The 57,671-nt window shown below is 68.0% G+C and carries 50 protein-coding genes and 1 tRNA gene (1 of these 51 running past the window's edge); 16 read left to right on the plus strand and 35 right to left on the minus strand.

Annotated elements, in window-relative coordinates:
- Positions 1–677: 677 nt before the first annotated feature.
- From tyrS to infC, 19 genes are all read right to left on the minus strand, one after another.
- Positions 678–1,949 (minus strand): tyrosine--tRNA ligase, encoded by a 1,272-nt coding sequence (gene tyrS, locus QC765_RS03990; protein ID WP_278313144.1) that lies wholly within the window; start codon positions 1,947–1,949, stop codon positions 678–680.
- A gap of 85 nt (positions 1,950–2,034) precedes the next feature.
- Positions 2,035–2,652: a DNA-3-methyladenine glycosylase gene (locus QC765_RS03995; protein WP_373876685.1), complete on the minus strand. Its 618-nt coding sequence runs from the start codon at positions 2,650–2,652 to the stop codon at positions 2,035–2,037.
- A 10-nt stretch (positions 2,653–2,662) separates the two neighbouring features.
- A complete protein-coding gene (locus tag QC765_RS04000) occupies positions 2,663–2,875 on the minus strand; it encodes a Trm112 family protein (protein ID WP_278313146.1) in 213 nt (70 codons plus the stop codon).
- A gap of 21 nt (positions 2,876–2,896) precedes the next feature.
- Positions 2,897–5,881, minus strand: coding sequence for an alpha/beta fold hydrolase (locus tag QC765_RS04005; protein ID WP_373876665.1), 2,985 nt, complete (start codon positions 5,879–5,881; stop codon positions 2,897–2,899).
- Positions 5,882–6,001: 120 nt separating this feature from the next.
- Positions 6,002–7,426 (minus strand): argininosuccinate lyase, encoded by a 1,425-nt coding sequence (argH, locus tag QC765_RS04010; protein ID WP_278313148.1) that lies wholly within the window; start codon positions 7,424–7,426, stop codon positions 6,002–6,004.
- Positions 7,427–7,439: 13 nt separating this feature from the next.
- Entirely contained in the window at positions 7,440–8,639 is a 1,200-nt protein-coding gene (locus QC765_RS04015) for an argininosuccinate synthase (RefSeq protein WP_278313149.1), read from the minus strand.
- A gap of 69 nt (positions 8,640–8,708) precedes the next feature.
- Entirely contained in the window at positions 8,709–9,203 is a 495-nt protein-coding gene (locus tag QC765_RS04020; protein WP_278313150.1) for an arginine repressor, read from the minus strand.
- Complete coding sequence (gene argF / locus QC765_RS04025; protein ID WP_278313151.1) at positions 9,200–10,123, minus strand: ornithine carbamoyltransferase; 924 nt, start codon at positions 10,121–10,123, stop codon at positions 9,200–9,202. Before argF ends, QC765_RS04020 begins: the two co-directional genes overlap by 4 nt.
- A complete protein-coding gene (locus tag QC765_RS04030) occupies positions 10,120–11,313 on the minus strand; it encodes an acetylornithine transaminase (RefSeq protein WP_278313152.1) in 1,194 nt (397 codons plus the stop codon). The genes argF and QC765_RS04030 overlap by 4 nt, the downstream gene beginning before the upstream one ends.
- The gene (argB, locus tag QC765_RS04035) at positions 11,310–12,272 is read right to left on the minus strand and encodes an acetylglutamate kinase (RefSeq protein WP_278313153.1); all 963 of its coding nucleotides are present in this window, start codon (positions 12,270–12,272) and stop codon (positions 11,310–11,312) included. The genes QC765_RS04030 and argB overlap by 4 nt, the downstream gene beginning before the upstream one ends.
- A 30-nt stretch (positions 12,273–12,302) precedes the next feature.
- Complete coding sequence (gene argJ / locus QC765_RS04040; RefSeq protein WP_278313154.1) at positions 12,303–13,517, minus strand: bifunctional glutamate N-acetyltransferase/amino-acid acetyltransferase ArgJ; 1,215 nt, start codon at positions 13,515–13,517, stop codon at positions 12,303–12,305.
- Positions 13,514–14,551: an N-acetyl-gamma-glutamyl-phosphate reductase gene (argC, locus tag QC765_RS04045; protein WP_278313155.1), complete on the minus strand. Its 1,038-nt coding sequence runs from the start codon at positions 14,549–14,551 to the stop codon at positions 13,514–13,516. The genes argJ and argC overlap by 4 nt, the downstream gene beginning before the upstream one ends.
- Before the next feature lie 39 nt (positions 14,552–14,590).
- The gene (locus QC765_RS04050; protein ID WP_278313156.1) at positions 14,591–15,094 is read right to left on the minus strand and encodes a hypothetical protein; all 504 of its coding nucleotides are present in this window, start codon (positions 15,092–15,094) and stop codon (positions 14,591–14,593) included.
- A gap of 69 nt (positions 15,095–15,163) precedes the next feature.
- Positions 15,164–17,644, minus strand: coding sequence for a phenylalanine--tRNA ligase subunit beta (gene pheT / locus QC765_RS04055; protein ID WP_278313157.1), 2,481 nt, complete (start codon positions 17,642–17,644; stop codon positions 15,164–15,166).
- 59 nt (positions 17,645–17,703) lie between these two features.
- Positions 17,704–18,729 carry a phenylalanine--tRNA ligase subunit alpha gene (gene pheS / locus QC765_RS04060; protein ID WP_278313377.1) on the minus strand — a complete coding sequence of 342 codons (1,026 nt, stop codon included), beginning with the start codon at positions 18,727–18,729 and terminating at the stop codon, positions 17,704–17,706.
- Between the two features lie 197 nt (positions 18,730–18,926).
- Positions 18,927–19,775, minus strand: coding sequence for a TrmH family RNA methyltransferase (locus tag QC765_RS04065; protein ID WP_373876686.1), 849 nt, complete (start codon positions 19,773–19,775; stop codon positions 18,927–18,929).
- The gene (rplT, locus tag QC765_RS04070; RefSeq protein WP_192038789.1) at positions 19,772–20,161 is read right to left on the minus strand and encodes a 50S ribosomal protein L20; all 390 of its coding nucleotides are present in this window, start codon (positions 20,159–20,161) and stop codon (positions 19,772–19,774) included. Before rplT ends, QC765_RS04065 begins: the two co-directional genes overlap by 4 nt.
- 64 nt (positions 20,162–20,225) lie before the next feature.
- Positions 20,226–20,420: a 50S ribosomal protein L35 gene (gene rpmI, locus QC765_RS04075; protein ID WP_192038788.1), complete on the minus strand. Its 195-nt coding sequence runs from the start codon at positions 20,418–20,420 to the stop codon at positions 20,226–20,228.
- Between the two features lie 143 nt (positions 20,421–20,563).
- Complete coding sequence (infC, locus tag QC765_RS04080; protein ID WP_373876687.1) at positions 20,564–21,229, minus strand: translation initiation factor IF-3; 666 nt, start codon at positions 21,227–21,229, stop codon at positions 20,564–20,566.
- 242 nt (positions 21,230–21,471) lie between these two features.
- Between infC and QC765_RS04085 the strand changes: the two genes are divergently transcribed.
- Complete coding sequence (locus QC765_RS04085) at positions 21,472–21,852, plus strand: DUF1844 domain-containing protein (RefSeq protein WP_278313159.1); 381 nt, start codon at positions 21,472–21,474, stop codon at positions 21,850–21,852.
- 151 nt (positions 21,853–22,003) lie between these two features.
- Here the strand turns inward: QC765_RS04085 and uvrA are convergent, their stop codons facing one another.
- The gene (gene uvrA / locus QC765_RS04090; protein ID WP_278313160.1) at positions 22,004–24,865 is read right to left on the minus strand and encodes an excinuclease ABC subunit UvrA; all 2,862 of its coding nucleotides are present in this window, start codon (positions 24,863–24,865) and stop codon (positions 22,004–22,006) included.
- Positions 24,866–25,007: 142 nt separating this feature from the next.
- Between uvrA and QC765_RS04095 the strand changes: the two genes are divergently transcribed.
- The 3 genes from QC765_RS04095 (at position 25,008) to QC765_RS04105 (ending at position 29,051) form a co-directional block, all read left to right on the plus strand.
- Positions 25,008–25,700 carry an MBL fold metallo-hydrolase gene (locus tag QC765_RS04095; protein WP_278313161.1) on the plus strand — a complete coding sequence of 231 codons (693 nt, stop codon included), beginning with the start codon at positions 25,008–25,010 and terminating at the stop codon, positions 25,698–25,700.
- A 128-nt stretch (positions 25,701–25,828) separates the two neighbouring features.
- The gene (locus QC765_RS04100; protein ID WP_278313162.1) at positions 25,829–26,635 is read left to right on the plus strand and encodes a DoxX family protein; all 807 of its coding nucleotides are present in this window, start codon (positions 25,829–25,831) and stop codon (positions 26,633–26,635) included.
- A 124-nt stretch (positions 26,636–26,759) separates the two neighbouring features.
- Positions 26,760–29,051, plus strand: a complete 2,292-nt coding sequence (locus QC765_RS04105; RefSeq protein WP_507762899.1) for a HelD family protein — start codon at positions 26,760–26,762, stop codon at positions 29,049–29,051.
- Between the two features lie 300 nt (positions 29,052–29,351).
- Here the strand turns inward: QC765_RS04105 and QC765_RS04110 are convergent, their stop codons facing one another.
- Both QC765_RS04110 and uvrB read right to left on the minus strand, forming a co-directional pair.
- Complete coding sequence (locus QC765_RS04110) at positions 29,352–29,804, minus strand: universal stress protein (protein WP_278313163.1); 453 nt, start codon at positions 29,802–29,804, stop codon at positions 29,352–29,354.
- Between the two features lie 190 nt (positions 29,805–29,994).
- On the minus strand, positions 29,995–32,142 hold the full coding sequence (uvrB, locus tag QC765_RS04115) for an excinuclease ABC subunit UvrB (RefSeq protein ID WP_278313164.1): 2,148 nt from the start codon (positions 32,140–32,142) through the stop codon (positions 29,995–29,997).
- A gap of 101 nt (positions 32,143–32,243) precedes the next feature.
- On the opposite strand from uvrB, the gene QC765_RS04120 reads away from it, so the two are divergent.
- Positions 32,244–32,753, plus strand: a complete 510-nt coding sequence (locus QC765_RS04120; protein WP_278313380.1) for a ribonuclease FAU-1 family protein — start codon at positions 32,244–32,246, stop codon at positions 32,751–32,753.
- Here QC765_RS04120 and coaE read toward each other — a convergent pair.
- Both coaE and rpsA read right to left on the minus strand, forming a co-directional pair.
- The gene (coaE, locus tag QC765_RS04125; protein WP_278313166.1) at positions 32,746–33,879 is read right to left on the minus strand and encodes a dephospho-CoA kinase; all 1,134 of its coding nucleotides are present in this window, start codon (positions 33,877–33,879) and stop codon (positions 32,746–32,748) included. The two genes, QC765_RS04120 and coaE, sit on opposite strands and share 8 nt — an antisense overlap.
- Before the next feature lie 130 nt (positions 33,880–34,009).
- Positions 34,010–35,479: a 30S ribosomal protein S1 gene (gene rpsA / locus QC765_RS04130; protein ID WP_278313167.1), complete on the minus strand. Its 1,470-nt coding sequence runs from the start codon at positions 35,477–35,479 to the stop codon at positions 34,010–34,012.
- A gap of 320 nt (positions 35,480–35,799) precedes the next feature.
- Between rpsA and QC765_RS04135 the strand changes: the two genes are divergently transcribed.
- Genes QC765_RS04135 through QC765_RS04145 form a run of 3 tightly spaced genes read left to right on the plus strand, consistent with a single transcriptional unit; the run spans position 35,800 to position 38,042 of the window.
- Positions 35,800–36,141, plus strand: coding sequence for a PadR family transcriptional regulator (locus QC765_RS04135; RefSeq protein ID WP_278313168.1), 342 nt, complete (start codon positions 35,800–35,802; stop codon positions 36,139–36,141).
- Positions 36,138–37,097: a permease prefix domain 1-containing protein gene (locus tag QC765_RS04140; RefSeq protein ID WP_278313169.1), complete on the plus strand. Its 960-nt coding sequence runs from the start codon at positions 36,138–36,140 to the stop codon at positions 37,095–37,097. Before QC765_RS04135 ends, QC765_RS04140 begins: the two co-directional genes overlap by 4 nt.
- Positions 37,098–37,148: 51 nt before the next feature.
- Complete coding sequence (locus QC765_RS04145; RefSeq protein WP_278313170.1) at positions 37,149–38,042, plus strand: class I SAM-dependent methyltransferase; 894 nt, start codon at positions 37,149–37,151, stop codon at positions 38,040–38,042.
- A 9-nt stretch (positions 38,043–38,051) separates the two neighbouring features.
- Here the strand turns inward: QC765_RS04145 and QC765_RS04150 are convergent, their stop codons facing one another.
- Entirely contained in the window at positions 38,052–39,821 is a 1,770-nt protein-coding gene (locus tag QC765_RS04150; RefSeq protein ID WP_278313171.1) for a hypothetical protein, read from the minus strand.
- Positions 39,814–40,488 carry an alpha/beta hydrolase family protein gene (locus tag QC765_RS04155; protein ID WP_278313173.1) on the minus strand — a complete coding sequence of 225 codons (675 nt, stop codon included), beginning with the start codon at positions 40,486–40,488 and terminating at the stop codon, positions 39,814–39,816. The genes QC765_RS04150 and QC765_RS04155 overlap by 8 nt, the downstream gene beginning before the upstream one ends.
- 113 nt (positions 40,489–40,601) lie before the next feature.
- Here QC765_RS04155 and trxA point away from each other — a divergent pair, with 113 nt between their 5' ends.
- On the plus strand, positions 40,602–41,003 hold the full coding sequence (trxA, locus tag QC765_RS04160; protein WP_278313174.1) for a thioredoxin: 402 nt from the start codon (positions 40,602–40,604) through the stop codon (positions 41,001–41,003).
- A 117-nt stretch (positions 41,004–41,120) separates the two neighbouring features.
- On the opposite strand, the gene QC765_RS04165 is transcribed toward trxA, so the two are convergent.
- Positions 41,121–42,194 (minus strand): isocitrate/isopropylmalate family dehydrogenase, encoded by a 1,074-nt coding sequence (locus tag QC765_RS04165; protein ID WP_278313175.1) that lies wholly within the window; start codon positions 42,192–42,194, stop codon positions 41,121–41,123.
- Between QC765_RS04165 and QC765_RS04170 the strand changes: the two genes are divergently transcribed.
- Entirely contained in the window at positions 42,193–42,783 is a 591-nt protein-coding gene (locus QC765_RS04170; protein ID WP_278313176.1) for a 2'-5' RNA ligase family protein, read from the plus strand. The two genes, QC765_RS04165 and QC765_RS04170, sit on opposite strands and share 2 nt — an antisense overlap.
- Here the strand turns inward: QC765_RS04170 and QC765_RS04175 are convergent.
- Positions 42,764–42,889, minus strand: coding sequence for a hypothetical protein (locus tag QC765_RS04175; RefSeq protein WP_278313177.1), 126 nt, complete (start codon positions 42,887–42,889; stop codon positions 42,764–42,766). The genes QC765_RS04170 and QC765_RS04175 overlap by 20 nt on opposite strands.
- A gap of 82 nt (positions 42,890–42,971) precedes the next feature.
- Here QC765_RS04175 and QC765_RS04180 point away from each other — a divergent pair, with 82 nt between their 5' ends.
- Entirely contained in the window at positions 42,972–44,036 is a 1,065-nt protein-coding gene (locus QC765_RS04180; protein ID WP_278313178.1) for a GlxA family transcriptional regulator, read from the plus strand.
- Between the two features lie 12 nt (positions 44,037–44,048).
- Here QC765_RS04180 and QC765_RS04185 read toward each other — a convergent pair whose 3' ends face one another.
- Together QC765_RS04185 and polA are read right to left on the minus strand one after the other, a co-directional pair.
- On the minus strand, positions 44,049–45,164 hold the full coding sequence (locus QC765_RS04185; protein ID WP_278313179.1) for an NAD(P)/FAD-dependent oxidoreductase: 1,116 nt from the start codon (positions 45,162–45,164) through the stop codon (positions 44,049–44,051).
- A 1-nt stretch (position 45,165) separates the two neighbouring features.
- A complete protein-coding gene (gene polA, locus QC765_RS04190; RefSeq protein WP_278313381.1) occupies positions 45,166–47,892 on the minus strand; it encodes a DNA polymerase I in 2,727 nt (908 codons plus the stop codon).
- 237 nt (positions 47,893–48,129) lie between these two features.
- On the opposite strand from polA, the gene QC765_RS04195 reads away from it, so the two are divergent.
- The 4 genes from QC765_RS04195 to QC765_RS04210 are packed head-to-tail and all read left to right on the plus strand — an operon-like array spanning position 48,130 to position 52,288.
- Positions 48,130–49,500 (plus strand): branched-chain amino acid ABC transporter permease, encoded by a 1,371-nt coding sequence (locus QC765_RS04195; RefSeq protein ID WP_278313180.1) that lies wholly within the window; start codon positions 48,130–48,132, stop codon positions 49,498–49,500.
- Between the two features lie 7 nt (positions 49,501–49,507).
- A complete protein-coding gene (locus tag QC765_RS04200) occupies positions 49,508–50,509 on the plus strand; it encodes a branched-chain amino acid ABC transporter permease (RefSeq protein WP_278313181.1) in 1,002 nt (333 codons plus the stop codon).
- Positions 50,502–51,470 carry an ABC transporter ATP-binding protein gene (locus QC765_RS04205; protein WP_278313182.1) on the plus strand — a complete coding sequence of 323 codons (969 nt, stop codon included), beginning with the start codon at positions 50,502–50,504 and terminating at the stop codon, positions 51,468–51,470. Before QC765_RS04200 ends, QC765_RS04205 begins: the two co-directional genes overlap by 8 nt.
- Positions 51,467–52,288 carry an ABC transporter ATP-binding protein gene (locus QC765_RS04210; RefSeq protein ID WP_278313183.1) on the plus strand — a complete coding sequence of 274 codons (822 nt, stop codon included), beginning with the start codon at positions 51,467–51,469 and terminating at the stop codon, positions 52,286–52,288. The genes QC765_RS04205 and QC765_RS04210 overlap by 4 nt, the downstream gene beginning before the upstream one ends.
- A gap of 197 nt (positions 52,289–52,485) precedes the next feature.
- Here the strand turns inward: QC765_RS04210 and QC765_RS04215 are convergent, their stop codons facing one another.
- Both QC765_RS04215 and QC765_RS04220 read right to left on the minus strand, forming a co-directional pair.
- The gene (locus QC765_RS04215; protein ID WP_278313184.1) at positions 52,486–53,796 is read right to left on the minus strand and encodes an ABC transporter substrate-binding protein; all 1,311 of its coding nucleotides are present in this window, start codon (positions 53,794–53,796) and stop codon (positions 52,486–52,488) included.
- Between the two features lie 175 nt (positions 53,797–53,971).
- On the minus strand, positions 53,972–54,700 hold the full coding sequence (locus tag QC765_RS04220) for an ANTAR domain-containing response regulator (RefSeq protein WP_278313185.1): 729 nt from the start codon (positions 54,698–54,700) through the stop codon (positions 53,972–53,974).
- A gap of 226 nt (positions 54,701–54,926) precedes the next feature.
- Between QC765_RS04220 and QC765_RS04225 the strand changes: the two genes are divergently transcribed.
- Positions 54,927–55,000, plus strand: a tRNA-Leu gene (locus QC765_RS04225).
- Between the two features lie 68 nt (positions 55,001–55,068).
- On the opposite strand, the gene QC765_RS04230 is transcribed toward QC765_RS04225, so the two are convergent.
- The 3 genes from QC765_RS04230 to QC765_RS04240 all read right to left on the minus strand — a co-directional run.
- On the minus strand, positions 55,069–55,827 hold the full coding sequence (locus QC765_RS04230; protein ID WP_278313186.1) for a potassium channel family protein: 759 nt from the start codon (positions 55,825–55,827) through the stop codon (positions 55,069–55,071).
- A gap of 183 nt (positions 55,828–56,010) precedes the next feature.
- Positions 56,011–57,432 (minus strand): pyruvate kinase, encoded by a 1,422-nt coding sequence (pyk, locus tag QC765_RS04235; RefSeq protein ID WP_278313187.1) that lies wholly within the window; start codon positions 57,430–57,432, stop codon positions 56,011–56,013.
- Between the two features lie 97 nt (positions 57,433–57,529).
- Positions 57,530–57,671, minus strand: partial view of a DUF2752 domain-containing protein gene (locus tag QC765_RS04240; protein ID WP_278313188.1) — the end only. 353 nt of this gene lie beyond the right edge of the window; the window shows 142 of its 495 coding nt (coding positions 354–495); its start codon lies off the right edge, out of view; it ends in the stop codon at positions 57,530–57,532.

Here is a 57,671-nt window from a genome sequence, read left to right on the forward strand (position 1 = left end):
CATGTGTTAAGCACGCCGCCAGCGTTCGTCCTGAGCCAGGATCAAACTCTCCGTCAAGAACCATCAACCCACCCCCCGCCGGCACCACGAGGGCACCACCACAGGGGGCGAATCAGCACTATCCGAAGACCAAACAACTGGCCTTACATCTATCCAAACAATCGGCGCCCCAGCACCCCAGTAGCCACCCCGACGAGGAGGGGCCCACAAGGGACAAGGACGCCACGCGCGGCAGGCACCACCCCCAAAAGGGGCGGCACGACCCAAACAGGGCCCCGCGCGCTCGCGGCACCCACGCGATCATCACCCGGCCACCCGCCACCCACGGCCCCACCAAAGGGGCCCGGCACGCGACGGCCAGGATCCATTCACAAAAACTGGCACACTGTTGAGTTCTCAAGCAACACGCCCACCAGGCACCCCGCCACACGGCGGGGAAGCTCCCCCAGGCACAGCCAGCCACACTAGCATCCCCGCGCCCCGGGAGGCAACAACGCCCCCCGCGATCCAGGTCCGCCCTGGCGCCCGTCTCCCGCTCTCGGCGGGGCCCGCGCACCGGCTGGCTCCAAGAAAGTTACACACCTGCTCGTCCGAACACAAATCCCCGGCCACGCCCTGATGACGAGCATCTCAACGCGCCACCAACACTCGGAGGCGCGCTCAAGGCGCAGAGCGTGCTAGATGCGACGGATGCCAGCGAAGTTGCGCTTGCCACGGCGGATGACCAGCCATTCGCCATGCAGCCAGTCGACGCCGTCCGGCTCCCACGCCTCGTCGCTGATCCGGTCGTTGTTGATCGAGGCGCCTCCCTCGCGAATGGTGCGGCGGGCCGCGCCCTTGCTCTCGCACAGCCCGCTCGCCACGAGAAGATCCACGATGGTGCGAGGCTCGCCGTCACGCAGCTCCGCGACCGAGGCCTCGGTGAGGGCGGCGGCCAGGGTCGAGCGATCGAGGCCTGTGATCTCCCCACGGCCGAACAGCGCCTGGCTGGCAAGCTCGACGGAACGCGTGTTGTCCTCGCCATGGACCAAGGTGGTCATCTCCTGCGCAAGACGCTTCTGCGCGGTACGCAGGTGAGGTCGTTCCTTGGTCTCGGCCTCGAGCTCATCGAGCTCGCCCTGGGACAGGAACGTGAACCAACGCAGGTACTTGATGACATCAGCGTCGCCGGTGTTGATGAAGTACTGGTACCAGGCGTACGGGCTTGTCATCTCGGGATCGAGCCAGAGACTGCCGCCACCGGTGGACTTGCCGAACTTCTTGCCGTCCGAGGAGGTGACAAGGGGCACGGTGAAGCCATGGACGTGCGTGCCATCGAGCCGGCGCACGAGATCCACGCCAGCGATGATGTTGCCCCACTGGTCCGACCCACCGACCTGCACGGTGCAATCGTGCTTGCGACGGAGCTGCACGAAATCCTGGGCCTGGAGCAGCATGTACGAGAACTCGGCGTAGGAGATCCCGTCGCCCTCGAGGCGTCGCTTCACGGTTTCCCGCGCGAGCATGACGTTGACCGAGAAGTGCTTGCCGATATCGCGCAGGAAGGAGATCGCGGACTGGTTCGCCGTCCAGGTGATGTTGTTCTCGATGATCGCGGCGTTGGGGGCATCCTCGAACTCGACGAACCGCTCGAGCTGGTCCTTGATCCGGTCGGCCCATTCCGCGACGACATCCTCGTCGTTCATGCTTCGCTCGCCCACGTCACGCGGGTCCCCGATCAGCCCGGTGGCCCCGCCCGCGAGAACGATGGGGCGGTGCCCGGCGCGCTGCATGCGGTGCAGCACGAGCAGCGGGATGAGATGGCCAGCGTGCAGGCTCGGCGCAGTGGGATCAAACCCGGCATAGACCGTGGTCATGCCGGAGGCGAGCTGGTCGCGCAGCGCGTCTGTATCGGTGGATTGCGCGATCAGGCCACGCCAGGTCAGTTCTTCGAGGATGTCGATCGTCACGCACCCGATCATTCCTCATGCGCGGCGCCCAGGCTAATGCGCCAGGCTAATGCGGCAGGCTCGTCGCCCTAGCTAGGATGCGTCCTTATCGCTTGGCTACACCGGCGGCCGCGGGGTGGCGGCGGTAGGCGGACACCGCGGGATGCCCGGATAGCCAGAACCGCCATGCTCGATCTGCGGCCAGGCGGACTCCGACGCGCGGCCCCGAGTTGATCGATGCATCGTGATCGCCCGCGCCATGCTCGACGCGGACTGGCGCGCCCGCGGCGATCACATCGGAGCCACGAAGTTCCCAAGGGATCCCCAGCACGGCGGCGAGATTGGCCGGGCCCCGCGCGAGCTGGTGCACGTCGCGGTCCGTGCCGCGGCGGGACCGGGCAAGGCTGATGCCGTCAAGGATCTCGCCGGCCCGAAGCAGCACGCCACCCGCGCAGCCATCGGGGCCGTAGGTGATGTTGAGGCACTCGTGCATGCCGTAGATGCGGTAGATGTAGAGGTGCCCTGGCGGACCAAACATGACGTGGTTGCGCGCGGTGGGACCGCGGTAGGAGTGGGCGGCCGGGTCAGGCCAGGGTCCGTCGGCGGGACCGCCATAGGCTTCGGTCTCGACGATCCGCATCCGCACCGGGCCATGCTCGATCGTGCATCCAAGCAGGAGCCGGGCCGCCCCGGCGGGATGGCTCGCCTCGAGCGTGGAGCGCAGGACCTCTCCCCTATTCGCTGGGGGTTCCTGCCGCGGTGTAGCGCGCATGGGTCTCGTCATCGACATCGCGGGCCTCGTCGACCAGCAGGACCGGGATGCCGTTCTCGATCGGGTATGCCTTGCGCAGGCGCGGGTTGTAGAGCGCCTCATCCTCGATGTGGATGAGCGATCCGCGGTCCTCGGGGCAGGCAAGGATGTCTAGCAGTACTGGGTCTAGTGGCACGGTGATCTACCTTATCTCGGTTCAGGATTGCTTGCGCTTGAGGATGCGCTTGCGCGCGGCCTCGGTCAGCCGCAGGTACTTGTGCTCCGTGGTGTCGTAGTACCACGCGTGGCTGTCCGCCGCAGGGAGCCCCTGCTCGGCGAGCAGGCGTGTCTTCGGGCGGTACCAGGTGGTCATGGGGATCTCCCGCACCTCGTGAATGATGTCGGGACGCTGGGAGCCGGGCAGCACCGCGAGCGCGCGATCGAAATGCTCCGGGGCGAACTCCCGGCCAGGAGCGTCGCTGCGGCGCGATACCGCGGCAACCACAAACGCGCGCCCTTGCTGCTCCACTCCGTATACAACGGCTAGATCGAGCAGTTCGACGTCGGCGAGCGCATCCTCGATGGGGAGCGAGTACACGATCCCCTGGTCGGTCCGCATCACGCTGTTGCGGTTGTCGACCATCCAGTAGTCGCCATCGGCGTCGCGGCGGAAGAGGTGGTCGGTGGGGATCCAGATGTCACCAGCCTTGAATACTCCGCGGATCACGTTGGAGCTGTGCTCCACACCGGTACGCGGGTGAGCGAGCAGCAGGCCGGTGTCGTCGTCCTCGACCTCGCGGACGAAGCCCTTCTCGTCCTCGATGAAGCGATTGCTCTCCACATCGAACGCAGCGAGCTTGATGGTCGCGGAACCGGGTATCGGTCGCCCCTTCGCGCCGGGCTTGGCGCCCGTGATGTTCGCCAGGACGGCCTCGCCCTCGGTGGAGGCGTAGAACTCGACGACGCTGGCGGGCGCGAATCGCTCGGTGACGCGCTGCCACAAAGCCCGGGGCATCCCCGAGCCCATGAATAGCCGGATGGGGTGATGGCGCTGGATCTGGAGGTCCTCGTCCTCGACGAGCTCGCGCAGCAGGGTCCAGGTGTAGGACACGACGGTCACGCCGTAGCGGTGCACCTCCTCGGCGAACTGCGACGAGTCGAAGGTGCGCGTCAGCGCGATGCGGGCGCCGCCTGCGACGGCCCCACCGAGGGTCATCAGCAGGCCCGAGGGGTGGTGCAGCGGCGTGAGGCAGTACACGGTGTCGCTGGCCGTGAGCGATGCGGCCGACGCGGTGCCGAACGCGGACAACGCCCAGCGGTGATTGGTGATGAGCTGCGGCTCGATGTGGCCTCGTGAACGGGTGAAGACGATGAACGCGAGATCGCTGGCAATGCCGGGATTGGGCCGGTACCACGCGGGGAGCTCGACCGCCTCCGGGTCCACCTTCTCCAGGTCCGTGACGCTGGGATGGTCATCAACCCCGAGATCGCGGACATCGCCACCGCCCAGCACATAGACCTGGCCGCCAGTCGCGATGGCATCGTCCATGTTCTGCGGATCGGTCACGATGCCGGTGGCCTCGCTGAGCCGGAGCGCATCATCGAGGTTCGTGCCGGGCTGCAGCAGGACGCTGACGGCGCCGAGCCGCGAGAGCGCGGCAATGGTGGCCAGCGCGCTCGGGCGCGTCTCCATGAGGACCGCGACATGGGAACCCTGCCGGACGCCCACCGAGATCAGTCCGCGCACGACGTTGTCGATGCGCTCGTTGACCGCGGCGTTGGTGTGGACCCGGTCGTCAAAGAGGAAGCACTCGCCGAGCGGCGCCCGCCTGCCCTGTTCCTCGAGGAGGAGGCCGAGCGACATGCGGGTATGCGCCTGCATCACTCCTAGGCGCGCGAGGCGCGGCAATGTCCGGGCGGCCTCCCCGGCGATCTCCTTGGTCGTCTTGGCCGCGCCGACCGTGGCGTCGACGAAGTCCTGCGCCACGCCAAAGCCGATCTCGGCGGCCTGGCTGGCACTGTTGACGAGCCGCGACATCACGGTGTAATCGCCGTCAGCGGCGGGCTGGTCCTCGTCGGTCATGGGCTTGGCGACCTCGGGCCGCGCGGCGGTGCCCTCGTTCCAGCGCACCCATTGCGCCACGGTGGGCCAGGTGAGGGTACCGGCACTGCTGCCCACTACGAGCCCGAAGTGACCGGCCTTGAGAGTTGCCTCGTAGACGTCGGCGCGGGGCGCGGCGCGGCGGATCCCACGGACCGCGCGGGGCAGCCCGATATCGTCGGTGGTACCCACGAAGGCCAGCACCGGGCAGATGATCTCGGCGAGGCTGATGAGGCGATCGTCGATGACAAAGCCCCCGGTCATCATGCGGTTGTGCACGACGAACTGCTTGAGCAGCTCAGCGATCGCGGGCCCGGACCACGCGACCCATCCATCGACCTCGAGGAAGCGGCGCTGCTTCTCGCGCGGCAGCAGGGCCTCGCGGTCGTGGAGCTGCATGAGGAAGTCGAGGCGGGACTTGACCGTCTTGACGGGGTCGAGCATCTGGAAGCCGGTGCGGACCATCCAGCCCGGGATGGCGAGGCGGTTGAAGACGTGATCGGCGAGGAAGTCCGCGCCCTTCGAGGCGAAGCCCACCGTGATGCCCATGGGAAGCGCGACCGCGTCCGTGGGCGAGCCGAAGGTGATCAGGCTCTTGATGCCGCGGGAGCGCCGGTAGGCGGCGGTCTGGTAGCAGAACATGCCGCCCTGCGAGTACCCGGCGAGGTGGACGTCCTTGCCCGTGTGCTCCCGGACGATGTCGACGACATCACTGACTGCCACGACGTGGTCAGCGAGGTTCCGGGCCATGCCGCCGATCTCGCGGTCCGGGGCGCCGAAGTCAACGACCCACGGATCGAGGCCGTTGTCGTGCAGGATCCCGACAGCCCCCTGGTCCCGGGTGACGTCATAGATGTCGGTGGCCACCATCAGGGGCGGGACGAGAATGACCGGGGCCCGCTCGTCGAGGTTGTCGGCCGCGGGGAAGTACCGGCGGAGCCGGAACATCGGGCGCCGCTCCATCACCGCGAACGGCGAAGCCTCCTCGCCGGTGTCGAGCCCTCCGAAGCGGATCACTTCGAGACCGTTCTGCGCAGTGGCGAGGACTCGATGCACCGGCGACGTGAGGGTTCGGGCAGTGAACTTCACGGGGACCTCCATCCTCGCCCGCCACCGTGGCCCGGCGCCGGGGATGTGCGCTCTTCCTGAATCTTCGCACATCCCCCAGCGCGGTTTCTGCTACACGGGCTCCCATATACCGTGCATGGCAGTGGTTGTTGGCTATCTCACAGCCCACGCGCGCAATGCGGCGGATGCCTCGGCGACGCGACCGCGCTGCTCCTCGACCCGCGCCCCCGCCGTGCCGCCGCGAGCATTCCGCGAGGCGATCGACCCCGCCACCGTGAGAACAGCGCGCACCTCTCCCGTCAAAGCAGGGTCGATGGCAGCGAACTCCGCGTCAGTGAGCTCATCGAGACCGACTCCGCGCGCCTCGGCCACCCGCACGCAGGCACCGGCCGCCTCGTGGGCGACACGGAAGGGCACGCCCTGCCGCACCAGCCATTCCGCGATGTCGGTGGCCAGGGTGAAGCCCGCCGGAGCGAGCTCGGCCATGCGGTCCTCGTGGAACTCCAGGGTGGAGACGAGCCCCACGATCGCGGGAAGCAGCAGCTCGAGCTGCAGCACCGAATCGAAGACGGGCTCCTTGTCCTCCTGCAGATCCCGGTTGTACGCGAGCGGCTGCGCCTTGAGGGTGGCGAGCAGCCCGGTGAGGTTGCCGATCAGGCGGCCAGACTTGCCCCGGGTGAGCTCGGACACGTCCGGGTTCTTCTTCTGCGGCATGATCGAGCTGCCAGTGGACCACTCGTCGGAGAGCGTGGCATAGCCGAACTCGGGAGTGGTCCAGATAATGATCTCCTCCGCCATTCGCGAGAGATCCACGCCGATCATCGCGAGGACGAACGCGGCCTCGGCGGCGAAATCGCGCGAGGAGGTGGCGTCGATGGAGTTCTCCGCGGCGGAATCGAATCCGAGGTCCGCGGCGATGGCATCGGGGTCGAGCCCGAGGGAGGATCCCGCGAGCGCTCCCGACCCATACGGCGAGACCGCGGCCCGCGCGTCGAAGTCGCGCAGGCGCTCGACATCACGCAGCAAGGGGTGCGCGTGCGCGAGCAGGTGATGCGCGAGCAGGACTGGCTGAGCGGCCTGCAAGTGCGTCTTGCCCGGCATCACGGCCTCGGGGTGCGCGGCGGCCTGGGCGACGATCGCATCGACCACGTCGAGCAGCCCGACAGCGATGCGCCGCGCCGCATCGCGCAGCCACATGCGGAACAGCGTGGCCACCTGGTCATTGCGCGACCGCCCGGCACGCAGGCGACCGCCCACCTCCGGGCCGACACGCTCGATGAGGCCGCGCTCGAGCGCGCCGTGGACATCCTCGTCGCTCTCGGACGGCTGGAAGGCTCCGGAAGCGACATCGGCGGCGAGCCCATCGAGGCCCTCGGTCATGATGGCGAGATCAGCGTCCGCGAGGAGCCCGGCCTTGCTGAGCACGCGGGCATGCGCCTTCGATGCCTGCACGTCATAGGGCGCGAGCGCCCAGTCGAAGTGCGTGGACTTGCTCAGGGCCGCCATCGCGGCGGCCGGCCCGGACGCGAACCGGCCGCCCCACAGCGCGCCCTGGTTGGTGCCATGCTGTGTGGTCACGCAGCCATCATCCTTACTGGTTGAGATCGCGGCGAGCGGCGATCTTCGACGAGAGGCCATGCAGCTGCACGAAGCCCTTGGCCGCGGACTGGTCGAAGCTGTCGCCCTCGTCGTAGGTGGCGAGGTTGAAGTCGTACAGCGACTTGGTGCTGCGACGCCCATTGACCACGATATTGCCCGCGTGCAGGGTGAGCCGGATGTCGCCGGTCACGTGCTCCTGGGTGTGCTGGACGAACGAGTCGAGCGCGTACTTCAGCGGGGAGAACCACAGGCCGTCGTAGACCAGCTCGCCCCAGCGCTGCTCGACCTGCCGCTTGAACCGGGCCAGCTCGCGCTCGTTGGTGACGGCCTCGAGCTCCTGGTGCGCGGCGATGAGCACCATCGCGCCCGGGGCCTCGTACACCTCGCGGCTCTTGATGCCCACGAGACGGTCCTCGACCATGTCGAGCCGGCCGACGCCATGCTTGCCCGCGCGCTCGTTGAGCTCGACGATGGCCTCGAGCATGCTGACCGGGCGGCCGTCGATCGCGACAGGCTTGCCCTTGTCGAAGGAGATGACCAGCTCATCGGGCGCCTGCCAGTGCGCGGTGGGGTCCTCGGTGTAGTCGTAGACGTCCTTGGTGGGGGCGTTCCACAGGTCCTCGAGGAAGCCGGTCTCCACGGCCCGTCCCCACACGTTCTGGTCGATCGAGAAGGGGGACTTCTTGGTGACCGTGATGGGGATGGCGTTCTCCTCGGCGAAGGCGATGGCCTTCTCCCGGGTCCAGGCGTAGTCACGGACCGGGGCGATCACGCTGAGGTCAGGGGCGAGCGCGCCGATGCCGACCTCGAAGCGAACCTGGTCGTTGCCCTTGCCGGTGCAGCCATGCGCCACCGTGGTGCCACCATGCTCCTTGGCTGCTTCCACCAGGTGCTTGACGATCAGGGGCCGGGAGATCGCCGAGACCAGCGGATAGCGATCCATGTAGAGGGCGTTGGCCTGCACGGTCGGCAGGCAGTACTCGTCAGCGAACTCGTCGCGGGCGTCGACGCAGATGGACTCGACGGCGCCGCAATCGAGGGCGCGCTGGCGGACCACCTCCATGTCCTCGCCGCCCTGGCCAAGGTCGATGGCCAGCGCCACGACCTCCGCGCCAGTCTCCTTGGCGATCCAGCTGATCGCGACCGATGTATCGAGCCCGCCGGAATAGGCGAGGATCACGCGTTCTGCCATGGTGTTGCTTCTCCTTATCGTTCCTGGTGCCTAGTGTTCGCTATTCTTCCCGGAGCCTCGCTCGCCCTCTCAGGCCAGCTCGCTGAGCATCGATACGAGGGATTGCCCGTCATGGGGCGGCCGGGCCACCACCATGATCGTGTCATCCCCGGCGATGGTTCCCGAAACCTGTGCCAGGGCGGCCCGGTCCAGCGCGCTCGCGAGGAACTGCGCCGCGCCTGGTGGCGTGCGCAGCACCGCGAGGTTGCCACTGGCCTCGACCGAGACCAGCAGCTCGGCGAGGAGCCGCGAAACCCGCTCGGTGCCGCCGGTGACGCCCCGGATGGTGGTGCCGTCCTCGGGGACGACGTAGACCCCGCTGCCGCCGTCGGCCGCCCGGAGCTTCAGCGCCCCGAGCTCCTCGAGGTCACGTGACAGCGTAGCCTGCGTGGCGTCGATGCCCTCGTCCGCGAGGAGCTGGGCCAGCTCGGTCTGGCTGTGCACCTGGTGGGCCGCGAGCAGCTCCACGATGCGTGCCTGCCGTCGCGCGCGGCTCGCTCCAAGACCTCGGCCGGGCTCGGTCACTGGTGCTCCAGCAGCCACACCAGCAGCGCCTTCTGGGCGTGCAGCCGGTTCTCGGCCTCGTCCCAGACGACGCTGCGGGGACCATCGATGACGGAGTCGGTGATCTCCTCGCCCCGATGGGCGGGCAGGCAGTGCAGCACGATGGCATCGCCCGCGGCCCGGGCGAGCAGCTCGTCGTTGATCTGGTAGGGCCAGAACGGAGCACGCCTGTCGCGGCCATCGGCCTCATGGCCCATCGACACCCAGGTATCGGTGACCAGGACGTCCGCGCCATCCGCTGCCGCGACGGGGTCCTCGGTCACCGTGATGGAACCGCCGGTCTGCCCGGCCCGCTCCCGCGCGGCCTCCACGACCTGCGCGTCGGGATGGAATCCCTCGGGCGCGGCAACGGTGACGTGCAGGCCGGCGGTCGCTCCACCGAGCATGAGGGAGTGCGCCATGTTGTTGGCGCCATCGCCGAGGTAGGTCATCCGCAGCCCCGCGAGCTGGCCCTTGCGCTCCGCGATGGTCTGCAGGTCCGCGAGCACCTGGCAGGGGTGGAACGAGTCGGACAGGGCGTTGACGATCGGCACCGTGGCGGTCTCGGCCATCGCCTCGAGCCGGTCCTGCCCGAAGGTGCGCCACACGATCGCGTCGACATAGCGGGACAGCACCTGCCCGGTGTCCTGGAGCGACTCGTCCCGGCCCAGCTGCGTCGATCGAGACTCGACCACCACCGCGTGGCCACCGAGCTGCGAAACCCCGAGCTCGAAGGAGAATCGCGTGCGGGTGGAGTTCTTGTCGAAGATGACCGCGACTCCCCGAGGCCCCTCGAGCGGGCGGCGCAGGAACGGGGCTCGCTTCAGTTCCGCCGCGAGCGCGAGGACCTCTGCCTGCTCAGCGGGGGCCAGGGCATCGTCGCGCAGGAAGTGGCGTGTCATGACGGTCCTTCATCGAGGGCGGTGTTCAGTATCGAGGGCAGTGACTCCACGAACCGGGCCGCCTCCTCCTCGGTGAGAATGAGCGGCGGGGCGATGCGGAGAACATCGGGCTGCGCCGCATTGAGCAGGAAGCCAGCGTCGCGGGCCGCTGTCTCCGCCGCCGGGGCGCAGGGCTCGGTGAGCACAATACCGAGCAGCAATCCAGCCCCGCGCACGTGGTCGATCAGCGGATGCCCGAGATCCTCGATGCCGGCCCGGATCGTCTTGCCCAGTGCATCGGCGTGGTTGAGCAGGTCCTGCTCGTCGATGGTCCGGAGGACGGCGAGCGCGGCGGCCGCGCAAACGGGATTGCCACCGAAGGTCGAGCCGTGCATGCCGGGAGCGAGGAGCTCGGCGGCCGCGCCGGTGGCGATGCACGCCCCGATGGGAAGCCCGCCGCCGAGGCCCTTGGCGAGGGTGATCACGTCCGGCACGATTCCGGTGGCCTGGTGCGCGTAGAACCAACCGGTCCGGCCCACCCCGGTCTGGACCTCGTCGAGCACGAGGAGCGCCCCGTTCTCGGTGGTGATGTCGCGGACCGCGGCGAGATATCCCTCGGGCGGCACCACGACGCCTGCCTCGCCCATGATCGGCTCGAGGAACACCGCCGCGGTGGTGTCGTCCACCGCGGCGCGCAAGGCGTCGATATCGCCATAGGGCACATGCCGGACGCCGGGCACCAGCGGCTCGAACGGCGCCCGCTTGGGTGCTTGGCCAGTGAGCGCGAGCGAGCCCATGGTCCGACCGTGGAAGGCCATCTCGGCCGCGATGACGGTGGTGCGGCCAGTGCGCCGGGTGAGCTTGAACGCCGCCTCGTTGGCCTCCGCGCCGGAGTTGGCGAAGAACACGCGCCCGGGGACACCGAGCTTGTGGAGCAGCGCCTCCGCGAGCTCGATCACCGGGGGGCTCGCGTACAGGTTGGAGATGTGACCGAGGGTGCCGAGCTGCTTGTCCACCGCCTCTCGGATCGCCGGATGGGCGTGGCCGAGCGCATTGACCGCGATCCCGGCCAGCAGGTCGAGGTACTCGCGGCCGTCCGCGTCGGTGACGGTGGCGCCGTTGCCGCCCACGAGGGCGACCTTGGGCACGCCGTAGGTGTCCATGAGGGAGGCGGACCAGCGTTGCTGGAGCTGCGCGGTGGCAGTGTTCATGCAGGTTCTCCGGAAGTGGATTGGGAGGCCTGGACCGCACCCGTGCCGGCTGGGGTGACCATGGTCCCGATGCCTTCCTTGGTGAAGATCTCGAGCAGCAACGAATGCGGCACCCGGCCGTCGATGACGTGCGCCGAGGGGACGCCGCCGCGCACGGCCCGCAGGCAGGCCTCCATCTTGGGGATCATGCCGCTCGCGAGGGTGGGCAGGAGCTGCTCGAGGGCGGCTGAATCAATGGTGCTCACCAGAGAGCTCGTATCGGGCCAGGCCGTGTAGAGGCCCTCGACGTCCGTGAGCACGATCAGCTTCTCGGCCCCGATGCCCTCGGCGAGCGCCGCCGCCGCGGTATCGGCGTTGATGTTGTGGACCACGCCGCCGCGATCGGGCGCGATGGTGGAGACCACGGGGATCCGCCCCGTCGCGACAAGATCGAGCACAGCGGTGGGGTTGACCTCGGAGACGTCCCCGACGAGCCCGATATCGACGGGCTTGCCGTCGATCACGGCCTCGCGCTTCTCCGCGGTGAACAGGTGCGCGTCCTCGCCGGAGATGCCGACCGCGTAGGGCCCGTACTCGTTGATCAGGCCCACGAGCTCGCGCCCCACCTGGCCGAACAGCACCATGCGCACGATGTCCATCACCTCGGGCGTGGTGACGCGGAAGCCACCCCGGAACTCGCCCTCCATGCCGAGCCTCGCCAGCATGCGGGTGATCTGGGGCCCGCCGCCATGCACCACGATGGGGTGGATGCCGCACGTGCGCAGGAAGACCATGTCCGCGGCGAATGCACGCTTGAGCTTGTCATCGACCATCGCGTTGCCGCCGTACTTGACGACGATGGTCTTGCCATGGAACTTCTGCAACCAGGGCAGCGCCTGGGCCAGCACATGTGCCTTGTCCAGCGCGGTCAGGGCATCGAGCCGCGTTTCGGGTGGCGCGTCGTTCGGGTTATCGGGCATGGAGCAGTGGCCTTCCTCCGGGAAGCGGGATCAGGATGAGCGAGTGGAGTTCGCAGTGACGTAGCCGTGCGAGAGGTCAGCGGTGCGGATGGTGGCCTCGCCGCTGCCGATGCCGAGCTCGATGCGCACGTGGATGGCTGTACCACCGAGGTCGATCGAGCCGGCGCCGGGCGCGGCAACGCCGTCGCGGCAGGCGGGATGGTCATTGAAGAACACGCTGGCACGGTCGGGGTCCAGCATGATCGGCGCGCTGCCGATGGCCGCGAGGACCTGGCCCCAGCAGGCGTCCGAGCCGGACAGCGCGGTCTTGACGAGAGTGTCGCGAGCCACCGCCCGCGCTCCGGCCAGGGCCTCGCTCTCGTTGGCCGCGCCGCTGACCGTGATCAGCACGCGCTTGGTGGCGCCCTCGGCATCGGCCATGATCTGCTCGGCGAGGTCGTCGCACACCGCCCGTACCGCGGCGGAGAGCTCCTCGTCGCTCGCGGCGATCCCGGACGCTCCCGATGCAAGGAGCAGCACGGTGTCATTGGTGGACGTGGCACCGTCCACATCGAGGCGATCGAACGTGTAGCGCGCGGCATGCCGGAGCGCGCGATCGAGCTGCTCCGCGGTCGCGCGCGCGTCCGTGGTGAGCACGCACAGCATGGTGGCCAGGGCGGGCGCGAGCATTCCCGCGCCCTTGGCCATCCCGCCGACGGTCCAGCCGGATGGCGTGACGAGCGAGGCCTGCTTAGGAACGGTATCCGTGGACATGACGGCACGCGCTGCCGCGGTCGCGGAATCAGTCCCGGTCCCGAGCGCGGCGACGGCTTCCGTGATTCCCGCGAACACCGCCGTCATCGGCAGCAGCTCGCCCATGTTGCCGGTCGAGCACACCGCGACCTCCACAGCGCCGGTCTCGCACCCTGATGCGGTCAGTGCCCGGGCGACCTCCTCGGCCGTGTGGTGCGCGTCGGCGAATCCGTGCGGTCCCGTGCAGGAGTTCGCGCCGCCGGAATTGAGCACTACCGCGCGAAGTTCTCCCATGGTGAGCACCTGCTGGGACCACAGCACCGGCGCGGCCTTGACCTTGTTGGTGGTGAACACGCCTGCCGCGGGGCGGTCCTCGCCGTTGTTCACGATCAGCGCGAGGTCTGGCTCTCCCGACGGCTTGATGCCTGCGGCGACACCTGTAGCCGTGAATCCGGCTGGCGCGGTGACGCCCAGTGCCCGGTCGATGCTCGCCCCCGCAACGGGCGATGTCATGGGGCCACTCCGACCGTGGAGAGCCCTGCGGCCTCAGGGAGACCGAGCGCGATGTTCATGGACTGGATGGCGCCGCCCGCGGTGCCCTTGGTGAGGTTATCGATGGCGGAAACCACGACCAGGGAGCCAGCATTGGCATCAACGTGGACGCTCAGGTGCACGGCATTGGAACCGAGCACAGCGCTGGTCTGGGGCAGCTGCCCCTCGGGCAGCACGTGGACGAAGGGCTCATCGCCGTAGGCCGCGAGGTAGACCTCCCGTGCCTCGGCCGCGGTGGCCGTGGTCGGCGCGACGCAGGTAGCGAGGATGCCGCGGGCCATGGGCGCGAGGATCGGGGTGAACGACACGGTGACCTGCTGCTCGGTGAGAGCCTGGAGGTTCTGGGTGATCTCCGGGTTGTGCCGGTGCACTCCCCCGACGCCGTATGCGCGCGCGGATCCCATGACCTCGGCTCCGAGCAGATCAGTGCGCAGGGATCGCCCCGCTCCCGATGCCCCGGTGACCGCGACGATGGTGATCCGGGGCTCGATGATGCCCGCGGCCACGGCGGGCGCGAGGGCGAGCGACGTGCCGGTGGGGTAGCAGCCGGGCACCGCGATCCGCGTGGCCGAGCGCAGCTTGTCACGCGCGCCGGGCAGCTCGGGCATGCCGTAGGGCCAGGTTCCCGAGTGCGGGGTGCCGTAGAACTTCTCCCATGCCGCTGCATCGCTCAGGCGGAAGTCCGCGCCGCAGTCGATGATCAGGGTGCTCGCGGCGAGTTGCTCGGCCAGCTTGGCCGAATGCCCGTGGGGAAGCCCGAGGAACACCACGTCATGCCCGGCGAGTGTCTCCGGGCTGGTCTCCTCGAGGACGCGATCGGCAAGAGGCAGGAGGTTCGGGTGATGCGCGGCGAGCGTGGTCCCGGCGCTGCCTCCTGCGGTGAGCGCGCCGATCTCGATGCTCCCGTCGAGCACGCCGGGATGGTTGAGGAGCAGCCGGAGGACCTCTCCCCCGGCGTATCCGCTGGCACCTGCGACGGCGATCCGAAGAGTCATGCGACTGATTATGCGCTCCATTGCAACAATATTCAAACGCTATTTGCGCATGATTCCCTTGATCTGCTCCAGGCGCTCCCGGGCCGCCCGCGCACGGTTCTCCCACTGCTGCTCCAGCGATAGGCTCTCGGCCCGCTCCACATCCGTCTCGGGAGCACCGATCGCCACCGCGAACTTCGCGGCGATCCGATCCCGCACCTTGCTGAAGGTGGGGATGCCATCGCTGGTCCAGCCCTCGTCGCTGTCGCCACCGGCCACATTGGGCTTGCCCAGCGGGGGCACCTCGCCCACGGGAAGGTCTTCGACATCACCGGCCCGCACCACGCCGCCCGCGGCCGACAATGTAGCTCCTGACAATGCCGGCTCCGACAGGCCCTCTCCCGAGACTGGGCCCGCGACCAGCGACAACTGCGCTACCTGGTGCAGCGCGCGCAGGTCCTCGCGATCAACGGTCGCTGCGGACACTACCTCGCACAACTCGGCGTCGCCCAGCGCGGACAACGCACGCGACAATGACTCGATCGACGAACGCTTCTTCTCCACGACGACGAGCTCCCTTCGAGCGTGTGCTTCCAGGATACGTCGAGCAGCCAGGCCAGCACGGCGACATGGCTACCGCAATCGGGCCCCGACAGCCTCAGTGGCCCGCTCGACCGCGGCATCGCGAGCAGCCGACGCTTCCTCCTCTGTCAACGTACGGTCCGCAGCACGGAACCGCAGCGAATACGTCAAGGATTTCCGGCCCTCGCCCAGCTGCTCGCCCGCGAACACCGCGAACAGCTCGATGCTCTCGAGCAGCTCGCCCGCGCCGGCCCGCAAAGCGGATTCCACCGAGGCCGCCGGAACATCCTCGGCGACAACGACGGCAACATCCTGGAGCACCGCGGGGAAGACGGACAAGCGTGGAGCCGGGAGGTTCTCGCGCACCGGCAACGCATCGAGCTCCATCTCCACCGCGCACGTCCGAGCTGGCAGGCCCATCTCCTCGACGACCGCCGGATGCAGCTCGCCCGCATGGCCGATGACTCGTCCGTCCACGACGAGCTCGGCGCAGCGCCCGGGATGCCACGGAAGCTCCTGCGCTGCCCGGCGCTCGACGGTCACCCCCGCAGCGGCCGCGATCACATCCGCTGCCTCGAACGCGTCCAGGGCGTCCGCTGCCCGTCCCGGGCCCCACGGCCCGCGCGGCAGCCGCGCTCCGGTGAGCACGATTCCCGCACGTACCGGCTGGTCGGGAAGCGACGCGAAGAGCTCCTCGACCTGCTCGCGCGTCGGGCGCCGGTCGACGGGAAGCATCGGCACCGGGCGGGTCGCGCCGGTGGGCAGCACCACCTGGCCGATCGTGAACAGCGAGACATCATGCTGCCCCCGCGCGACATTGCGCGCGAGCACATCAAGTAGGCCCGGCAGCAAGGTCGTGGCTAGGCTGGCGCGCTCGCTATCGAGCGGGTTGAGCACCCGCATGGCCTGCCTCCGCGAATCGCTCGCGTCGAGCCGGAACTGGTCGAACACCTTGGGCGAGATGAAGGGGGACGGCTGCACCTCGACGAATCCCGAATGGGCGAGGGCGCGGCTCACCGATCGCCTCCGCCGCTGCAGCGCGGTGAGCCCCACGCCCGCGGGCGCGGTCGGCAGCACCGAGGGGATGAGATCCAGCCCCTCGAGCCGCAGTACCTCCTCCACCAGGTCCGCGGGCTGCGTGAGATCCGGGCGCCAGGAGGGCGGGGTGACCAGCAGCTGCGTGGACTCCCCCACTGTCTCCTCGAGGACCGCGGCTCCGATCTGCTCCAGGCGATGCCGGGCCGCGCCCGCCTCGTACTCCACGCCAGCGACCTTGTCCGGCAGGCGGGAATCGATGCGGATGGTGGCGCGCTCGGGCACCGCGCCGATATCGGTGAGCTCGGGCTCCACCACACCGCCGGTGATCTCGGCGAGCAACGCCGCGGCGCGGTCGAGCGCGGCCACGGTCGCGGCCGGGTCGACAGCACGCTCGAAGCGACGGCTCGCCTCGCTCGAGAGCTTGTGGCGCCGCGCGGACCGGAAGATCGCCAACGGATGCCAGCACGCTGCCTCGAGCAGGACCTCGGTGGTCTCGCCCGATACCTCCGTGCTCGCGCCACCCATGACCCCAGCGAGGGACACCACGCCCGAATCGTCCGCGATGACGACATCCTCGGGATCCAGCGCGCGCTCCACGTCGTCGAGGGTGACCAGCTTCTCCCCCTGCCGGGCGCGCCGGACGACGAGGTCGCCCGTGAGCCGCGCGGCATCGAACGCATGCATGGGCTGGCCGAGCTCGAGCATCACGTAATTGGTGACATCCACGGCCGCGGAGATCGGGCGGATGCCCGAGAGCATGAGGCGCAGCTGCATCCACCACGGAGTGATGGCCTGGGTGTCGATGCCCGTCACGCGACGTACCGCGAACCGTGCCGCATCAGCCTCCGGCTCGACGCTCACGCCCCAGGCCGGGCCATCCGCTCCGTGATCAGGCCCCTCGGCCGGATCCGCGAAGGCCAGGTCGAAGCCGCAGCACAGCTCCCGCGACAATCCACGGACCGAGAGGCAATAGCCGCGATCCGGCGTCACCGCGAGCTCGATCACGGTGTCGGTCAGCCCGAGCAGCCCGTGCGCGTCCACGCCGGGCGATGCCGTGCCTGGCGGCAGCACGAGGATCCCCGCATGGTCCCGGCCAAGCCCGAGCTCGCGGACCGAGCAGATCATGCCGTCGGACACACGCCCGTAGGTCTTGCGGGAAGCGATGACGAAATCACCGGGCAGCACCGCGCCGGGCAGCGCCACGACCACGAGATCGCCCTCGGCGAAGTTGCGCGCGCCGCACACGATGCTCTGCGGCTCGGCGCCCCCGACATCAACGAGGCAGAACCGGATGGGCTTCTTGAACTCGGTGAGCTCCTCGATCGATACGACGCGCCCGACCTTCAGCGGACCCTCCACGGGTCCGGGCCGGGTCACGTCCTCCACCTCGAGGCCCACGCCGACGAAGCCGGCGTCGAGCTCCTCGGCGGAGATGCTCCAGCCTGGGTTGGCACGCTGGATGATGTCTGTCAGCCAGGACTGCGCTACTCGCACGGGTGCTCGCTCCCTCGAATCACGTGATCACGAAAATCAACAGCAAAGAAAAACCTTGGCTAGCCCTGCACGCCGAACGGCAGCGTGAAGCGGATATCGCCCTCGACGATGTCGCGCATGTCCGGGATGCCGTTGCGGAACTGGAGGGTGCGCTCGAGCCCCATGCCAAATGCAAAGCCCGAGTACACATCCGGATCGATGCCGTTGGCGCGCAGCACGTTCGGATGCACCATGCCGCAGCCGCCCCACTCGACCCAGCCCGCGCCGCCCTTCTTGCGCTCGAACCACACATCCACCTCGGCGGACGGCTCGGTGAACGGGAAGTAGTTGGCACGCATGCGGGTCCGCGCCCCGGAGCCGAACAGGCCGCGCGCGAGCGCATCGAGCGTCCCCTTCAGGTTCGCCATCGTCAGGCCCTTGTCGACCGCGAGGCCCTCGATCTGGGAGAACACAGGCGTGTGGGTGGCGTCGAGCTCGTCGGTGCGGAACGTGCGCCCCGGGCACACCACATAGATCGGCACGTCGCGGGTCAGCATGCTGCGGACCTGCACGGGCGAGGTGTGGGTGCGCAGCACCTGCCGGGAACCCTCGGGCGCGATATGGAACGTGTCCTGCATGGTGCGGGCAGGATGATCCGGCAGGAAGTTCAAGGCGTCGAAGTTCGCATGCTCCGTCTCGACCTCGGGGCCCTCAGCGACCTCCCAGCCCATGGCGACGAACACGTCGCAGATCTGCTCGGAGATGGTGGTGATGGGATGCCGCGCGCCACGGGCCGCGCGTCCGGCGGGCAGGGTCACATCGATGGACTCCGCCACGAGCACCGCGGCGTCGCGCTCCGCGTGCAGGATCGCGCTGCGCTCCTCGAACGCTTGCTGCGCCTGCGACCGGTAGATGTTGACGCGCTTGCCGGCCTCGGCGCGCTCGTTCTTCGGCAAGCCGCCGAGCGCGCGCCGCGCGAGCGCGATGGGGGCCTTGTCACCGAGGTGAGCGGTCTTGGCGCGCGAGAGCTGCTCGAGATCAGCAGCATCGTCGAAGGCAGCCCGCGCCTCCGCGGCTGCCGTGGCAAGCTGCTCCTCGCCCAGCAAGGAGGCGCCTTCTTGCTCGCCCGCTGGGCTGCTCGTGCTGCCGGGTCCGTGCTGCGCCGAATTGTCAGCCACTATCCGTTCCAATCCTCGAATCCCATGCCCAAAGGCCCGTGCGGTCGCTCGGGCAAGTCCCGCGTGCGCACGTTCCGCGCTAGAGCCGTGCCCCGCCGATCTTATGCGACGCCGCGGTCGCACACCTAGCCCGCCCGCGCCCGCGCGCTCTCATGCAGGCCCCGCGCGCTTTCATAAAGGCACAGCGTCGCTGCGGTCGCGAGGTTGAGGCTCTCGGCCTCGCCGCGGATCGGGATGCTCACCGCATGAGTTGCACGCTCGACTATCGCGTCCGGGAGGCCATGCGCCTCGTTGCCGAACAACCAGGCCACCCGCGCCCCCGAGAGCGCATCGCTGGCATCAAAGAGCGATACCTCGCCGCGCGCGCTCGTGGCGAGCACGCGGAAGCCCGCGCGCAGCAGCTCGTCGACCGCATCCTCGGTGCTTGCCGCGCGCACGATGGGCAGATGGAAGCTGCTTCCCGCGGCGGCCCTGATCACCTTGCCGTTGAGCGGGTCCACGCTCGCCCCGGCGATGACGACCGCGGCGGCGCCCGCTGCATCAGCGACACGGATTATCGTCCCCGCGTTGCCGGGCTCGTTGACATCCGCGAGGACAGCGACGAAGCCGTCCGGCGGGACCTGCGCGAGGGTCTCATCGAGCCGGGCGCTCGGAGCCTCGCACACCGCGACGAGGCCCTGGGGCGTCACCGTCTCGGAGAGCCCCTTGGCGGTCCGCTCCGACACGACCCACACCGGGCACGCGGCGGTGCCGATGATCGCGTCATGCCGCTCGAGCGCCTTGCTGGTGGCGAACAACTCGATCACCGTGCCGTGCGCGAGCGCCGCGGAGACGGCATTAGGGCCCTCGGCGAGGAACCGGCCAGCCTTGCGCCGCTCGGTGGGCTTGACGAGCTTCAATGCAGAAACGACCCGGGGGTTGCGATCTGAGATCGGTTCCCCGGGTCGTTCCTGTGATGCGCCTGTGCTGGTCAGGCCGCGTCCTCGGACGGAGCGTTCACGTCGGCCGGGAGCGCTGCCTTCGCGGCGGCCACGAGGGCGGTGAAGGCCTCGGGGTCGGAGACGGCGATCTCGGCGAGGTTCTTGCGGTCCACCTCGATACCGGCGGCCTTGAGGCCCTGGATGAACCGGTTGTAGGTGATGTCGTTTGACCGGGCGGCCGCGTTGATGCGGGTGATCCACAGCTTGCGGAAGTCACCCTTGCGGGCACGGCGGTCCCGGTAGGAGTAGTTCATCGAGTGGAGCATCTGCTCCTTGGCCTTGCGGTACAGGCGCGAGCGCTGTCCGCGGTAGCCCTTGGTGCTCTCGAGAACTGTCCGACGCTTCTTGTGAGCGTTTACCGCTCTTTTCACGCGTGCCACTATTTTCGTCCTGTCACTGTTCGGGGGTCATCGACCCGGCTGGTCTGGCTGTCTGGCGCTCGGGTCAGAGGCCGAGCATGCGCTTGACGCGCTTCTGGTCGCTCTTGGCGACCTCGGTGACGCCCTCGAGGCGGCGGGTGCGGTCACTGGGCTTGTGGACGAAGAGGTGGCGACGGTTGGCCTGCTCGCGGAGCAGCTTGCCACGGCCAGTCACCTTGAAGCGCTTGGAGGCGCCGCTGTGGGTCTTGTTCTTCGGCATGAGATGTCCTCAGTTCTGTCGAGTGTTCGCAGTGCTCGCCGCTTGCGCGGCGGTGCACTGAACGTCCTTGCGGAACGGCGTGGTTCAGCGTGCACGCCGATCACCCTGCCCGGCCGTGCCGCCGGGCAGTGATGGATCCTGGATCAGCTGGCCGCGGGGGCGCCCTGGCCCTCTCCCGCTGCGTCATCCTGATCGCGGTCGCGGGCAGGCGCCTGCTGGGCCTTGATCTTGGTCTTCTGTCCGCGGTGCGGCGCGAGCACCATCGTCATGTTGCGACCGTCCTGGCGCGCAGTGGTCTCCACGAATCCCAGTTCCGCCACATCAGCGGAAAGCCGCTGCAGGAGACGGAATCCAAGCTCGGGGCGCGACTGCTCGCGACCACGGAACATGATCGTCACCTTGACCTTGCTGCCGGCCTCGAGGAACCGGGCAACGTTGCGCTTCTTGGTCTCGTAGTCGTGATCATCGATCTTCGGACGCAGCTTCTGCTCCTTGATGACAGTCTGCTGCTGGTTCTTGCGGGACTCGCGGGCCTTCTGCGCGGCCTCGTACTTGAACTTGCCGTAGTCCATGATCTTGCACACCGGCGGGCGGGCATCAGGGGCGACCTCAACGAGATCCATGTCCGCGTCGATCGCTAGGCGCAGTGCATCCTCAATCCGCACGATTCCTACCTGTTCCCCGTTGGGGCCGACGAGGCGGACCTCGGGAACGCGGATGCGGTCATTGATGCGGGTCTCGGTGCTGATGGGGCCTCCTAGGTCGAATCTGCTGCGATGCGACAGCGGACCCAGTGCCCCAACAAGAATGCCCCTAGCTCGGATCCATGAGAAACGGATCAATGCCAGGGGCCCAATTGCCGACCGGCCCGCACGCGCAAACCTCACCCACGAGGGCATTGCCTGCGCTGGCCAAGCCCTAAATGGCTTGGCCTCACGGGACCGGACCACTGGACACCATTCAAGCAATACTGGTGCAGCGGTGGGAGCTTGGGCTCCACTTGATGCCCCCGATCTGCTCGAGGGCGGTCGCATGTGACATCGTACCAGGCATGACAGATGATTCCTACCGGATCGCCGAGGACTCGACGACTCTCCCCGACCCCGAGCTGCCTGTGCGCGAGCTTGCTGCGATCCCCGCGATCGAAGTGATCTCCCGCGCGGCGGTGATGCTCATGAGCTCCGCCGCGGAGAAGCTGGGCCTCTCCGCGGAGGACCCCTCCAGCAGCGAGTACTTCGATCTTGATGAGGCACGCCGCATCATCACCTCCCTCGCAGGACTCATCACCTCATCCGCCGAGTACCTCGGCCCGCACGCGGGGCCGCTCCGCGATGGGCTGCAGGCACTGCAGCGGGCATTCCGCGAGGCCTCGGCCTACCCCGACCCGCCCGGGCAGGGGCCCGGCGAGAAGTACACCGGCCCCGTCCACTAGCAAGACTGGGCGGCTGAGAAACGCGTCCCGGCCGCGCTTGCGCATGAGTGCGGCGAGCGCGGCCTTGAGGTCTACCGCACGGCCGCGGCAGTGGAAACTTTTCCCGCATGGGTCGGGAAAAGTTTCCACTGGCGGCGAAGGAGCCAGCCGCTCAGGCTGGGGCGAGGATCCCGCGCAGGAACTGGCCAGTGTGGCTGTGGGGGGCCGCCGCGATGGCTTCCGGCGTGCCCTCGGCGACCACGGTGCCACCGCCGGAACCACCCTCGGGCCCCATGTCGATGATCCAGTCGGCGGTCTTGATCACGTCTAGGTTGTGCTCGATGACGATGACCGTGTTGCCCTTGTCCACGAGGCCGTTGATGACACGCAGCAGCTTGCGGATGTCCTCGAAGTGCAGGCCCGTTGTCGGCTCGTCGAGGATGTAGACGGTGCGCCCGGTCGAGCGCTTCTGCAGCTCAGCGGCAAGCTTGACGCGTTGCGCCTCGCCACCGGAAAGGGTGGGCGCGGACTGCCCGAGGCGCACGTAGCCAAGCCCGACGTCGACGAGCGTATCGAGGTAGCGGTGGATCGACTTGATGGGCTCGAAGAAGACCGCGGCCTCCTCGATGGGCATGTCGAGCACCTCGGCGATGTTCTTGCCCTTGTAGTGCACCTCGAGGGTCTCGCGGTTGTAGCGCGCACCGTGGCAGACCTCGCATGGCACGTACACGTCGGGCAGGAAGTTCATCTCGATCTTGATGGTGCCGTCGCCCGTGCATGCCTCGCAGCGGCCGCCCTTGACGTTGAACGAGAAGCGTCCGGGCTGGTAGCCCCGCACCTTTGCCTCGGTTGTGGCGGCGAAGAGGGTGCGGATCTTGTCGAAGACCCCGGTGTAGGTGGCCGGATTCGAGCGTGGTGTGCGACCGATCGGTGACTGATCGACCTGCACGAGCTTGTCGAGCAGGTCAACGCCGTTGATGCGCGTGTGCCGGCCGGGGACGTGCCGGGCCTTGTTGAGCTTGTTGGCGAGCGCCTTCGCGAGGATCTCATTGACGAGGGTGGACTTGCCGGAGCCGGAGACCCCGGTGATCGCGGTGAGCGTGCCGAGCGGGAACTCGACACTGACGTTCTGGAGATTGTGCTCGCGCGCGCCGACGATCTTGATCCGTCGCTGCGGGTCGATCACGCGCCGCCGCTCGGGCATCTCGATGCTCAGCCGGCCCGCCAGGTAGGCGCCAGTCAGGGATTCCTCGTTGGACAGCAGCCCGTCGAAGGTGCCGCTGTGCACCACCTGGCCTCCATGCTCGCCCGCGCGCGGCCCGATGTCGACGATCCAGTCAGAGGAGCGGATGGTGTCCTCGTCATGCTCGACCACGATCAACGTGTTCCCGAGATCGCGCAGGCGGGTGAGGGTATCGATCAGGCGGCGGTTGTCCCGCTGGTGCAGGCCGATCGATGGCTCGTCCAGCACATAGAGCACACCAACAAGACCTGCTCCGATCTGCGTCGCGAGCCGGATCCGCTGCGCCTCGCCACCGGACAACGTCCCTGCGGCGCGGTCGAGCGAGAGATAGTCGAGGCCGACATCGAGCAGGAACCCGAGCCTGGCCTGCACCTCCTTGAGCACCCGCCCGGCGATCGCTGCCTCGCGCGCGCCGAGCTGCAGATCAGTGAGGAACTTCGCGCAGTCGGCGATGGAGAGCGCGGCGATATCCGCGATGGACCTGGAACTGCCGTCGCCGCCCGAGATGCGCACCGACAGGATCTCCGGGCGTAGCCGCGCGCCCTTGCAGGCGGGGCACGGCGTATCCCGCATGAAGCCCTCGTAGCGGTCCTTCATCTGGTCGGACTCGGTCTGGTCGAGGCGCCGGTGCAGGAAGGGCATCACGCCCTCGAACTCGGCGTAGTAGGCCCGGCTGCGCCCGTAGCGGTTGGTGTAGGTGACGTGGACCTGCTGGGGCGAGCCCTCGAGAATGGCGCGGCGGGCCTTCGCGGGGAGCTTCTGCCAGGGCGTATCGAGCCGGAAGCCCATTGCGTCGCCAAGCCCTTGCAGCAGCCGCTGGAAATACTCTGCCGACTGGCCGGAGGACCACGGCGCGATCGCCCCCTCCGCGAGGGATTTCTCCGGATCGGGCACCACGAGATCAGGATCGACCTCCTTGCGGATCCCGAGGCCGTGGCATTCCGGGCAGGCGCCATAGGGCGAGTTGAACGAGAACGAGCGCGGCTCGAGATCATCCACGGCGAGCGCATGGCCGTTCGGGCAGGCGAGCCGCTCGGAGAAGCGCCGCTCCCGCTCCAGGGAATCATCGGGCACGTCGACGAAATCGAGCACAACGATGCCATCCGCGAGCCGCAGCGCCGTCTCCACCGAATCGGTCAACCGTTGCTTTGCCGAAGGCTTGACCACCAGGCGGTCGACCACCACCTCGACGTCATGCTTCTCCTGCTTCTTCAGCGTCGGCGGGGACGACAGCGGATGCACCACGCCATCAACGCGGACGCGCGCGAATCCCTGGGCACTGAGCTGGGAGAACAAGTCGACGAACTCGCCCTTGCGGGTGCGCACCACCGGCGAGAGGACCTGGAACCGGGTGCCTTCCTCCATATCGAGCACCTGGTCGACGATCTGCTGCGGCGTCTGCTTGGCGATCCGCTCGTCGCACACCGGGCAGTACGGGGTCCCGGCACGAGCGAACAACAGGCGCAGGTAGTCATACACCTCGGTGATCGTGCCGACCGTGGAGCGCGGGTTGCGGTTCGTGGACTTCTGGTCGATCGACACGGCCGGGGACAGCCCCTCGATGAAGTCGACATCGGGCTTGTCCATCTGCCCGAGGAACTGCCGGGCATAGGCCGAGAGGGACTCCACGTAGCGCCGTTGCCCCTCGGCGAAGATCGTGTCGAACGCGAGGCTGGACTTGCCCGAGCCAGAGAGCCCCGTGAACACGATCAGGCTGTCGCGCGGCAGATCGATATCAACACCACGGAGGTTGTGCTCCCTGGCGCCACGCACAATCAAACGATCGGTCACGTTCATCCCTTCATGAGCCCCGGCCCGGCCCCACGCCGGCACTGTGCAGGGAACATGCTACGACCCACCCCTGACACTTCGCCGTTTTCGCTGGTAGAGACCTCTCCGTGCTCCGTCAATCGGAAGTCGCTAGCGTGGGACCATGACAGATCAAGCAGGCATCCCCGTCCCGATCGACGACACCTACACCGGCGCCACCACCGTCGGCGGGCCCGCCCAGCGCCACAGGACCGCCACCGCCTCGATCTACAAGCTCGCCGTCGGACCGATGGACAACAATGCCTACCTCGTGGTGTGCGACCGCACCGGAGAAGGTGTGCTGATCGACGCGGCGAACGACGCCCACCGCATCATCTCCCTCGTCGAGCAAGCCAGCGCGCGTGTTGCCCTCATCATCACCACCCACCGCCACCAGGACCACTGGCAGGCCCTCGCCGATGTCGCTGCCGCCACCGGCGCTCCGACCGCCGCGCACGCCATCGATGCCGAGCACCTGCCGCTGAACCCAGACCGGCTGCTCGCCGACGGCGAGACCATCGCTATCGGGGATCTCTCGCTGCGGGTGACGCACCTGCGCGGGCACACCCCGGGATCGATCGCGCTCACACTCGTCGATGACGGCGAGACCCACTTCTTCGCGGCCGACAACCTCTTTCCGGGCGGCCCGGGAAAGACGACCCAACCGGATCAATTCACCTCGCTCATGAACGACCTGGAGAACAAGGTCTTCGGGCAGCTTCCCGACGATACGAGGGTGTATCCAGGGCACGGCAAGGACACCACGCTCGGTGCTGAGCGTCCCCATCTCGGCGAGTGGCGGGCACGCGGCTGGTGACCGGAGGCTCCTCGCGCAGCGAGAACCCGTTTCCAGACAAGACATTCACCGCGATTCGGCCGATGGACGTTCAGAAGCAGCGAATCTGGGTAACTTGGTGAACGGAACCCCCCAGCGAAAGGCCAGTCATGATCCTCCGGAGAATCGCGCGCCCCATGATCGCCGGCGTGTTCATCGCTAACGGCATCAACACGCTGCGCCAGCCCAACGAGGTAGCGGACAAGGCAGCACCGTTCATCGACTACGCGCACGGCACACTGCCCCCAGACGTCTCGAGCAAGCTCCCCCAGGACCCGGTCACCCTTGCCCGGATCAACGCCGCCGCGCAGATCGGCGCGGCGGGACTGCTCGCCTGGGGCCGCGCGCCACGACTCGCCTCCGGCGTGCTGGCGACCAGCCTCATCCCGACGACTGTCGTCCAGCATCCATTCTGGGCCGAGACCGATGCAGCGGCCCGGGCCAACCAGCGCCAGCACTTCCTCAAGAACGTCGGCCTGCTCGGTGGCCTGCTGATCGCCGCGGCCGATACCGAGGGCCGCCCGTCGGTGGGATGGAGGGCACGGAAGTTCGCGACGCGCGCGTCGGGGACCGTCTCCGCGGCGCTTCCCGTGATCGGCTCTGCCGCATCGTCGTCCGGATCCAATACCAAGGAGCGGCTCGCCGAGGGCTGGTCGACCGTCGCCGAGCGCACCGCTGACGGCTTGTCGACACTGGCCGACCGCACCAAGGATGTCGTGGAGGAGGCAGCCGACACGACCTCGCGGTGGTACGGCACGGCCGCCGAGCGGGCCCCGGGCATCTACGAGGCCGCTGCTGACCGTGGCGGGCAGCTCTATCACCGGGCTGCCGACCGCACATCCGAGGCCGCGCACCATGCCGCGGGCGCGGCCCGCGAGGGCACCGCGGAGGTCCGCTCGCGGCTTCGCCACCGCTAGAACGGCACGGGAACAACGTTCTTCGACTCCACGTTGATGCTGCATTAGGGTGGTGGGCCCGAGCGCTCTCCCGCGGGTGGGAAGCGCCGGCCCACGCCCTGGTGGCGGAGTCGAAGGAGTCTGGGTGGAGCAACGCGAGATCGACCGCGAGCAAGAGTATGTCTCGATGCTGTACGGGCGGCTCGATGCGCTGCGCGAGCAGACCCGAACCCGCATCCGCGACGTGCTGCGCATGCGCGAGGAAAACCCGCAGGAGCTCTCCGAGCGCGAGTCCTACAACGCGCTCTACACCGACAAGCTCGCCAAGTACACGGCCGCGGAGAACGGACTGTGCTTCGGCCGCATCGACGACATCGACGAATCCGTCCGCTACATCGGTCGCATCGGCATGTGGGATGACGAGGTCGATAGCGAACCGCTGCTGCTCGACTGGCGGGCCCCGCTCGCCCGCGCGTTCTATCTCGCCACCCCGGCCTCGCCCGACGGCGTGGCCCGCCGACGGCACATCCGGACACGGGGACGCGTCATCACCGCGCTGCACGACGAGATCCTCGACCCGGACGCCGCGGATGCCCTTACCGCGAGCAGCGATGGCAGCAGCGAGACCGTGAGCGAGGGGGTCGCTGGGGAGAGCGCGCTGCTCGCCGCGATCAGTGCTGCCCGTACTGGTCACATGACCGACATCGTCTCGACCATCCAGCGCGAGCAGGACGTCATCATCCGCTCGCACCATCGTGGTGTCCTCGTCGTGGAGGGCGGGCCTGGAACCGGCAAGACGGCCGTGGCCCTGCACCGCGTCGCCTACCTGCTCTACACCTTCCGCGAGCAGCTCGAGCGCTCCGGCGTGCTGATCATTGGCCCGAACTCCACCTTCCTCGATTACATCAGCCAGGTGCTCCCCTCTCTCGGCGAGACGGGCGTCGTCCTCTCCACTGTCGGGGACCTCTACCCCGGCGTCACGGCGCGCAGCCATGACCCGGACGCTGTGGCCGCGATCAAGGGATCGATGCGCATGGTCGATGTCCTCAAGACCGCCGTGCGCGACTGGCAGACCGTGCCGGGCGCCCCGATCGAGGTGCCCTTCGATACGTACACGCTGCGGGTGGACAAGTCACTTGCTACCCGGGCCCGGGGGCGCGCGCGCTCGTCCCGCCGTCCGCACAACAAGGCCCGCGAGATCTTCGTCAGCACGGCCGTTGATCTGCTTGCCAGCCAATACCGCAAGGCGCTCAGCGCAGGCATCGACGGTGGCCAGGACCTGCTCGACCGGGACGATCTCGCGGATATCCGTGATGAGCTGCGGGCCGACCCGGCAGTGCGTGGCGTGCTGGATTCGCTCTGGCCGATGCTCACGCCCCAGCAAGTGCTCATGGAGCTGCTCAGTGATCCAGCCCGGCTCCAGACCGCGGGCGGCGACCAGCTTGCTCCGGACGAGCAGGAGACCATTCTCCGGGAGCGGAGCACCATGTTCAGCGACACCGATGCGCCCCTCCTCGATGAGCTCGCGGAGCTGATCGGGATCGACAACGATGACGACGACGAGGCGGCGCGCGCGCAGTGGCGGGCCCGCATCGCCGAGGCCCAGGACGCGCTCGATATCCTCACCGGTTCCGCGCCCCAGGACCTCGAGGATGACCTGGACCCCGAGATACTCATGGCATATGACCTCATAGACGCCGAGACCCTCGCCGAGCGGCAGCAGCACCGCCACCACCGCACCACCGCCGAGCGGGCCGCCGCGGATCGCCAATGGACCTACGGCCACACCATCATCGATGAGGCACAGGAGCTCTCCCCCATGGCCTGGCGCATGGTGATGCGACGGACCCCGAACCGGTGGATGACCATCGTGGGCGATCCCGCGCAGACCGGGAGCCCAGCCTCGGCCGGTTCCTGGAGCGATGCGCTCGAACCGTATGTGGCGCAACGCTGGCGGCTCCAGGGGCTCAGCGTCAACTACCGCACGCCCGCCGAGATCATGGATGTCGCTAGCGGCGTTCTCGCCGAGCTCGCTCCCGGCCATGATGCGCCCCGCTCGATCCGGCATTCTGGCCACGCACCGGTGATCGAGCATGCTGGCGCTGATGATCTCGCGCCCGCCGCGTGGGAGCACCTAGGAAAGTGGCGCGAGGAACCCGGGACCGCCGTGATCCTCGCCCCGGACGACCTGGTGGAGCAGGTGCGCAGCGCTGCCCCCGGAGACCCGGCAACCGAGGTATCCGTGCTCTCAGTGCGCGAGGCGAAAGGCCTCGAGTTCGACTCGGTACTGATCGTGGAGCCAGGCGCGATCGCCGCACAGTCAACACGAGGAATGAGCGACCTGTACGTCGCGATCACCCGTGCCACGCAACGGCTCGCGGTCATCCACCACGCTCCCCTTCCCGCTGGCATGGACCAGGCGGCGTCGGTGCGGTAGCCGCCGCGGTCCGAGCGCTGGGGCGGTGCCGTAGCTGCCGCAGTGCCGTAGCCGGGGCGGCAAAAGCACGGGAAACCGGCAAACGCGATAGAAATCGACCTGGGTTTTCTGCGGTTTCTATCGCGTTTGCGGCGACAGCAACGGCGACGGCGACGGCGACGGCCGATGCCCGGCCGCGTCTACGGCCGCTGCCGCACACCGGCCCACGCAGCACAATGCCCGCCCCGGTCTAGCCAGGGCGGGCATTGTTCACGCTCTACCTGCTCCGTCAGCATTGCGGTGCTGCCGGAGGACGCTTTGTCAGCGGGTGGTGTGGACGATCAGCACATCGCTGGCGGACTTGCGCGCCACATCGGACGGAACCGACCCGAGGAGGCGGCCGGTGATGGTGTTGAGCCCACGGTTGCCCACGACGAGCAGATCGGCATCGACTTCCTCGACGAGGGCGAGGAGCGAATCCACGGGGGCGCCGACCACGGCGCGCTCGACGATGTTCTTCGCGCCGACGGATGCTGCGCGCTCGCGCGCCGTGCGGAGGATGTCATAGGTGGGCGCGGCACCAGTGATCTGGTAGGCGTCGTCCTTGAGGACATCCGCGGCGTCACCGAGCTCCTTCGGATCCGTCGGGTAGTAGGCGCACGCCAGCACGAGGCGGGCGCTCTCGTCACCAGCGAGTGAGCCCGCCTTCTCGACAGCCTTCAGTGATGACTCGGAACCATCGGTACCGACGACAATCGTGCGGTAGGCGGTCATTCGTTCCTCCCATGATCTTGCCTGCGCTCGGGGCCTCACAGCTTGCACTAGTGAGTGCGTGCATCAAAACACTACTAGCGGAAACACTAGCGGTATCGCTGGCCTCCCACGGCAAGTTTCGGGCGGAAAACACCAAACTGCCACGATCTTGGACCGCGATGTTCCTCACATTCCGGGTGTGTCGTGCCTTCTAGGACATTCCGGCGGCATCCATGCCCCGTAGTTCCTTCTTCAGGTCAGCGATCTCGTCGCGAAGCCGGGCCGCGAGCTCGAACTGGAGATCACGGGCGGCCCCCACCATTTGCTCGGTGAGCTGATCGATGAGATCAGCGAGCTCGGCCCGGGGCATCGACTTGGCGTCATGGCCTTCGCGGATGCCTGCCGTCGTGTGCGCTCCAGTGCCTCCGCGCGCGCCACTGCGCTCGGTATCGTTGGCCTCCTCGTAAACCTGGTCGAGGATGTCAGCGATCTTCCTGCGCAGCGGGGCCGGTTCGATACCGTGCTCGGTGTTGTAGGCGATCTGCTTGGCCCGCCGCCGGTCGGTCTCCTCGATGGCGTGCTGCATCGAGTCGGTGACGCGGTCGGCATACATGTGGACCTCGCCCGAGACGTTGCGGGCCGCGCGCCCGATGGTCTGGATGAGACTCGTGGAGCTGCGCAGGAAGCCTTCCTTGTCGGCGTCGAGGATCGCGACGAGGGACACCTCTGGCAGGTCGAGGCCCTCGCGCAGCAGGTTGATGCCGACGAGCACGTCGAAATGGCCGAGCCGGAGCTGGCGGAGCAGCTCGACCCGGCGCAGCGTGTCGATATCGGAGTGCAAGTACCGGACCTTGATATCGAGCTCGAGCAGGTAGTCGGTGAGATCCTCGGCCATTTTCTTCGTCAGGGTGGTGACGAGTACCCGCTCGTTCTTCTCCACGCGATCGCGGATCTCGTGGACGAGATCGTCGATCTGTCCCTTGGTGGGCTTGACCACGACCTTGGGATCCACGAGTCCAGTGGGCCGGATGACCTGCTCGACGAATTGCCCGCCGGTGCGCCCGAGCTCGTAGGACCCCGGAGTGGCGGACAGGTAGACGGTCTGGCCGACCCGCGCGCTGAACTCCTCCCAGGTCAATGGCCGGTTGTCCATCGCCGATGGCAGGCGGAAGCCGAACTCCACGAGATTGCGCTTGCGGGACATGTCGCCCTCGTACATGCCGCCGATCTGCGGAACCGTGACGTGGGACTCGTCGATCACGAGCAGGAAGTCATCGGGGAAATAGTCGAGCAGCGTTGCTGGCGGGGTCCCGGCAGCGCGATCATCGACGTGGCGCGAATAGTTCTCGATGCCCGAGCAGAACCCCACCTGACGGATCATCTCCATGTCATAGGAGGTGCGCATGCGCAGGCGCTGGGCCTCAAGCAGCTTGCCCCGGTTCTCGAGGTCCGCGAGGCGCGCCTCGAGCTCCTGCTCGATGCTGCGGATGGCCTTCTCAATCCGGTCCGGTCCGGCGACGTAATGCGTGGCCGGAAAGATGCGCACTGACTCGACCTGCTCGACGACATCACCAGTGAGCGGGTGGATGTAGTACAGCGAATCGATCTCGTCGCCGAAGAACTCGATGCGTACCGCGAGCTCCTCGTAAGCGGGAATGATGTCGAGCGTATCGCCGCGCACCCGGAACGCACCACGCGTGAACGCCATGTCATTGCGGGTGTACTGGATATCGACGAGCAGGCGCAGCAACCGCTCGCGGGAAACTTCCTCCCCTACCGATACCACGATCGACCTGTCGAGGTAGGACTGGGGCGTGCCGAGGCCGTAGATGCACGACACCGAGGACACAACGATCACGTCGCGCCGGGAGAGCAGGCTCGAGGTGGCACGGTGGCGCAGCCGCTCCACATCATCGTTGATCGATGAGTCCTTCTCGATGTAGGTATCGGTCTGCGCGATGTACGCCTCGGGCTGGTAGTAGTCGTAGTAGGAGACGAAGTACTCGACGGCGTTGTGCGGGAACATCTCCGATAGCTCGTTGGCGAGCTGGGCGGCGAGCGTCTTGTTCGGCGCCATCACGAGCGTCGGCCGCTGCACCTTCTCGATGAGCCAGGCCGTGGTCGCGGACTTGCCGGTGCCCGTCGCGCCGAGCAGCACGATGTCCTTCTCCCCCGCGCGCAGCCGACGCTCGAGACCCGCGATCGCCGTAGGCTGGTCACCAGCGGGCGTGTGGTCACTGACCACGGTGAATTGACCGCTGGTTCGCTCTACCTCGTGGATCGGCCGGTACTCCGAATGCGCGAGCACCGCATCGGGGACACCGGAAGGATCGTGGTCTTGCTCGGTCGCGAACGCCATAAGCAACAGGGTAGTGAGCGGGGCCGACAATTCCCACGCCGGTCACCGGCGGACAGTACGGTGGGGTGATGCCCGAGCACCCCGCCTCGACCCACCAAGGAATACATCCCCCGAAGCTGGAGGCGTTCGACGTCGCGGCTCGCACGAACACCGATCCGAAAGGCTTCGTGCGCGCGGTCGATACCTACATCTCCGAGCCGTGGGGCCTGTACATGGGGCGGCCAGCGGATCATCGGCAGTTCCACTACATGGAGTCCTGGTTGCTGCCCAGCCTGCGGATCCGCGTCACGATCTTCCACTTCAACCCGGGGCACGAGCGCGATCAGGACTACTACATCGATATCGGCGAGTTCACTGCATCCGATCCGGCCTGGACGTCAGTGGATCACTATCTCGACATCATTGTGCGCGAGGGCCGCGACGCCTATCTCGAGGACGTGGACGAGTTGCTCGCCGCGCACCAGGCGGGGCTTCTGTCGGTCGACCAGGCATCGACTGCCGTGCTGACCGCGACCACCGTGATGAGCGGCATCGCCGCTCATCAGCATTCCTTGATGAAATGGCTCGCCGCCCAGGGCATTCCCTTGCGGTGGCGCTCCGCTGCTAGCTGAGCCGGGCGCGAGCCTGCTCGAGCCACGCTTCGAGCGCTGCCCGGTCTCCGTTGGCGCTCCGTTGCAGCCGGTCCGCGTACTCGGCGCGGGCCGCATCGTCTGAGCGCAGCCAGTCGCGCAGCGTGATCGCGAGCCGCTGGCCCGGGGTCCCCGCTCGCTGGAGATGCACCGTGGCGGGACGCCCAGGATCAGCATTGGCGTGGCGCGCGAGCACGTCGTCGTCGACACCTGCGGCGCCCGAGCCCGCGGTGCCCGTGCTGGCAGTATCCGTCGCAGGGAATCCGGCGTCGGCGAGGCGGTCCGCGAGCTCGTCGGCCTCGCCCTGGTCCGCGACAGCGATCTGGATATCGATCGAGTCTGGCGCGGGAACTCCCGGCACCGAGGTGGGGCCGACGTGCTCGACAGCGGCACCCGTGCCACCGCAGGCCAGTCGCAGCCGGGCCACGAGCCGGGCAGCCTGCTCCGCCCACCGGGGATCGGGCTCGCTCGGCGTGACCGGAACCGGGACAGGGGCCCGGGTGCGCAGGTTGTGCTCGAACGGGACGAGCCGATCGTGCCAGGCCGCGGCGACCTGCTGGAGCAGGTGCTCGCGATCCTGGGTGTTGTCGAGCCAGATGTCGGCGGCGGCGCGGCGTTGCTCGTCAGTGGCCTGGGCGGCGATGCGGGCGCGCGCATCCGTCTCGGGCATGCCACGGCTGCTGGTTAGGCGGTGGACGCGCTGGTCCTCCTCCGCGTGCACGACGAGCACGAGGTGGCAGGTGGGCGCGAGGCCATTCTCGATGAGCAGCGGGATGTCGTGGACGAGGATGCCATCGGGTGGTGCCGCGGCGATGATCTCGCCGGTGCGCGCCCCCACGCGGGGGTGCACGATGCTGTTGAGGGTGGCGCGGGATTGATCGTCGCTGAAGGCGACGGCAGCGAGGGCGGGGCGATCGAGCGTGCCCTCGCTGGTGAGGATCTCGGTGCCGAACGCGTCGACGAGCTCGGCAAGGCCGGGGGTCCCGGGCTCGACGACCTCACGGGCGATCTTGTCGGCGTCGACGATGGTGGCGCCGAGCTCGGCGAGCCTGGTCGAGACGGTGGATTTTCCGGCTCCGATGCCGCCGGTGAGGCCTACGCGTAGCACGCGGTCGAGTGTGCCATACCAGGGCGCGGGTGGTTCGCGGTGGCTGCGGATGCGGGGCACGATACCGACGACGGAACGGGCCGAGCCCCGGCCTTGTAAGGCCGGGGCTCGGTGTTGATGCTGGGCTGGATCAGCCGTTGTTGCCGGAGAGCTTCTCGCGGAGCGCGGCGAGCTGCTCGTCGCTGGCGAGGGTCCCGGAACCGGTGGTGGTCGGCGCGGCTGCTGCCTCGGCGACACCACTGTCCGAGGAGTAGTTGCTCGGTGCGGCCTCGGCGGCTTCTGCCTCGACCTTGGCGAACTTCTCCATCTGGGCGGTGTGCATCTTGTGGCGACGCTCGGCCTCGGCGTAGCGGGCCTCCCACTCCTCGCGCTGCTTCTCGAAGCCCTCGAGCCATTCGTTGGTCTCGGGATCGAAGCCCTCGGGGAAGATGTAGTTGCCAGCCTCGTCGTAGGAATCGGCCATGCCGTACTTGGCGGGGTCGAACTCCTCGGTGTACTCCTCGTTGGCCTGCTTGAGGCTCAGCGAGATCCGGCGACGCTCGAGGTCGATGTCGATGACCTTGACCATGGCATCGTCGTTGACGCTGACGACCTGGTCCGGCACCTCGACGTGGCGCTCGGCGAGCTCGGAGATGTGCACGAGGCCCTCGATCCCCTCTTCGACGCGGACGAACGCGCCGAACGGAACGAGCTTGGTGACCTTGCCGGGCACGATCTGGCCGATGGCGTGGGTGCGGGCGAACTGGCGCCACGGGTCTTCCTGGGTCGCCTTGAGCGACAGGGAGACACGCTCGCGGTCCATGTCGACATCGAGGACCTCGACGGTGACCTCGTCGCCGACCTGCACGACCTCGGAGGGGTGATCGATGTGCTTCCAGGACAGCTCGGAGACGTGCACGAGGCCGTCGACGCCGCCAAGGTCGACGAAGGCGCCGAAGTTGACGATCGAGGACACGACGCCCTTGCGGACCTGGCCCTTCTGGAGCTGGTGGAGGAACTCGCTGCGAACCTCGGACTGAGTCTGCTCGAGCCATGCGCGGCGGGACAGGACCACGTTGTTGCGGTTCTTGTCGAGCTCGATGATCTTGGCCTCGATCTCCTTGCCGACGTACGGCTGGAGGTCGCGGACGCGGCGCATCTCGACCAGGGAAGCGGGAAGGAAGCCACGGAGGCCGATGTCGAGGATAAGTCCACCCTTGACAACCTCGATGACGGTGCCCTTGACGGCCTCGTCCTTCTCCTTGAGCGCCTCGATGGTGCCCCAGGCGCGCTCGTACTGCGCGCGCTTCTTGGACAGGATCAGGCGCCCGTCCTTGTCTTCCTTGGTGAGGACGAGTGCCTCGACAGCGTCACCGACCGTGACGACCTCGCTGGGATCGACATCGTGCTTGATCGACAGCTCGCGGGACGGGATGACACCCTCGGTCTTGTAGCCGATGTCGAGCAGGACCTCGTCACGATCGACCTTGACGATGGTCCCTTCAACGATGTCGCCGTCGTTGAAGTACTTGATGGTTGCGTCGACGGCGGCGAGGAAATCCTCGGCGGAGCCAATGTCATTAATGGCTACCTGCGGCGAGGTCGAGGTTGTGGTGGGCATTAGGTGAGGTGCTCCGGACATTTGGACTCAAAGTTACATGGACAGGTGCAGGCCCGCGCGGCACCTCGAGCGCCCCTGCTGGAAGACACCGCAGAACGAGTGAGCCGGGAGGCTTTTCCCGGGCAGCCCTCGAGCACCCTCAGGCACACGCAAAACCCTACCGTGCACACGGCACAGCACGAATAGAGTACGTGATCACACAGTTATGCGGCAAACCCAACCCGCAGCAACAGCAATCGATTCCCCGCCCTGCATGCCAGGCGCCCGGCCTAGCTTAAGGCCCTGTACATTACTGTGCGTCACACTGTATTGTAGGAGTCATGACGCGGGACGAGGTACTACCAGGGCACTTGCAGGAGCTACGCCGGGGCACCGTCACATTGGCCTGCCTGGCAACACTCTCCGAGCCTCGCTACGGCTACGCGCTGCTTGAATCGCTGCGAGCGGCAGGCCTCGAGGTCGACGGCAATACCCTCTATCCGCTCCTGCGGCGCCTCGACAAGCAGGGACTCCTCGACAGCGAGTGGAATACCGAGGAGCCGAGGCCACGCAAGTTCTATCGCGTCAGCGAGCTCGGTACCGCCATCCTCCAGGAACTGACCGACGAGTGGCGGCACCTCAACGCATCCATCGAATCACTCTCACGAGGAGAAGCGGAATGACTACTCTCACCGAGCGCTACGTATGGGACGTCGTCCGGCGCCTCCCCGAGAAGCAGCGCGGAGACATCGCCGCCGAGCTGACCGTGGCGATCACCGACATGGTCGACGCGCGCACCGACGCTGGCCAGCCGCACGCCGACGCTGAGCGGGCCGCGCTGGTCGAGCTGGGCGAGCCCCGCGCGCTGGCGGGCAAGTACCGCGACCGGCCGCAGTACCTGATCGGGCCCGAGCTCTTCCCGGACTACGTCAGGCTGCTCCAGCTGCTCGCCACGATCGTCCTTCCTGTCATCGCCATCGTGATCGTCGCGGTCAAGCTGGTCGAGGACGAACCGATCGCCGGCGTGCTGGGCTCAGCGATCGGCGTCACCATCGAGGTCGCCGTGCAACTCGTGTTCTGGGTGACGCTGGTGTTCGCGATCATCGAGCGATCCGGTGGCCAGGAAGACGTCCTCGAGCATGAGGATTGGGACCCGGATTCACTGCCAGCCACCACCGGCACGACAACGATCTCCCGCGGCGAGACGGTCGCTGGAATGGCGTTCATCCTCATCGCCATCGGGTTCCTGTTCTGGCAGCACCTGCGCTCACCTGTCTCCACGCTCGACGACGCCCGCGTTCCGATGCTCGACCCCGAGCTGTGGAACGGCTGGATGCAGGTCATCATCGCCATCCTCGTCCTCTCGCTCGCGATCGAGATCGCCAAGTACGTTCGCGGCCAATGGAACTACCCCATCGCGATCGCGAACACAGCAGCGAACGTGGCATTCCTCGCGGTCATCGGCTGGCTAGCCAGCGCCGAGAAGCTGATCAACCCCGAACTGCTCGTGACGATCGCAGAACGAGCGCAGTGGGATTCGGTCCCCACGATCAACCCATGGCTCATCATCCTGGTCGTCGCGGCGATCGCGATCTGGGACAGCGTGGACGGTTTGCGCAAGTCGCGCGCTGCCGCCTAGCTGTATCAAGCGTAGCCAGCGGCCGGCCTCGCCCGCCGCTGGCTACGCTTGATGCCTCCCGATCAACCAGTGGCAGGAAGCATGAGCCCCGATTCCCCCGAGCACCAATCCACCGATGCCGCGCCCGACCCCGAGCACACGACCGTCTCCCACCGGCGCGTGACCTCGCCCGAGAGCGATGCCGCCAACCGCGCCTGGTGGGACTACGACGCCATCGCGTACCACGACGAGCACGCGGACTTCCTCGGCGTCGACTCCCCCGCGGGCGAGTTCATCTGGTGCCCCGAGTCGCTGCATGAGGGCGATATGCGCCTGCTCGGCGACATCACGGGCAAGCGAATCCTCGAGATCGGGTGCGGTTCCGCGCCGTGCTCGCGGTGGCTGGCCAGCAATGGCGCCACCGCGATCGGGCTGGACATATCCACGGGCATGCTGGCTCGAGCTCGTGATGTGATGGCGTGCGGCGGGCCGCAGGTGCCCCTGGTGCAGGCCTCGGCGGAGCGGTTGCCGTTCGCCAGCGAGACGTTCGACGCGGCCTGCTCCGCTTTCGGGGGCGTGCCCTTCGTCGCTGATTCCGCCCGCGTCATGCGGGAGGTAGCGCGCGTCCTCCGGCCTGGAGCGCCCTGGGTGTTCTCGATCAACCATCCGATGCGCTGGATGTTCCCCGACGATCCCGGTCCCCGCGGCCTGACCGTGGTGTCCTCCTACTTCGACCGCAGCCCGTACGTGGAGGTCGACTCCAACGGGATACCGGCCTACGTCGAGCATCACCGCACGATGGGTGACCGGATCCGCGAGATCGTCGCTGCTGGTCTCGTGCTCGAGGATGTCGTCGAGCCCGAGTGGCCGGAGTGGCTCGATCGCGAATGGGGGCAATGGAGCCCGCTGCGGGGCTGGCACTTCCCCGGGACCGCGATCTTCCGGACGCGCAAGCCCGCGGCCTGAGAGCGGCTGCTACTCGCCCGAGTGCACGGCAACCCCGACCGGCCCGGTGCCCACGCACATCTCGAGGCCCGGCTCCATCGTGCGCAGCACGAGCGTGTCCCCGCTTCCCACGAGGCGGACGTACACCGTGTTGAGCCCGGCCTCGACCGGGAACAGGACCTCGCGGCCCCGGTCGTCGTCGAAGCGAATCATGGCGCTCCCCGACCCCGAGGCGAAATAGTTCAGCTGGGCCGTCCATCCATGCTCGATCATCGCGCCATCGAGCGGCACACGGCGCGGCGCGCTATAGGTGATCCGGTGCCCGCAGTCCGGCACAGGACCAGGCTGGATGCGCCGGTTCCACCACACCTCCGCGGGCACGATGGCTCCGTCGTCGGTAATCATCCGTAGCTCCGTCACCGAATCGGTCACGACGATGCGGTCGCGCAGCGGCACGAGGAACCCGCTCGCGAGGTTCATGGGATAGGCGACGGGCCCGAGAACCGCCCACGGCACTTCCTGCTCGAGGATCTCGGCGCGCCCGGTCGCCGTGCTGGCCCGGATGCCCTCCATGTACGCGCGTGCCGGGGAATCGGACCAGGACCGCGAGAAGGCGATGGTCGTCCACGTGCTGCCGGCGACAAGCACGGCCCCTGCTAGGGCCAGCGACACGGACCGGAGCATCATCGGCATTGCCCGGCGAGGATCACGGGGCGGAGCAACGAGCACCAGGGCGATCGCGATCGCGATGACCACTGCGGAATCAGCGAGATAGCGCAGCGACAGAACGATCTCGATGGCCGTGCCATTGCCGCCCCGCACGGCCGCCACCGGCACCAGGGTTGCTGCGACATACAGCACCACCGCGCCCAGGACGAGCAACGCATGCTGCCGGCGCCACGCCGCCAGTGCGATCACCCCGGCGACCACGGCCAGGGCCACGATAACCAGCGCCAGGGGCGGGTCCGCCCACGGCGTCGAGGGCTGCCACCGCTCCCACTGCCACGGCCCGCCCACCAGGGCTGGTACTACGCCATCGGCGACCGCGCGCCCCAGGAACCGCGGATAGCTGCCCAGGCCGTCCCACACCGCATCACGGGCCCCGGCCAGCCAATAGAAGGGCAACCAGGCCACCAGCACCAGCCCCTGGGCAAGCCACATCGGCCACGTCCGGCGGAGCGCTCCGCGGCTGGCTCCCGTGATCCGCGCCCACAGCAGCAGCGCTGCCAGCGCGACCGCCGGCACAACTACGGCTTTCTCGAAGAAGCCGAGGCCCAGCACGAGCACCACGACGCTGCTCGCCAGCCACCGCCGGCGACCGGTGCGGGCATAGAGGACGGCATCGCCGACGGCCCACGCCATCGCGGCCTGCAGCGGGAGCGCGTTGAGCGCGGCGGACCACCATGCCATCGCAGGCAGCGTGAGCGGGCCGAGCGCGAACCATGCGAGCGGGACCAGCAGCACGGGCCGCCAACCAACCAGGATGACCAGCATGCGCAGCACCGCCACCAGCGCTAGCGCCTGCAACAGCAGCACCGATGCGGCGGCGACCCCCCAACCGAGCGGGCTCACCGCGGTGACGATCCACGTCACCAGGAACGCCAGCGGCATCACATGCCCGTCGTGGCTCGCCAGGAGAAGGTCCGCCGACCAGGGCGCCTCGCGGGCAGCGCGGCTCGCAAGGATGAAGTCGTCCCAGTAGAAGTAGCCCTCGTGCAGCACCCAGCCGCGAAGCAGCAGCGCGACGCCCATGATCGCCATGGCCCAGCCAAGGATCGCCGAGCGCCGGGGCTCACGCATCGGGCACCAGCAGCTCCAGCGCCGCGGCAACGCTCGTCGCGGTCATCGCGGGGCGACGGCCGCCCCCGAGATCATGGCGCGCACCCTCGACCACGACGAGCCGGGTGGGGGAAGCGAGCTCGCGCAGCGCGGCGGTGGCCTCGTCGACGGTGCCGAACGGGTCGCGATCCCCGTGCACGAACATCGTCGGCCGGGAGATCGCTGGGAAGTGCTCGGTGCGCATCCGGTCCGGCTTGCCCGGCGGATGGAAAGGATACGACAGCAGGAGCAAGCCGTCCGCGATGCCCGGCTCCTCCGCGCAGAGCATGCTCGACTGCCTACCGCCGTAGGAATGGCCGCCGGTGAACACCGGCACGTCCGTGCGCTCCCGCAGCTCGCGCGCGGCCAGGGCGATTCCCGCGCGGTCGATTCCGGCGTGCGCGCGGTGCGGGGGCCCGGCTGATCGACGGACGCGGAACGGCAGGTTGAAGCGGAGGACAAGGATGCCCTTGCGCGCGAGCTCGCTGGCGACCTCGACCAGCAACGGGCTCGTGGCATCGCCGCCCGCGCCGTGGGAAAGCGCGAGCGCCGCGCGCGGTGCGGCGCACTCGTGCAGGTAGCCCGTGACCGCGGAATCACCGTCGCCGAGCTCGATGGGTACCACGGGAGGTGTCGGCACGGATTCCATGCGGACGACCGTAGCGGACGGCGGCGGTTGGAACATTTCGCGGCGCGATCTCGTTACGTAGGGTAGACCGAGCCGGGGCACCACCCCGGAAACGATCAACGTTAGGAATACCAGTGGCGACTCAGGCCCTTACCCACACCGATTTTGAAACCACGATCACCGATAACGACGTGGTCCTGGTGGACTTCTGGGCCGAATGGTGCGGCCCCTGCAAGTCCTTCGCCCCGACTTTCGAGGCATCGTCGGAGAAGCATCCCGATGTGGTGCACGCCAAGGTCGATACCGAGGCCGAGCAGCAGCTCGCGGCCGCTGCGGGCATCCAGTCGATCCCGACCGTGATGGCGTTCCGCGAGGGAATCCTCGTGTTCGCGCAGCCTGGCGCCCTGCCGGCCGACGCGCTCGATAGCCTGATCACCCAGGTCAAGGATCTCGACATGAACGAGGTCCGCGAGCAGATCGCCGCGCAGCAGGAGAACCCGGACCAAGAGGCTCCGCAGCAGGAGAACCAGCAGTAGGCAGGCGCTCGCCGCAGGTCGGCAGTCACCGGGGAGGCAGTAATCCTGCCTCCCCGTGGCATGTCCGAAGACGCCGCATGGCGCCGCCCGATCCCGGCATAGCCTGTCCCAGCATGATCAGCCCCGGCGCGCCACCCGGGCCAGCACTAGCTCGGTGAACTCGCTCGTTGAGGCGAGGCCACCGAGGTCCGCGGTAGCGACACCACTGCCCAGGGTCGTGGAGACCCCGTGGCGGATGCGGTGTGCCGCATCGTGCAGGCGGCGGTCGGAGCGCTGCCCGGCAAGCCATTCGAGCAGCAATGCCGCGGAGAGGAACAGCGCGGTCGGGTTCGCGCGGTTGCGCCCCGCGATGTCGGGGGCAGCGCCGTGCGCCGCCTGTGCCATCGCCTGGGTATCCGAGGAGTTGAGCGACGCCGCGAGGCCCAGCGAGCCGGAGAGCTCCCCGGCGAGGTCGGACAGGATATCGCCGAACATGTTCTCCGCGACGATGACGTCGAAGTCGCCGCCACGCACGAGGAGCGCCGCCATCGCATCAACATGCTCGTCGTCGACGTGGAGACCCGGGTACTCGCTCGCCACTTCCCGGCACGCCTCGAGGAACATTCCCATGGCTAGCGGCAGCACGTTTGCCTTGTGCACGATGGTCAGCCGCTTGCGGCGCGCGGCCGCGAGATCGCACGCGGCGCGGGCGATGCGCTCGCACGCGTGCCGGGTGAACACACCGACCGCGAGCGCGACGTCGTTGGTGGGCTTGAACTCCCCCGACCCGACCGCCATGTTGCGGTCCGCGTAGAAGCCCTCGGTGTTCTCCCGGACGATCACCACATCAAGGTCCGGGCGCAGCGCGCGGATGCCCGGCAGTGCCGCAGCGGGACGGATGTTCGCGTAGAGGCCGAACTCCTTGCGGATCCGGCCACCCGGGGCGGTGCGGGCCCGATGCTCGGCGGGATAGGCCGCATTGTCGTGCGGGCCCAGGATCCAGCCCGGCATGGTGGCGAGAGCATCGATGGTCTCGGCGGGCAGCGAATCACCATGGGTGTCGATGGCCGCACGCCCGTACGGGAGCTCGTGCCATCCGATGGGGCGCGCGCCCGCCGCGGCCAGCGCGGCATCGACGACCTTGACGGTGGCTGGCACGATCTCCGCACCGATGCCGTCGCCGTGCAGGACCCCGAGCTCGATATCACCCATGCGTCCATCCTCGCGCATCGAGGCCGGGGCCGCGCGCGATAATGGACCGATGGTGCAATCGGTCGAGCTGCTCCTTGATCCCGTCCTCGATGCCGCGGTGCGATCGGACTGGGAAGCCCTGTCCGCCGCCGGAATCCGCGCGCTGCGCCCGCATCATCGGCCCCACATCACTATTGGAGTGGCCGCCGAGATCTACCCCCGCATCGACAAGGCCCTCGCCAGCGCGCTGGGGACACTGCCGATCCCGGTGACGCTGGGCGGACTGCTGGTGTTCGGCACGGGCCGGGTGGTGATCGCGCGCGCGATCACGGTCTCGCCGGAGCTCATGGAGGCGCACCGGGCGGTGTGGTCCGCGATGCGGGATTGCCCGGGCCAGCCGCGGCATACGGCGCCCGGGGAATGGACCCCGCACGCGACGCTGGCCAAGCGTGTGCCCGTGGCGGATTGCGGTACCGCTATCGGTACCGTCGCGCGGCGGCATGACCTCCACGGCCGCATCATCGCCGCCCGCCGCTGGGATGGGGATGAGCACCGGGAATGGCTCATCGCCGGAACCGACGACGCCACTATCAGTGACCCCACCAGTTGAGCGAACCGTGCGGCAGGATCTCCTGGTGGGTGTCCGCGCCGATCCCAGCGAGCGCGAGCAGGTTGAGCAGCACCAGGACTCCAGCGAACACCAGAAGCACTGTCATGGGATTTACTCTGCTCCGGTTGCCCGCCGCGCGACAGTGGCGGCAATGCCATTTCGCATCGATTTCCTGCCACACTGGTGGCATGGTGCTTCGCGTTGCCGTGCTCCTGCCCTCGCAGACCGAGACCTTCGAGCTCGGTGTCGCCTGCGAGGTGTTCGGCGTGGACCGCCGCGATGATGGCCTGCCGCTCTACCACCTCGATCTCGTGGCCGCCGAGCCCGGGCCGGTAGCCACGCGCTACGGCTACAGCATCCCCGCCGAGCATGATCTCGACCTGCTCGACCGTGCCGGGCTCATCATCGTCAACGCGGGCGGCAATGGACTCAACCCGGACGGCTCGACCTGCGTGAGCGAGGATCCTGGTTCTCTCGGCCCGGCGCTGGACGCGCTGCGCCGCGCCGCGCACCGCGGGACCCCCGTCGCCTCGCTCTGCACGGGCGCGTTCATCCTGGGCGCGGCGGGGCTGCTCGACGGGAGGCGCTGCACCACGCGTTGGCGGCACGCGGCGGAGCTGCAGCGCAGGTTCCCGAGCGCCCGCGTTGATCCCACCGTGCTGTATGTCGAGGATCCGCCGGTGTTCACGAGCGCGGGCACGGCTGCCTCGATAGACCTGTGCCTGCACCTGGTGCGCCAGCTCGAAGGCCCCCGGGTGGCCAATGGCATCGCGCGCCGCATGGTGGTGCCGCCGCATCGCGAGGGCGGGCAGGCCCAGTTCGTCAACCAGCCGCTCCCTGCAGGTACCGGTGATTCGCTGGCGGAGGTCCGGGAGTGGATGTGCGCGCACCTCGCGGAGGAACATTCGGTCGCGGCACTGGCCCGGCGCGCCCGCATGTCACCGCGCACGTTCGCGCGCCGCTTCGTCGACGAGACGGGTGTGCCCCCGCATCGGTGGTTGACCGATCAGCGCGTCCTCGCGGCCCAGCACTTGCTGGAATCGTCGCCGCATTCGATCGAGCGGATCGCGTCGCTGGTGGGCTTCTCGTCCGCGGCTGCGCTGCGCGCGCACTTCCTCCGCTTGCGGCAGGTCACGCCGCTGGAGTACCGCCGCATGTTCGCGGCCCCCAAGAACGCGGCCCCCAGGGATCCGGCCTCCAGGGACGGCGCCCGCGAGCTAGTGGCACCAGGCCCCTCTGGCGCGGGCAGCTAGGGACCGCGTGAGCTAGGCAGCCCACAACCGTTGCGGCCCGAGGTCCTCGGAATTGACGGGAATCGTGTCCGGGATCGCGTTGCCCGTGAGCACAGCTGCGGCGGCGACCGCGAGCGCGGGCGCCATCTGGATGCCGTAGCCGCCCTGCCCGGCGAGGAAGCCAAAACCCGGAAGATCAGGTACCAGCCCGGCCACTGGTACACCGTCCGGGGCGAAGGTGCGTAGCCCGCCCCAGGAGCGGCGGACCGTGCGCAAGCCGAGGGTGGTGGCTTCGTTGATCTCCTCCATGGCGCGAGCGATGTTCAGCTCCGAGGGCTTCGCGTCACCAGCATCGACGGGGTCGGCGTCGGCGGGCGAGGCGAGGATGCCGTCGCCCTCGGGCTTGAAGTACCAGCGCTCGGCCGGGTCACCGATGGTGGGGCCGTGCGGATCGACCGGCACGCTCGCGGGGCTGAGGAACAGGGTGCGGCGCTTGGGCACCAGCCCGAGCGGGCGCGCGCCGGCCATGCTCGCGATCGCATCGGCCCAGGCTCCGGCGGCGTCGATGACAAGGCCGGCCTCGTGGGTCTCGCTCCCGGTGGTGATGCGCCAGGCCGAGCCGGATTGCTCGAGGCCGGTGACGCGCGCTCCGGTGCGGGTGGTGCCGCCGCGCGACTTGAAACCGCGCACGTACATCTGATGGACCGCGAGCACATCGATGTCCTGGCCGCCGCCGTCGAGGACGCACCAGCGCAGCGTCTCCGGCTTGAGCAGCGATGACTTCTCGAGCGCGGCAGGCGCATCGAGCTTCTCGACACTGCCTTCCTGCGCGGCGAGCATCGATGTCAATGCGGCATCGCTCTCGTCGTCGAACGCGGTCCACAACAGCTCGCGCGGGGTCAGCGGGTGCGTGTCCCCCCACTGCTCGGCAAGGGAGTCAAAAATGGGACCACTGGCCACGGTGAGGGCCCGCACCACGTCGCCACCATAGGACGGCAGGTACATGGCCGCGGAGCGCCCGGTCGAGTGGGAGGCGAGCATTGATTCGCCCTCGAGCAGCAGGACACGGGCATCGCTGGCTAGCTCGTAGGCGATGGATGCGCCTGCCATGCCGCCACCGATGACAACAACGTCCCAGGTCTCGCTCATATCAATGCCCCGCGCTCTCCCACGATGTTCCCGCGCCCATCGATACCTCGAGCGGCACGGACAACGTGTATGCCCCTTCCATCTCCGTACGCAACAACTGTTCCACGGTTTCCCGCTCGTCGCTACGCACTTCGAGAACTAGCTCGTCATGGACCTGCAGCAGCATGCGCGAGCGGAGCTGCTCCTTGTCGAGCGCTTTGTGCACGCGCAGCATCGCGACCTTGATGATGTCGGCGGCGCTGCCCTGGATGGGCGCGTTGAGCGCGGCACGCTCGGCCACCTCGCGGCGCTGCCGGTTGTCGTGGTTCAGATCGGGCAGGTAGCGGCGGCGGCCGAACACGGTGGAGGTGTAGCCATCCTTGCGGGCCTGCTCCACCACCTCGTGCAGATAGTCGCGGACCGCGCCAAACCGGGCGAAGTAGGCCTCCATCTGCGACTTCGCCTCCTCGTTGGAGATCTTGAGCTGCTGCGCGAGCCCGTAGGCGGACAATCCATACACCAGGCCGTAGGACATCGCCTTGACGCGCCGCCGCAGCTCGGGGGTCACCTCGTTAAGGGGCACGCCGAATGCCTGCGAGCCGACGAAGCTATGCAGGTCCTCGCCCGCGTTGAACGCGCCAATGAGGCCGTCATCGCCGGAAAGGTGCGCCATGATCCGCATCTCGATCTGCGAGTAGTCCGCGGTGAGCAGCGTGTCGTAGCTGGTCTCGCCGGAGTGGCCCACCACGAAGGCCTCGCGGATGCGCCGGCCAGCATCGGTGCGGATGGGGATGTTCTGCAGGTTCGGCTCGGTCGACGAGAGACGGCCGGTGGCGGCAATGGTCTGGTTGAAGGTGGTGTGGATGCGCCCATCATCGGCGACGGTCTTGAGCAGGCCCTCGACGGTGGTCTTCAGCTTGGTGGCGTCGCGGTGAGCGAGCAGGTGCTGCAGGAAGGGGTGCTGCGTCTTCTCGTAGAGCCCCACGAGCGCTTCGGCGTCGGTGGTGTAGCCCGTCTTGGTGCGCTTGGTCTTGGGCATATCGAGCTCGTCGAAGAGCACGACCTGCAGCTGCTTGGGCGAGCCTAGGTTGATCTGCTTGCCGATCTCCCCGTAGGCGGCCTCGGCAGCATCGTGGACGTGCCCGGCGAACTCCTTGCGCAGGTCCTCGAGCATGCCGGTGTCGACCGCGATGCCCGCTGCCTCGAGGTTGGCGAGGACGAACGCGAGCGGCAGCTCCATGTCGGTGAGCAGCGAGCGGGACTCGATGCGATCGAGCTCGGTGTCCAGCGCATCGGCGAGATCAGCCACCGCGCGGGCCCGCAGCATCGCCGCCCGTGCCTGCTTCTCGTCGGTGTCGTCAGCATCGTCGAGCAAGGACAGTTGCTCGGTCTCGTCCTCGTCGATGCGCAGCTCGCGGCCGAGGTAGCGCAGCGAGAGGTCGTCGAGCTTGAAGGAGCGCTGCCCGGGCCGCACGAGGTAGGCGGCGAGCGCGGTATCGCTGCCCACCCCCGCGAGCGTCCAGCCGCGACCACGCAGCGCATGGATCGCCCATTTGACGTCGTGCACGGCCTTGAGGTGATCCGGGCTCGCGAACCACTCGCCGAGCGCGGCCTCGTCGTCGGATGCGAGCTGCTCGGTCGCGAGGTAGGCGCCCGTGCCGTCGGCGGCAGCGAGAGCGATCGCGGTGGCGTCGGCATCATGCACGCGATGGATGCTGACGACCTCGACCCCATGCCGTTCGCCGGCGATGGCGTGGGTGGCGAGCCAGTCGCGGACCGTGCCGGGCTCGAGGACGGCGCCGTGGATATCGAACCCGCTGTCCGCCTCGGGCTCGGCCGAGGAGAGCGAATCGAACAGGCGATCGCGCAGGACCCGGAACTCCAGCTCGTCGAAGAGCCCATGGATGCGTTCCCGGTCCCAGGGCCGTAGCTCGAGGTCACCAGGCTGGTACGGCAGCGCCATGTCGCGCACCATCTCGGTCAAGTCGCGGTTGAGCAGTACCGCGGACAGGTTCTCGCGGAGCGAATCGCCGACCTTGCCGCGCACCTTGTCGACATTCTCGACGAGGCCATCGAGCGAGCCGTACTCGCCGATCCACTTCGCGGCGGTCTTCTCCCCCACTCCCGGGATGCCGGGCAGGTTGTCGCTCGGATCGCCGCGCAGTGCCGCGAAATCGGGGTACTGCGGCGGCGTGAGCCCATACTTCTCCTCCACCGCCTCCGGGGTGTACCGGGTGAGCTCGGAGACGCCGCGCTTCGGGTACAGCACCGTCACATCGTCGGTGACGAGTTGCAGGGAGTCCCGGTCGCCGGTGCAGACGAGCACCTCGAATCCCTCCGCCGCGGCAGCGGTGGCCAGCGTGGCGATGATGTCATCGGCCTCGAACCCGGCCTCGGCCATCACCGGGATGCCCAGCGCGGCAAGCACATCCTTGGTGATCTCCACCTGCCCCTTGAACTCATCGGGGGTTTTGGCGCGGTTCGCCTTGTACTCGGGGAACTTCTCGCTGCGGAAGGTCTGGCGCGATACGTCGAACGCTGCCGCGACATGCGTGGGCCGCTCATCGCGCAGCAGGGTGATCAACATCGACGTGAAGCCATACACCGCGTTGGTGGTCTGCCCGCTCGAGGTCTGGAACTTGTCCGCCGGCAGCGCGAAGAAGGCCCGGTACGCCAGCGAATGCCCATCGAGCAGCAGCAGGCGCGGCCGACCGCCGCTCTCCTTCGAGGTGGTGGACGACGAGGACATCTTCGCTGCGGGAGAACTCACGCGACTCAGTCTAGGGATGAGCCCTGACACTCGGCAGCACCGACGTGTCGTTCGGCCCCGCGAGCCCAGCGAAACACTGGCGCAACACGCCGGCAAGCGCATCGGAAACCAAACGGACGTAGGGTTCCTCAGTTGACAGAATGAAACGGACAATTCGCGGAAACCGCGATTCCGACCGGCCCCGGCCCCGCGCTCGCGCGACCGGGAGGAGGACACGTGACACACACTGCTGGCCGGCGGGGCGTTCCACTCGGCAGAGCCGTACTAGCAACGCTGCTGCTCGCGCTGCTCTCGGCGCTCCTCGCGAGTGGTTTCGCCCACGCCCAGGACTCACCGGATGACTCTCCCGCCGCCACCGGCACCGTGCAGGGCGCGCTGGTCAATGCGGGCACGCCCGTGGCCGGGGCAACGATCATCGCCACCGACGAGACGGGCGACGAGGCCGCGGAGACCACCTCCAGCGAGCGCGGCCGCTGGTCGATGACGCTCGCCCCCGGCACCTACACCATCACGCTGGTCGAGGCGTCCCTTCCGCCGGATGTGCTCGTGCAGACCAGCGAGCGCACCGCCACGGTCCGCGCGGATCGCGTCGCCTCCGTCATCTACACCTTTGGCGACATCCGCAGCGGGCTCGACATCTCGATGGGCGAGAAGCTGCTGCGCCTGACTATTGAGGGGCTGCGATTCGGCCTGGTCATCGCCATCACCGCGGTGGGCCTGAGCTTGATCTTCGGCACCACCGGCCTGACAAACTTCGCACATGGCGAGCTCGTCACCATCGGCGCGGTGGCGGCGTGGGTCGCCAACCTGCTGCTCGGCGAGGTGTTCCGCTTCGGCGACGGCACCTCATGGGGCGCGAACCTCAGCCTCGCCGCGAACCTCGGCATCGCCACGATCATCGCGATCATCGTCGGCATCATCGTCGGCCTGCTCAACAACTCCGTCATCTGGCGGCCCCTGCGCCGCCGCGGCGCGAGCCTCGTCGCTCAATTGGTGGTATCCATCGGTCTCGCGCTCGCGCTGCGCGCCGCGATCCTGCTGTTCTTCTCCGACCGCTCGCAGGCCTTCACCACCTACCAGGCGCAGCGGCAGCTCGAGCTCGGCCCGGTCGCGATCACCCCGGTCAACCTCGGCACCATGGTCATCAGCCTGGTGGTGCTCGTGGCGGTCGCGCTGATGTTCAAGATGACCCGCATCGGCAAGGCCATGCGCGCCGTCGCGGACAACAAGGACCTCGCGGCCTCGTCCGGCATCAACGTCGAGCGCGTCATCGCGTTCGTCTGGGCCCTCGGCGGCGGCCTCGCCGCGCTCGGCGGCGTGCTGTTCGCCGTCTCGGAGCTCAACGGCACCGTGCAGTTCGAGATGGGCTTCAAGCTGCTGCTGCTGATGTTCGCCGGCATCATCCTCGGCGGCCTCGGCACCGCCTATGGCGCGCTGCTCGGTTGCGTGCTGCTCGGGCTCCTCGTGCAATTGTCCACGCTCGTGATCAATCCCGATCTGAAGTACACAGGAGGCCTGCTGGTGCTCATCCTCGTGCTCGTGCTGCGCCCCCAGGGAATCCTTGGTTCCCGGACGAGGGTGGGGTGAGGCACCGATGGACATCCTCGGAATCGACGCCGGCGTGGTGCTGAGCAACGCGCTCGCCCAGTTCGTCGGCCCGCAAGCAATCTTCTTCGCCCTCCTCGCGATCGGGCTGAACATCCACTTCGGCTATACCGGCCTGCTGAACTTCGGGCAGATCGGCTTCGCGCTGGTCAGCGCTTACGGAGTGGGAATCACGGTGGTGGTCTACGACCAGCCGATGTGGCTCGGCCTGCTCGTCGGCATGGGCGCATCGGTGGTCCTCGCGCTGCTGCTGGGCGTGCCGACGCTGCGACTGAGAGCGGACTACCTCGCCATCGTCACCATCGCCGCGTCCGAGATCCTACGGCTCGCCGCCCGCTCCACTGCCTCCGATGACATCACCCGCGGCACGCGCGGCATCCAGGGGCAGAACTTCGCGTTCCAGTCGATCAACCCCTACGACTCGGGGCGCGAGTACACCCTCCTTGGCGTGAAGTTCCTGGGCTCGACCCTGTGGTCGATGACCGTCGGCTGGGCCCTCATCGCTGTCCTGCTCGTGGTGGTGTGGCTGCTCGTGCGCAGCCCCTGGGGGCGCGCGCTCAAGGCCGTCCGCGAGGACGAGGACGCGGCGCGGGCGCTGGGCAAGAACGTCTTCATGTACCGCATGCAGGCGCTCGTCCTCGGTGGCTTTTTCGGCGGCCTCGCCGGCATCTTCATCGCCATGACACAGGCCCTGAACCCAGACTTCTTCTCCACCCAGCAGACGTTCTTCGCGTGGACCGCCATGATCCTCGGCGGCGCCGCGACCGTGCTCGGCCCCGTCGTGGGCGCGATGGTGTTCTGGTTCGTCTTCTCCCTCATCGACAACGTGCTCCGCCAGCTCGCCACCGGCCCCGACTCGGTGCTGCCCATCTCCGCTCAGCAGGTCGGCGCCGTGCAGATCATGCTGGTCGGCATCCTGCTCGCGGTCCTGATCATCTATCGGCCCCAGGGCATCCTCGGGCGCAAGGAGGAGGTGCAGCTCAATGCCTGATACCACCAGCGACCCGTTCGCCGGGGTGGAGCGCGTGCCCGGGAGCGGCAAGCCCGACGCGATCATCACCGCGGACCACGTCACCCGCTCCTTCGGCGGCGTGCAAGCGGTCAACGTCGACCACCTCGAGATCCAGCGCGGCACCATCACTGGACTGATCGGACCGAACGGAGCGGGCAAGACCACCCTGTTCAACCTGCTCACTGGCTTCGATCGCGCCAACAGCGGCACCTGGACCCTCGACGGCAAGCCCATCTCGTCGAAGCCTGCCTACCGGGTGGCGCGCAGCGGCATGGTGCGCACCTTCCAGCTCACCAAGGCCCTATCCCGCCTCACCGTGCTCGACAATGTTCGGCTCGGCGCGACCGGCCAGAGCGGCGAGAGCATGATCGGCGCCCTGATGCCCTGGTCCTGGCGCGCGCAGGAGGCCGAGATCACCGAGCGCGCCCACGCGATGCTCGCTCGGTTCAAGCTCGACGCGAAGGCCAGCGACATGGCCGGCTCGCTCTCCGGTGGTCAGCGCAAGCTCCTCGAGATGGCACGAGCGCTGATGACCGATCCGAAGGTCGTGATGCTTGACGAGCCCATGGCAGGGGTGAACCCCGCGCTGACACAGAGCCTCCTCGGTCACATCAAGTCCCTGCGTGACGACGGCACCACCGTGGTGTTCGTCGAGCACGACATGGACGTCATCCGCGACGTCTCGGACTGGGTCGTCGTCATGGCACAGGGCGAGATCATCGCCGAGGGACCGCCGAGCGAGCTCTCGAGCAACCCCGCGGTCGTTGACGCCTACCTCGGCAGCCATCACGACAAGCCGCTCGAGTTCGATGACCAGGGCAATCCCGTCGGCGAGACGGCCCGCATGGTCGAGGAAATGGAAGCGCAGCTCGCCCAACGGGTCCAGAGAGGCCAGAGCATCTCCGCTGCCCGGGAATCCGAAGAGGAGGCCACACGATGAGCACCGGTGCCGGAGAGCAATCCACGGAGCTGTCCCCCGCCCAGCTCGCGGCAACACCCGCCGAGCACGCCCGCCTCGCCGATGGCGCGTTGCTGCGCGCCGACGACCTCACCGCCGGCTACCTGCCCGGGGTCAACATCCTCGAAAGCTGCAACTTCTACCTGCGCGAGGGCGAGATCGTCGGCATCATCGGTCCCAACGGTGCCGGCAAGTCCACGCTGCTCAAGTCCCTGTTCGGGCTGATCCCCGTCCGTGGAGGCACAGTCACCCTGCGCGGCGCCAGCATCACTGCGGCGCAGGCCCACACGCTCGTCACCCTCGGCGTCGGCTATGTGCCCCAGACCAACAACGTCTTCCCCAGCCTGACCATCGAGGAAAACCTCCAGATGGGCATCTATTTGCGGCCGCGCCTGTTCAGCGAACGCTTCGACACCGTCTCCGAGCTGTTCCCGATGCTGAGGCAGCGCAAGAGCACCAAGGCCGGTGCGCTCTCGGGCGGCGAGCGTCAGATGGTCGCCATGGGACGGGCACTGATGATGGATCCCAGCGTCCTGCTGCTCGACGAGCCGTCGGCCGGGCTGTCCCCGATGTTCCAGGACGAGGTGTTCGTGCGCTGCAAGAAGATCAACGCCTCCGGGGTGTCGATCATCATGGTGGAGCAGAATGCCCGACGCTGCCTGCAGATCTGCGACCGCGGCTACGTCCTCGACCAAGGACGCAACGCCTACACCGATACGGGGCCGAACCTGCTGCATGATCCGAAGGTGATCGAGCTGTACCTCGGCACGCTCGCGGGCAGCAACGAGGCGCGCGGCTAGTAATTCCGCCGCACGGCGATACTGCCGCCTAGGACCACCACCGCAAACGCGATAGAAGCTGCCGAGATCCCAGGTCAGTTTCTATCGCGTTTGACGGTTTCCGGTGCTTTTGCCAAAGCTGAGGCACCCACGTGCCGAGAAACAGAAGCGGGGTGGCACTCCATAGGAGCGCCACCCCGCTATCGGGACCTGCTCGGTCAGTCGCCCACGATGACGTAGTCCTCAACAGGGAGGAGCGCGTTCGCGGGACCAAACTCCAGCACGCCGTACGAACCGACGCCGGGCTCGCCCGCGGGGGCGAACTCGAGCTCACCGGTGACGCCGTTGTAGTCGACGTCCTCGCCCGCGGCGATCAGGTCGCGGCATTCGGCGAACGAGGCGCACGCCTCGCCGCCGCTGGTGATGTCGTTGACCTCGGACGCGATGTCAGTGCCATTGGTGGATCCGGCGGCCTCGGCGGCGAGAGCCGAGATGATCACCGCGTCATAGGCCTCGGCGGAGTACTGCAGATCGGACAGGCTGAGCCCGGAAGCCTCGCCCGCTGCACGAACACGCTCCTCGAAGTCACTGCTCATCGGCGACTGCGGGGCAGTTCCGCGCATGCCCTCGAGGATGCCCGCGTCCATGCCCTCGCCGAGCGCGTTGCCCATGTTGCCATCGGTGCCGTAGACGTTCTTGTCCTGTGGCCCGATGCCGATCTCGGACATGCGGGTGATGATGCGCTTGCTCTCGTCGAAGCCAATGACCGCGATGCCGTCGGGGTCGAACTGGGCGATCTCATCGAGCTCGGCGTTGAACGACTGCGCGTTCGGGTCGTAGATGATGACCTGGATCTGATCCTCGGAGATGCCTGCTTCCTGGAGGAAGCGCTCGGTGTTGCGGCCGAGCCCGGCGCCGTAGGGATCGTTGCGGGCAAGCACGGACACGCGCTGCACGCCATCGTTGGCCATCAGCTGCACCAGCGCCTGGGCCTGCAGCACATCGGTGGGAGCAGTCCGGAAGTACAGGCCCTTGTCGGGGTAGCACACGAACTGGTCGGAGGTGTTCGCGGGAGAGAACATCACGACGCCCGCATCGACGACCTTGTCGATCACGTTGAGGGACACCCCGGAGGATGCCGCGCCAATGATCACCTGCACGCCGTCGGCGAGGAGCCGGTCGACGGTCTGGTTGGCAATGTTGGTGGTGGTGTCGCCCGAGTCGCCCTGGTTGATGGTGACCGGGTTTCCGAGCACCCCACCGGCGTCGTTGATCTCCTGCACGGCAAGCTCGGAGCCCGCGATCTCCGGGGGCCCGAGGAAAGCGAGGTCTCCGGTCTGCGGCAGCAGGCCACCGAACTTCAGCGGCTCGGTAGACGGGTTGCCCGTCGCCTCGGCCTGGGGCGGGTCGCAGTCGGTATCAGCGAGCTGCACCTCGTCGGCCGAGTCGTCGGAGCCGCCGCACGCGGTGAGCAGCAGCGAGGTGGCACCCGCGATGGCTGCGAGGCGGATCCAGTGTGGTTGCGCCATAGGGAAGTCTCCTCAAGGGTCGGGCCCGAGTTCCTGCGCTCGCACTCGCGCGAGCCAACCCCGGGCGTCCTTGTGAGGAACATAGCGGCAATTGCGACCAATCGCTCAGCCGACTCGCCGCATGTCACCGTCCCGCAATAGTGGAAACGAAGAGTTTCCACAATAATCCAGCATTCTACTTTCCAGATTTGGGCTTCATGGAAAGCGTATCGTTCACGACCTGCGCGACAACCTTCATCGTCGTGCGGCGATCCATCGCGGCCCGCTGGATCCACCGGAACGCCTCCGGCTCGGTCATGCCATGCGCCTTCATCAGCGCGCCCTTCGCCCGATCGATGAGCTTGCGCGTCTCCAGCCGATCAGTGAGCTCACCGACCTCCCGCTCCAGCGCCTTCAGCTCCGCGAACCGGCTCGTGGCCAGCTCGATCGCCGGGACCAGGTCCCCCTGCGAGAAAGGCTTCACCAAGTAGGCCATCGCGCCAGCATCCCGTGCCCGCTCCACGAGCTCGCGCTGGCTGAATGCCGTCAGGATCACGACTGGAGAGATCCGCTTTGCCGCGATCTCCGATGCCGCATCGATGCCATCGCGCACGGGCATCTTCACGTCCATGATCACCAGGTCCGGGGTGAGTTCCTCCGCGAGCTCCACCGCGCGCTGCCCGTCACCGGCCTCGCCAACGACGTCGTAGCCCTCCTCGCGGAGCATCTCGGTCAGATCGAGCCGGATCAAGGTCTCGTCCTCGGCCACCAGCACGCGCCGGACCGGCCACGCCGACCGGGCATCGTCCTCCCCCGTCGCGTCCTTCGCCTCCGACGCGATCGCACCCTCGACGTCCGATGCCCCGGCGCCCCCTGGCGCGCCAGTGACGCCGGACTGATCCTGCACCGCCTCGGAGTCCTTCATCGACACCCGTTCCCCTCACCTGCGGCCGAAGCGATTATCGACCGCGTTGTTTTGTATTCGCTCCGCAGCAAGAGCCTACCGCCGCCAGCGGGTCGCGCGCGATCACCAGCACGCTTCACCACGCCAGATCCAAGGATGTGCGTCCAGCAACCACGTTCGGGTAACATCCACTGTTGTCCGCGCACCGCTCGGCAGCGCCCGCAGGCGCCACCGATGCACGCGGCCCGCCCTCGTAGCCCAATTGGCAGAGGCAACGGATTCAAAACCCGTACAGTGTGAGTTCGAGTCTCACCGAGGGCACTTCATGCCGGGCCTGCCTTGGAATATCCCGCGCGACGCCTATCCCGCGCGACCCGGTCCTCTTGCCACTATTCCCGCCGCGGGCCCCGCTCCTGCTCCGACAGCAACGCCGCGAGAGCCGCGACCCGCTCCTCGAGCTTGCTGATGTGCTCGTCCAGAGCCGTCACCTGCGCACGCGTCGCGGCTTGCTGGGTCTCATCGTTCTCGGATACCCGGTTGACGATCACCGAAGCGATGGTGCCCGTGATGACACCGATGATGCTGATCCCGCCGAACATCAGCAGCACCGCGATGAACCGGCCCACCGTGGTCACGAGCACGATGTCGCCGTAGCCCACGGTCGTGACCGTCACGATGGACCACCACACCGCATCGCCGAAGTTCGTGATCTGCGTGCCCGCGGCGTTGCGCTCGGCATCGAGCACGGCGAGCGACGCCATGTAGATCAGCAGCGTCGCTGAAGCAGCCGCATAGATCCCGACCCGGCCATGCAGCGTGCGGCCCACCGAAGCATGGAGCTTCTGCACCACGATGACCACGCGCAGCAGGCGCAGTGGCCGCAGCATCGGCAGCGCCACGATGGCCAGTTCCAGCGGATGGGTGACGAACCATCGCAGCTTGCGCTCCGCCGCGACGAGGCGCACGAGGTAGTCGATCGCGAAGATGACCCAGACGCCCACCATGATCAGCTCGGTGGCCGCCCGCACCCCTGGTTCCGGCCGCAGCACCGAGACGCTGTAGGCGACGATGTACACGAAGGCGGCGCCCACCATCGGCCACTCAGCGGGCGGCAGCACTGATCGAGGATCCGGAATGCGGCGGGCCATCCAGGAATGGTGCCACGGCCGGGCGGAGATGGCGAAAAAGCCTGGCGTTGCCGGACTGGGCCCATTGCCGGGCGCGAGTGGTAACTTTTCCCGCTCAGGGGAGGAAAAGTTTCCACTAATGCGCGCGGCTGGCCCCGCCGAGAGCCCGCCCGGGCCAAGCGGTGCCAGGGGCCCGATGGCGGCCTAGTGGTCGTCCTCGCCGATGCGATGCACCTGGATGAGGTTGGTCGAGCCCACCGTTCCGGGCGGGGCGCCAGCGACGATCACGACACGGTCGCCGCGCTCATAGCCGCCGACCGATAGCAGCGCCTCATCGACCTGGCGGATCATCTCATCGGTGCTCTCCACGTACGGCACCGTGAACGTCTCGGTGCCCCACGTCAGCGACAACTGGTTGTGCACCGCGGGAACGGGAGTGAGGGCTACCAGCGGCAGCGAGGTGTGCAGCCGGGCGAGCCGCCGCACGGTGTCACCGGACTGCGTGAACGCCACGAGCGCCTTCGCCTCGAGCCGCTCGCCGATGTCGCGTGCCGCGTAGGAGATCACGCCCCGCTTGGTGCGTGGCACATGCGTCAGCGGTGGCACGACGGTGGATTCTGCCTCGACGGCGGTGATGATCCGCGCCATCGTGCGGACCGCCTCGAGCGCGTACTGGCCCACCGAGGTCTCGCCGGACAGCATCACGGCATCCGCTCCGTCGAGCACGGCATTGGCCACATCGGATGCCTCCGCCCGGGTGGGGCGAGCGTTGGTGATCATCGACTCGAGCATCTGCGTCGCGACGATCACGGGCTTGGCGTTCTCGCGCGCGACCTGGATCACGCGCTTCTGCACGACCGGCACCTGCTCGAGCGGCATCTCGACGCCGAGGTCGCCACGGGCGACCATGATGGCATCGAACGCCAGGACGATAGCCTCGAGGTTGGCGATCGCTTCGGGCTTCTCGAGCTTCGCGATGACCGGGACGCGGCGGCCCACCCGGTCCATGACGTCGTGGACGAGCTCGATGTCCGACGGCGACCGCACGAACGACAGCGCGATCAGGTCCACCCCGAGGTTCAGCGCGAACTCGAGGTCCTCGACGTCCTTCTCCGACATCGCGGGCACCGAGACGTTCATGCCGGGCAGCGAGATGCCCTTGTTGTTGCTGACGGGCCCGCCCTCGACGACACGGCACACTACGTCCGGCCCCTCGACGGCGGTGACCACGAGGCCGACCTTGCCGTCATCGATGAGCAGCCGGTCCCCGGCGCGCGCATCCTCGGCGAGGCCCTTGTAGGTGGTCGATACTCGATCGTGGGTGCCGGGGCAGTCCTCGACGCTGATGCGGACTTCCTCGCCGCTCGCCCAGTGGGTGGCGCCGCCGTCCTCGAAGCGTCCGAGCCGGATCTTGGGCCCCTGGAGGTCGGCAAGGATTCCCACGTTGCGGCCAGCTGCCTCGGCGGCAGCGCGGACATGCTTGTAGTTCTGCTCATGGGTGGCGTGGTCGCCATGGCTCATGTTGAGGCGCGCGACGTTCATGCCGCTGTCGATGAGCTGCTTCACCTTCTCCTCGGTGCCAGTGGCGGGCCCCAGGGTGCACACGATCTTCGCTCGACGTTTCACAGACACCAACATAGTCGCCCGGATTGGGAGTGTCTGCATCGCACGGAATGAACGGGCAAGGAATTCTCGGTCCCCGCTGCTCACGGACCAGCGCTAGCTAGCCCGGCACGAGCGGGAAGCCGGGAATGTTGCGGACGATCCCCCAGATGATCGCGAGCACCGTGATCACGATGATGGCCCGCCATGGCATTCCCGGCGCGCGGCCGCGCGAGCGCTGCCAGGCGAGCCATCCGCCGTAG

Origin of the sequence: Hoyosella levis (assembly GCF_026008515.1) — a bacterium.
GTDB lineage: Bacteria > Actinomycetota > Actinomycetes > Mycobacteriales > Mycobacteriaceae > Lolliginicoccus > Lolliginicoccus levis.

What these genes read in the sequence shown, in the direction of transcription:
- QC765_RS04135 (WP_278313168.1), top strand. Translation starts at nt 35,800, where the DNA reads ATGACGCGGGACGAGGTACTACCAGGGCACTTGCAGGAGCTACGCCGG.
- QC765_RS04085 (WP_278313159.1), top strand. Translation starts at nt 21,472, where the DNA reads ATGACAGATGATTCCTACCGGATCGCCGAGGACTCGACGACTCTCCCC.
- QC765_RS04215 (WP_278313184.1), bottom strand. Translation starts at nt 53,796, where the DNA reads ATGGCGCAACCACACTGGATCCGCCTCGCAGCCATCGCGGGTGCCACC.
- QC765_RS04110 (WP_278313163.1), bottom strand. Translation starts at nt 29,804, where the DNA reads ATGACCGCCTACCGCACGATTGTCGTCGGTACCGATGGTTCCGAGTCA.
- QC765_RS04210 (WP_278313183.1), top strand. Translation starts at nt 51,467, where the DNA reads ATGAGCACCGGTGCCGGAGAGCAATCCACGGAGCTGTCCCCCGCCCAG.
- QC765_RS04230 (WP_278313186.1), bottom strand. Translation starts at nt 55,827, where the DNA reads ATGGCCCGCCGCATTCCGGATCCTCGATCAGTGCTGCCGCCCGCTGAG.
- rpmI (WP_192038788.1), bottom strand. Translation starts at nt 20,420, where the DNA reads ATGCCGAAGAACAAGACCCACAGCGGCGCCTCCAAGCGCTTCAAGGTG.
- QC765_RS04165 (WP_278313175.1), bottom strand. Translation starts at nt 42,194, where the DNA reads ATGGGTGATATCGAGCTCGGGGTCCTGCACGGCGACGGCATCGGTGCG.
- QC765_RS04030 (WP_278313152.1), bottom strand. Translation starts at nt 11,313, where the DNA reads ATGAACACTGCCACCGCGCAGCTCCAGCAACGCTGGTCCGCCTCCCTC.
- QC765_RS04095 (WP_278313161.1), top strand. Translation starts at nt 25,008, where the DNA reads ATGACAGATCAAGCAGGCATCCCCGTCCCGATCGACGACACCTACACC.
- QC765_RS04155 (WP_278313173.1), bottom strand. Translation starts at nt 40,488, where the DNA reads ATGGAATCCGTGCCGACACCTCCCGTGGTACCCATCGAGCTCGGCGAC.
- QC765_RS04145 (WP_278313170.1), top strand. Translation starts at nt 37,149, where the DNA reads ATGCCTCCCGATCAACCAGTGGCAGGAAGCATGAGCCCCGATTCCCCC.
- argJ (WP_278313154.1), bottom strand. Translation starts at nt 13,517, where the DNA reads ATGACATCGCCCGTTGCGGGGGCGAGCATCGACCGGGCACTGGGCGTC.
- QC765_RS04200 (WP_278313181.1), top strand. Translation starts at nt 49,508, where the DNA reads ATGGACATCCTCGGAATCGACGCCGGCGTGGTGCTGAGCAACGCGCTC.
- argF (WP_278313151.1), bottom strand. Translation starts at nt 10,123, where the DNA reads ATGACACGCCACTTCCTGCGCGACGATGCCCTGGCCCCCGCTGAGCAG.
- QC765_RS04100 (WP_278313162.1), top strand. Translation starts at nt 25,829, where the DNA reads ATGATCCTCCGGAGAATCGCGCGCCCCATGATCGCCGGCGTGTTCATC.
- QC765_RS04175 (WP_278313177.1), bottom strand. Translation starts at nt 42,889, where the DNA reads ATGACAGTGCTTCTGGTGTTCGCTGGAGTCCTGGTGCTGCTCAACCTG.
- polA (WP_278313381.1), bottom strand. Translation starts at nt 47,892, where the DNA reads ATGTCCTCGTCGTCCACCACCTCGAAGGAGAGCGGCGGTCGGCCGCGC.
- QC765_RS04150 (WP_278313171.1), bottom strand. Translation starts at nt 39,821, where the DNA reads ATGCGTGAGCCCCGGCGCTCGGCGATCCTTGGCTGGGCCATGGCGATC.
- QC765_RS04205 (WP_278313182.1), top strand. Translation starts at nt 50,502, where the DNA reads ATGCCTGATACCACCAGCGACCCGTTCGCCGGGGTGGAGCGCGTGCCC.
- QC765_RS04015 (WP_278313149.1), bottom strand. Translation starts at nt 8,639, where the DNA reads ATGGCAGAACGCGTGATCCTCGCCTATTCCGGCGGGCTCGATACATCG.
- QC765_RS04180 (WP_278313178.1), top strand. Translation starts at nt 42,972, where the DNA reads ATGGTGCTTCGCGTTGCCGTGCTCCTGCCCTCGCAGACCGAGACCTTC.
- rpsA (WP_278313167.1), bottom strand. Translation starts at nt 35,479, where the DNA reads ATGCCCACCACAACCTCGACCTCGCCGCAGGTAGCCATTAATGACATT.
- QC765_RS04170 (WP_278313176.1), top strand. Translation starts at nt 42,193, where the DNA reads ATGCGTCCATCCTCGCGCATCGAGGCCGGGGCCGCGCGCGATAATGGA.
- QC765_RS04005 (WP_373876665.1), bottom strand. Translation starts at nt 5,881, where the DNA reads ATGGAGGTCCCCGTGAAGTTCACTGCCCGAACCCTCACGTCGCCGGTG.
- QC765_RS04220 (WP_278313185.1), bottom strand. Translation starts at nt 54,700, where the DNA reads ATGAAGGACTCCGAGGCGGTGCAGGATCAGTCCGGCGTCACTGGCGCG.
- uvrB (WP_278313164.1), bottom strand. Translation starts at nt 32,142, where the DNA reads ATGGCGTTCGCGACCGAGCAAGACCACGATCCTTCCGGTGTCCCCGAT.
- QC765_RS04185 (WP_278313179.1), bottom strand. Translation starts at nt 45,164, where the DNA reads ATGAGCGAGACCTGGGACGTTGTTGTCATCGGTGGCGGCATGGCAGGC.
- argB (WP_278313153.1), bottom strand. Translation starts at nt 12,272, where the DNA reads ATGCCCGATAACCCGAACGACGCGCCACCCGAAACGCGGCTCGATGCC.
- QC765_RS04140 (WP_278313169.1), top strand. Translation starts at nt 36,138, where the DNA reads ATGACTACTCTCACCGAGCGCTACGTATGGGACGTCGTCCGGCGCCTC.
- argC (WP_278313155.1), bottom strand. Translation starts at nt 14,551, where the DNA reads ATGACTCTTCGGATCGCCGTCGCAGGTGCCAGCGGATACGCCGGGGGA.